Annotated in this window: 63 protein-coding genes, 3 tRNA genes and 1 pseudogene (1 of these 67 running past the window's edge); 32 read left to right on the top strand and 35 right to left on the bottom strand. The window is 29.5% G+C overall.

The features are described from left to right. From OWM07_RS10265 to OWM07_RS10255, 3 genes are all read right to left on the bottom strand, one after another. On the bottom strand, nt 1–1,328 hold the start of the coding sequence (locus OWM07_RS10265; RefSeq protein WP_423303637.1) for an SIR2 family protein. 2,383 nt of this gene lie to the left of the window's left edge; only the first 1,328 of its 3,711 coding nucleotides appear in the window; its start codon is at nt 1,326–1,328; its stop codon lies off the left edge, out of view. After that, nucleotides 1,318–2,436, bottom strand: coding sequence for a restriction endonuclease subunit S (locus tag OWM07_RS10260; protein WP_423303636.1), 1,119 nt, complete (start codon nt 2,434–2,436; stop codon nt 1,318–1,320). Before OWM07_RS10260 ends, OWM07_RS10265 begins: the two co-directional genes overlap by 11 nt. A 100-nt stretch (nt 2,437–2,536) precedes the next feature. Further along, a complete protein-coding gene (locus OWM07_RS10255) occupies nt 2,537–4,069 on the bottom strand; it encodes a class I SAM-dependent DNA methyltransferase (RefSeq protein WP_423303634.1) in 1,533 nt (510 codons plus the stop codon). Between the two features lie 135 nt (nt 4,070–4,204). Here OWM07_RS10255 and OWM07_RS10250 point away from each other — a divergent pair. Continuing rightward, a pseudogene (locus OWM07_RS10250) lies at nt 4,205–4,442 on the top strand (hypothetical protein); the annotation flags it as partial. Between the two features lie 249 nt (nt 4,443–4,691). Continuing rightward, nucleotides 4,692–4,871, top strand: a complete 180-nt coding sequence (locus tag OWM07_RS10245) for a hypothetical protein (protein ID WP_423303633.1) — start codon at nt 4,692–4,694, stop codon at nt 4,869–4,871. 106 nt (nt 4,872–4,977) lie between these two features. Here the strand turns inward: OWM07_RS10245 and OWM07_RS10240 are convergent, their stop codons facing one another. From OWM07_RS10240 to OWM07_RS10225, 4 genes are all read right to left on the bottom strand, one after another. Next, nucleotides 4,978–5,340 (bottom strand): integrase core domain-containing protein, encoded by a 363-nt coding sequence (locus OWM07_RS10240; RefSeq protein ID WP_423303632.1) that lies wholly within the window; start codon nt 5,338–5,340, stop codon nt 4,978–4,980. 211 nt (nt 5,341–5,551) lie between these two features. Continuing rightward, on the bottom strand, nt 5,552–5,701 hold the full coding sequence (locus OWM07_RS10235; protein WP_423303631.1) for a transposase: 150 nt from the start codon (nt 5,699–5,701) through the stop codon (nt 5,552–5,554). 418 nt (nt 5,702–6,119) lie between these two features. Further along, nucleotides 6,120–6,608 (bottom strand): lytic transglycosylase domain-containing protein, encoded by a 489-nt coding sequence (locus OWM07_RS10230; protein WP_423303630.1) that lies wholly within the window; start codon nt 6,606–6,608, stop codon nt 6,120–6,122. Nucleotides 6,609–7,000: 392 nt separating this feature from the next. Next, the gene (locus tag OWM07_RS10225) at nt 7,001–8,602 is read right to left on the bottom strand and encodes a primase alpha helix C-terminal domain-containing protein (protein WP_423303629.1); all 1,602 of its coding nucleotides are present in this window, start codon (nt 8,600–8,602) and stop codon (nt 7,001–7,003) included. 641 nt (nt 8,603–9,243) lie between these two features. Between OWM07_RS10225 and OWM07_RS10220 the strand changes: the two genes are divergently transcribed. After that, nucleotides 9,244–10,203, top strand: coding sequence for a ParM/StbA family protein (locus tag OWM07_RS10220; RefSeq protein WP_423303628.1), 960 nt, complete (start codon nt 9,244–9,246; stop codon nt 10,201–10,203). Nucleotides 10,204–10,215: 12 nt separating this feature from the next. Here OWM07_RS10220 and OWM07_RS10215 read toward each other — a convergent pair whose 3' ends face one another. Continuing rightward, the gene (locus tag OWM07_RS10215; RefSeq protein ID WP_423303627.1) at nt 10,216–10,536 is read right to left on the bottom strand and encodes a hypothetical protein; all 321 of its coding nucleotides are present in this window, start codon (nt 10,534–10,536) and stop codon (nt 10,216–10,218) included. A 380-nt stretch (nt 10,537–10,916) separates the two neighbouring features. Here OWM07_RS10215 and OWM07_RS10210 point away from each other — a divergent pair, with 380 nt between their 5' ends. Continuing rightward, nucleotides 10,917–11,075: a hypothetical protein gene (locus OWM07_RS10210; protein WP_423303626.1), complete on the top strand. Its 159-nt coding sequence runs from the start codon at nt 10,917–10,919 to the stop codon at nt 11,073–11,075. Between the two features lie 269 nt (nt 11,076–11,344). On the opposite strand, the gene OWM07_RS10205 is transcribed toward OWM07_RS10210, so the two are convergent. After that, nucleotides 11,345–11,536, bottom strand: a complete 192-nt coding sequence (locus OWM07_RS10205) for a HigA family addiction module antitoxin (protein ID WP_423303625.1) — start codon at nt 11,534–11,536, stop codon at nt 11,345–11,347. Between the two features lie 112 nt (nt 11,537–11,648). On the opposite strand from OWM07_RS10205, the gene OWM07_RS10200 reads away from it, so the two are divergent. Continuing rightward, entirely contained in the window at nt 11,649–12,659 is a 1,011-nt protein-coding gene (locus OWM07_RS10200) for an integrase domain-containing protein (RefSeq protein ID WP_423303624.1), read from the top strand. A 1-nt stretch (nt 12,660) separates the two neighbouring features. After that, nucleotides 12,661–13,086 carry a tyrosine-type recombinase/integrase gene (locus OWM07_RS10195; protein ID WP_423303623.1) on the top strand — a complete coding sequence of 142 codons (426 nt, stop codon included), beginning with the start codon at nt 12,661–12,663 and terminating at the stop codon, nt 13,084–13,086. Here OWM07_RS10195 and OWM07_RS10190 read toward each other — a convergent pair. Continuing rightward, entirely contained in the window at nt 13,083–13,364 is a 282-nt protein-coding gene (locus OWM07_RS10190; protein WP_423303622.1) for a hypothetical protein, read from the bottom strand. The genes OWM07_RS10195 and OWM07_RS10190 overlap by 4 nt on opposite strands. 212 nt (nt 13,365–13,576) lie before the next feature. Here OWM07_RS10190 and OWM07_RS10185 point away from each other — a divergent pair, with 212 nt between their 5' ends. From OWM07_RS10185 to OWM07_RS10175, 3 genes are all read left to right on the top strand, one after another. Next, on the top strand, nt 13,577–13,891 hold the full coding sequence (locus OWM07_RS10185; protein ID WP_423303620.1) for a hypothetical protein: 315 nt from the start codon (nt 13,577–13,579) through the stop codon (nt 13,889–13,891). A gap of 69 nt (nt 13,892–13,960) precedes the next feature. Further along, nucleotides 13,961–15,631: a hypothetical protein gene (locus OWM07_RS10180; RefSeq protein ID WP_423303618.1), complete on the top strand. Its 1,671-nt coding sequence runs from the start codon at nt 13,961–13,963 to the stop codon at nt 15,629–15,631. A 94-nt stretch (nt 15,632–15,725) separates the two neighbouring features. Further along, complete coding sequence (locus tag OWM07_RS10175) at nt 15,726–15,911, top strand: helix-turn-helix transcriptional regulator (RefSeq protein ID WP_423303617.1); 186 nt, start codon at nt 15,726–15,728, stop codon at nt 15,909–15,911. 33 nt (nt 15,912–15,944) lie between these two features. Here the strand turns inward: OWM07_RS10175 and OWM07_RS10170 are convergent, their stop codons facing one another. The 5 genes from OWM07_RS10170 to OWM07_RS10150 form a co-directional block, all read right to left on the bottom strand. Next, complete coding sequence (locus OWM07_RS10170) at nt 15,945–17,174, bottom strand: tyrosine-type recombinase/integrase (protein ID WP_423303616.1); 1,230 nt, start codon at nt 17,172–17,174, stop codon at nt 15,945–15,947. Between the two features lie 269 nt (nt 17,175–17,443). Continuing rightward, nucleotides 17,444–17,530: transfer RNA gene (locus OWM07_RS10165), tRNA-Leu, on the bottom strand. A gap of 40 nt (nt 17,531–17,570) precedes the next feature. Continuing rightward, nucleotides 17,571–18,614, bottom strand: coding sequence for a threonine aldolase family protein (locus tag OWM07_RS10160; protein ID WP_423303615.1), 1,044 nt, complete (start codon nt 18,612–18,614; stop codon nt 17,571–17,573). Between the two features lie 82 nt (nt 18,615–18,696). After that, nucleotides 18,697–18,773, bottom strand: a tRNA-Pro gene (locus OWM07_RS10155). A gap of 40 nt (nt 18,774–18,813) precedes the next feature. Beyond that, complete coding sequence (locus OWM07_RS10150) at nt 18,814–19,641, bottom strand: DsbA family protein (RefSeq protein WP_423303614.1); 828 nt, start codon at nt 19,639–19,641, stop codon at nt 18,814–18,816. Nucleotides 19,642–19,784: 143 nt separating this feature from the next. Between OWM07_RS10150 and ileS the strand changes: the two genes are divergently transcribed. The 9 genes from ileS to OWM07_RS10105 all read left to right on the top strand — a co-directional run bounded on the left by ileS (nt 19,785) and on the right by OWM07_RS10105 (nt 27,794). After that, nucleotides 19,785–22,586, top strand: a complete 2,802-nt coding sequence (gene ileS, locus OWM07_RS10145; RefSeq protein ID WP_423303613.1) for an isoleucine--tRNA ligase — start codon at nt 19,785–19,787, stop codon at nt 22,584–22,586. A 51-nt stretch (nt 22,587–22,637) separates the two neighbouring features. Beyond that, a complete protein-coding gene (gene lspA, locus OWM07_RS10140) occupies nt 22,638–23,132 on the top strand; it encodes a signal peptidase II (RefSeq protein ID WP_423303611.1) in 495 nt (164 codons plus the stop codon). After that, nucleotides 23,116–24,663 (top strand): bifunctional phosphoribosylaminoimidazolecarboxamide formyltransferase/IMP cyclohydrolase, encoded by a 1,548-nt coding sequence (gene purH, locus OWM07_RS10135; RefSeq protein ID WP_423303610.1) that lies wholly within the window; start codon nt 23,116–23,118, stop codon nt 24,661–24,663. The genes lspA and purH overlap by 17 nt, the downstream gene beginning before the upstream one ends. Nucleotides 24,664–24,675: 12 nt before the next feature. Continuing rightward, complete coding sequence (gene purD, locus OWM07_RS10130) at nt 24,676–25,959, top strand: phosphoribosylamine--glycine ligase (RefSeq protein WP_423303609.1); 1,284 nt, start codon at nt 24,676–24,678, stop codon at nt 25,957–25,959. Next, the gene (purE, locus tag OWM07_RS10125) at nt 25,953–26,453 is read left to right on the top strand and encodes a 5-(carboxyamino)imidazole ribonucleotide mutase (RefSeq protein WP_423303638.1); all 501 of its coding nucleotides are present in this window, start codon (nt 25,953–25,955) and stop codon (nt 26,451–26,453) included. The genes purD and purE overlap by 7 nt, the downstream gene beginning before the upstream one ends. Next, a complete protein-coding gene (locus tag OWM07_RS10120; protein WP_423303608.1) occupies nt 26,454–27,062 on the top strand; it encodes an L-threonylcarbamoyladenylate synthase in 609 nt (202 codons plus the stop codon). A gap of 64 nt (nt 27,063–27,126) precedes the next feature. After that, the gene (locus OWM07_RS10115) at nt 27,127–27,402 is read left to right on the top strand and encodes an integration host factor subunit alpha (protein WP_423303607.1); all 276 of its coding nucleotides are present in this window, start codon (nt 27,127–27,129) and stop codon (nt 27,400–27,402) included. Beyond that, nucleotides 27,395–27,709: a MerR family transcriptional regulator gene (locus OWM07_RS10110; RefSeq protein ID WP_423303606.1), complete on the top strand. Its 315-nt coding sequence runs from the start codon at nt 27,395–27,397 to the stop codon at nt 27,707–27,709. Before OWM07_RS10115 ends, OWM07_RS10110 begins: the two co-directional genes overlap by 8 nt. Nucleotides 27,710–27,720: 11 nt before the next feature. Continuing rightward, nucleotides 27,721–27,794, top strand: a tRNA-Pro gene (locus OWM07_RS10105). A gap of 219 nt (nt 27,795–28,013) precedes the next feature. Here the strand turns inward: OWM07_RS10105 and OWM07_RS10100 are convergent. Continuing rightward, on the bottom strand, nt 28,014–28,376 hold the full coding sequence (locus OWM07_RS10100; protein WP_423303605.1) for a prepilin-type N-terminal cleavage/methylation domain-containing protein: 363 nt from the start codon (nt 28,374–28,376) through the stop codon (nt 28,014–28,016). 274 nt (nt 28,377–28,650) lie between these two features. Between OWM07_RS10100 and OWM07_RS10095 the strand changes: the two genes are divergently transcribed. Continuing rightward, on the top strand, nt 28,651–29,265 hold the full coding sequence (locus tag OWM07_RS10095; RefSeq protein ID WP_423303604.1) for a hypothetical protein: 615 nt from the start codon (nt 28,651–28,653) through the stop codon (nt 29,263–29,265). A gap of 23 nt (nt 29,266–29,288) precedes the next feature. On the opposite strand, the gene OWM07_RS10090 is transcribed toward OWM07_RS10095, so the two are convergent. Then, nucleotides 29,289–30,002: an SDR family oxidoreductase gene (locus OWM07_RS10090; RefSeq protein ID WP_423303603.1), complete on the bottom strand. Its 714-nt coding sequence runs from the start codon at nt 30,000–30,002 to the stop codon at nt 29,289–29,291. Nucleotides 30,003–30,297: 295 nt separating this feature from the next. On the opposite strand from OWM07_RS10090, the gene OWM07_RS10085 reads away from it, so the two are divergent. The 3 genes from OWM07_RS10085 to OWM07_RS10075 all read left to right on the top strand — a co-directional run bounded on the left by OWM07_RS10085 (nt 30,298) and on the right by OWM07_RS10075 (nt 33,347). Then, nucleotides 30,298–30,783: a DsrE family protein gene (locus OWM07_RS10085; RefSeq protein ID WP_423303602.1), complete on the top strand. Its 486-nt coding sequence runs from the start codon at nt 30,298–30,300 to the stop codon at nt 30,781–30,783. A gap of 174 nt (nt 30,784–30,957) precedes the next feature. Continuing rightward, nucleotides 30,958–32,067 (top strand): NADH:flavin oxidoreductase, encoded by a 1,110-nt coding sequence (locus OWM07_RS10080; protein WP_423303601.1) that lies wholly within the window; start codon nt 30,958–30,960, stop codon nt 32,065–32,067. A gap of 14 nt (nt 32,068–32,081) precedes the next feature. Further along, nucleotides 32,082–33,347 carry a hypothetical protein gene (locus OWM07_RS10075; protein ID WP_423303600.1) on the top strand — a complete coding sequence of 422 codons (1,266 nt, stop codon included), beginning with the start codon at nt 32,082–32,084 and terminating at the stop codon, nt 33,345–33,347. A gap of 69 nt (nt 33,348–33,416) precedes the next feature. Here OWM07_RS10075 and OWM07_RS10070 read toward each other — a convergent pair whose 3' ends face one another. From OWM07_RS10070 to gspG, 8 genes are read right to left on the bottom strand one after another with little or no spacing between them, the layout of a single operon-like run. After that, nucleotides 33,417–34,127 carry a hypothetical protein gene (locus OWM07_RS10070; RefSeq protein ID WP_423303599.1) on the bottom strand — a complete coding sequence of 237 codons (711 nt, stop codon included), beginning with the start codon at nt 34,125–34,127 and terminating at the stop codon, nt 33,417–33,419. Next, on the bottom strand, nt 34,124–34,591 hold the full coding sequence (locus OWM07_RS10065; RefSeq protein WP_423303598.1) for a hypothetical protein: 468 nt from the start codon (nt 34,589–34,591) through the stop codon (nt 34,124–34,126). The genes OWM07_RS10070 and OWM07_RS10065 overlap by 4 nt, the downstream gene beginning before the upstream one ends. Beyond that, a complete protein-coding gene (locus tag OWM07_RS10060) occupies nt 34,592–35,569 on the bottom strand; it encodes a hypothetical protein (protein ID WP_423303597.1) in 978 nt (325 codons plus the stop codon). After that, nucleotides 35,553–36,467 carry a type II secretion system minor pseudopilin gene (locus OWM07_RS10055; protein WP_423303596.1) on the bottom strand — a complete coding sequence of 305 codons (915 nt, stop codon included), beginning with the start codon at nt 36,465–36,467 and terminating at the stop codon, nt 35,553–35,555. Before OWM07_RS10055 ends, OWM07_RS10060 begins: the two co-directional genes overlap by 17 nt. Then, nucleotides 36,460–36,972 carry a PilW family protein gene (locus OWM07_RS10050; protein WP_423303595.1) on the bottom strand — a complete coding sequence of 171 codons (513 nt, stop codon included), beginning with the start codon at nt 36,970–36,972 and terminating at the stop codon, nt 36,460–36,462. Before OWM07_RS10050 ends, OWM07_RS10055 begins: the two co-directional genes overlap by 8 nt. Next, on the bottom strand, nt 36,969–37,307 hold the full coding sequence (locus tag OWM07_RS10045; RefSeq protein WP_423303594.1) for a prepilin-type N-terminal cleavage/methylation domain-containing protein: 339 nt from the start codon (nt 37,305–37,307) through the stop codon (nt 36,969–36,971). The genes OWM07_RS10050 and OWM07_RS10045 overlap by 4 nt, the downstream gene beginning before the upstream one ends. Beyond that, complete coding sequence (locus OWM07_RS10040; RefSeq protein WP_423303593.1) at nt 37,288–37,842, bottom strand: pilus assembly FimT family protein; 555 nt, start codon at nt 37,840–37,842, stop codon at nt 37,288–37,290. The genes OWM07_RS10045 and OWM07_RS10040 overlap by 20 nt, the downstream gene beginning before the upstream one ends. Nucleotides 37,843–37,889: 47 nt before the next feature. After that, on the bottom strand, nt 37,890–38,324 hold the full coding sequence (gene gspG / locus OWM07_RS10035; RefSeq protein WP_423303592.1) for a type II secretion system major pseudopilin GspG: 435 nt from the start codon (nt 38,322–38,324) through the stop codon (nt 37,890–37,892). 313 nt (nt 38,325–38,637) lie between these two features. Here gspG and mrtJ point away from each other — a divergent pair, with 313 nt between their 5' ends. From mrtJ to OWM07_RS10005, 6 genes are all read left to right on the top strand, one after another. Continuing rightward, the gene (gene mrtJ, locus OWM07_RS10030) at nt 38,638–39,042 is read left to right on the top strand and encodes a JDVT-CTERM system glutamic-type intramembrane protease MrtJ (RefSeq protein ID WP_423303591.1); all 405 of its coding nucleotides are present in this window, start codon (nt 38,638–38,640) and stop codon (nt 39,040–39,042) included. A gap of 4 nt (nt 39,043–39,046) precedes the next feature. Then, a complete protein-coding gene (locus OWM07_RS10025) occupies nt 39,047–39,196 on the top strand; it encodes a hypothetical protein (protein WP_423303590.1) in 150 nt (49 codons plus the stop codon). A 127-nt stretch (nt 39,197–39,323) separates the two neighbouring features. Continuing rightward, nucleotides 39,324–39,887 carry a PDZ domain-containing protein gene (locus OWM07_RS10020; RefSeq protein WP_423303589.1) on the top strand — a complete coding sequence of 188 codons (564 nt, stop codon included), beginning with the start codon at nt 39,324–39,326 and terminating at the stop codon, nt 39,885–39,887. 10 nt (nt 39,888–39,897) lie between these two features. Further along, entirely contained in the window at nt 39,898–41,763 is a 1,866-nt protein-coding gene (gspD, locus tag OWM07_RS10015; protein WP_423303588.1) for a type II secretion system secretin GspD, read from the top strand. Next, nucleotides 41,744–43,201: a GspE/PulE family protein gene (locus OWM07_RS10010; RefSeq protein ID WP_423303586.1), complete on the top strand. Its 1,458-nt coding sequence runs from the start codon at nt 41,744–41,746 to the stop codon at nt 43,199–43,201. The genes gspD and OWM07_RS10010 overlap by 20 nt, the downstream gene beginning before the upstream one ends. Before the next feature lie 3 nt (nt 43,202–43,204). Beyond that, the gene (locus OWM07_RS10005) at nt 43,205–44,413 is read left to right on the top strand and encodes a type II secretion system F family protein (protein WP_423303585.1); all 1,209 of its coding nucleotides are present in this window, start codon (nt 43,205–43,207) and stop codon (nt 44,411–44,413) included. Here the strand turns inward: OWM07_RS10005 and OWM07_RS10000 are convergent. From OWM07_RS10000 to bioB, 6 genes are read right to left on the bottom strand one after another with little or no spacing between them, the layout of a single operon-like run. Beyond that, complete coding sequence (locus tag OWM07_RS10000; protein ID WP_423303584.1) at nt 44,406–45,014, bottom strand: aminotransferase class IV; 609 nt, start codon at nt 45,012–45,014, stop codon at nt 44,406–44,408. The two genes, OWM07_RS10005 and OWM07_RS10000, sit on opposite strands and share 8 nt — an antisense overlap. Further along, on the bottom strand, nt 44,983–46,014 hold the full coding sequence (locus tag OWM07_RS09995) for an aminodeoxychorismate synthase component I (RefSeq protein ID WP_423303583.1): 1,032 nt from the start codon (nt 46,012–46,014) through the stop codon (nt 44,983–44,985). Before OWM07_RS09995 ends, OWM07_RS10000 begins: the two co-directional genes overlap by 32 nt. Continuing rightward, complete coding sequence (locus OWM07_RS09990; protein ID WP_423303582.1) at nt 46,011–46,766, bottom strand: methyltransferase domain-containing protein; 756 nt, start codon at nt 46,764–46,766, stop codon at nt 46,011–46,013. Before OWM07_RS09990 ends, OWM07_RS09995 begins: the two co-directional genes overlap by 4 nt. Beyond that, nucleotides 46,738–47,346, bottom strand: a complete 609-nt coding sequence (locus tag OWM07_RS09985; RefSeq protein WP_423303581.1) for a hypothetical protein — start codon at nt 47,344–47,346, stop codon at nt 46,738–46,740. Before OWM07_RS09985 ends, OWM07_RS09990 begins: the two co-directional genes overlap by 29 nt. Next, on the bottom strand, nt 47,343–48,506 hold the full coding sequence (gene bioF, locus OWM07_RS09980) for an 8-amino-7-oxononanoate synthase (RefSeq protein WP_423303580.1): 1,164 nt from the start codon (nt 48,504–48,506) through the stop codon (nt 47,343–47,345). The genes OWM07_RS09985 and bioF overlap by 4 nt, the downstream gene beginning before the upstream one ends. Further along, entirely contained in the window at nt 48,503–49,462 is a 960-nt protein-coding gene (gene bioB, locus OWM07_RS09975; RefSeq protein ID WP_423303579.1) for a biotin synthase BioB, read from the bottom strand. Before bioB ends, bioF begins: the two co-directional genes overlap by 4 nt. An 84-nt stretch (nt 49,463–49,546) precedes the next feature. On the opposite strand from bioB, the gene bioA reads away from it, so the two are divergent. The 3 genes from bioA (at nt 49,547) to OWM07_RS09960 (ending at nt 52,870) form a co-directional block, all read left to right on the top strand. Next, complete coding sequence (bioA, locus tag OWM07_RS09970; RefSeq protein WP_423303578.1) at nt 49,547–50,872, top strand: adenosylmethionine--8-amino-7-oxononanoate transaminase; 1,326 nt, start codon at nt 49,547–49,549, stop codon at nt 50,870–50,872. Beyond that, a complete protein-coding gene (gene bioD / locus OWM07_RS09965) occupies nt 50,865–51,464 on the top strand; it encodes a dethiobiotin synthase (protein ID WP_423303577.1) in 600 nt (199 codons plus the stop codon). Before bioA ends, bioD begins: the two co-directional genes overlap by 8 nt. A 74-nt stretch (nt 51,465–51,538) precedes the next feature. Further along, on the top strand, nt 51,539–52,870 hold the full coding sequence (locus OWM07_RS09960; RefSeq protein ID WP_423303576.1) for an MFS transporter: 1,332 nt from the start codon (nt 51,539–51,541) through the stop codon (nt 52,868–52,870). Here OWM07_RS09960 and OWM07_RS09955 read toward each other — a convergent pair. From OWM07_RS09955 to OWM07_RS09940, 4 genes are read right to left on the bottom strand one after another with little or no spacing between them, the layout of a single operon-like run. Continuing rightward, nucleotides 52,865–53,059 (bottom strand): DUF1858 domain-containing protein, encoded by a 195-nt coding sequence (locus tag OWM07_RS09955; protein WP_423303575.1) that lies wholly within the window; start codon nt 53,057–53,059, stop codon nt 52,865–52,867. The genes OWM07_RS09960 and OWM07_RS09955 overlap by 6 nt on opposite strands. Then, nucleotides 53,049–54,740, bottom strand: coding sequence for a thioredoxin domain-containing protein (locus OWM07_RS09950; RefSeq protein ID WP_423303574.1), 1,692 nt, complete (start codon nt 54,738–54,740; stop codon nt 53,049–53,051). The genes OWM07_RS09955 and OWM07_RS09950 overlap by 11 nt, the downstream gene beginning before the upstream one ends. Then, complete coding sequence (locus tag OWM07_RS09945) at nt 54,730–55,227, bottom strand: hypothetical protein (protein ID WP_423303573.1); 498 nt, start codon at nt 55,225–55,227, stop codon at nt 54,730–54,732. The genes OWM07_RS09950 and OWM07_RS09945 overlap by 11 nt, the downstream gene beginning before the upstream one ends. After that, a complete protein-coding gene (locus tag OWM07_RS09940; protein WP_423303572.1) occupies nt 55,227–55,742 on the bottom strand; it encodes a nitroreductase family protein in 516 nt (171 codons plus the stop codon). The genes OWM07_RS09945 and OWM07_RS09940 overlap by 1 nt, the downstream gene beginning before the upstream one ends. A 141-nt stretch (nt 55,743–55,883) precedes the next feature. Here OWM07_RS09940 and OWM07_RS09935 point away from each other — a divergent pair, with 141 nt between their 5' ends. Further along, nucleotides 55,884–57,614, top strand: coding sequence for a PAS domain-containing protein (locus tag OWM07_RS09935; RefSeq protein ID WP_423303571.1), 1,731 nt, complete (start codon nt 55,884–55,886; stop codon nt 57,612–57,614). Nucleotides 57,615–57,671 lie beyond the last annotated feature (57 nt).

The raw sequence follows: 57,671 nt of genomic DNA, 5'->3' as shown, positions 1-57,671 counted from the left end.
AACTCTATATGTTTATTGCTTATCTTCTCAATTGGCAATGAGAAAATAATTTTTACCATTACCCAATCAGTTCTATAATTTTCAATCCTTTCTCCATTTTTATCTTTATAATCTATAATTTCCTGAATTATTTCTAATAATAAATTTGTTATTTCGTCTGAAGGGGTTTCTTTGTTCTTTTTAGCTACATTCTCCAAATATCCAAGAATATTCCAGTAAGGAATTGTAAAATATCCTTTTTTATCAGGAACTTCTTGAGGTTTAGGATTATCAGCTGGATTAAAATATCCTTTTTCTTTTAACGGTTTTAACCATGGTAATGGATTAGGAGTAGAAGCGAGACATTTAAAAAAATAATTCCTTTGAGGCTCATCATTTTTTATAATTTGAAAAACTTTATCTTCTTCAGCTTTTTTATAGTTATTTGCTAATTTTTCTAAATACTCATAAGTATCATATAGGTAACCAGAAACCTGATTAATTTCATCATTCCAATTTTTTAGAACTTCATAAAGTTGTTCATATCCCTTTTCATCTTTTTCGTAAGGGACAACCTCAATACCTATAGAATTATAATAAAATTTTTCAAATGCAAGAATATTTTCTTCTCCACGATAAAATGGAATAAGTATAAAATGTTTTAACTCTTTATTTTTTGTTTCAGATTTTGTTATCAAAAAATCAAGTAATTCAAATTCACCTAATCCATATCCTAAAAACAATACTGTATATTTTTCAAAAATTTCTTCCAGAAAATTTTTAATTTTTTTTTGGTTATATCTCTTAATATAATCAGAAACTGTAAAGATAATAGAATTTCTATCTTTTTCTAAGCATCCATGAATATGATAAAGTTTATTTCTATCTATATTTGAAGGTGTAAATTCATTTTCTTTAAATACAATATTCGTAGGTTCAAAATATTTATGAAAATGACTATCTATATTTGTTGTAATAAATAAAGCTCTTAGTCTATATATTTCATCATAAATATTTTGTGAATTTAGACGATCTGTATTAGATTTAATAGCATTTTCAAGTGTTTTATAATAAATTTCTTCATTATTGCTTTCTTTTAAAAGATGGTAGCAAATAGTAATTATTTTTTTAGGGTCTTTAAGTTGTTTTAAAGAGTCAGACTCTCTATAATTAATAAGCTTTTTTTCAAAACAAGTCTTGATAAGATTATATGCAAGTTCATCCCAACTTGCACTTCCTAAAAGCCTTGATACTCCAGCCCCAATAAAAACTGCTAACTTTCCATCATTTACTGCATCAATTATTTCTTGAGGAACTTTTGGAATAGGTAAAATTTTGTTATAATTCATACTTTACCCTAACTTCTCCGCTCATAAGTTTTGGAAGTAGTGTATCTCGAAGGTTTTCAAGGGTTTGGATTTGAAGCTTGTTTTGTTGATATTTATAAAATAATGGCTTAACAATTTCATTAAATTTTATAAGTGTTTGATTGTCTGGTTTTAGTATTGTTATTTGTTTAATTCCTTCGTTGGTTATATCAGGTTGAACCGAACCACTTACAAAAGAGTCTTTAATTTCTTGAAATTCCTTGGTTAATACAAAACACCAAATATAATAATGGCTTAACTCATTTGTTTTTAAGCCTGAGAATCCAGTTGAAAGAATATATTTGTCTATATCTGAATAATCATCAAACATTATAAGTTTTCTAACTCCACCTTTTTTAGCAAACCATACTGAAAATTTTACTGGTTGCATATTAGCTCTTGAAGGTCTATTTTCATAAGTTATTTTTACTCCACCTGTGATATTAGTATCTTGAACATCTCCAGTTGCTAAATAAATTTTCTCACCCTCAAATTTTTCTATTCCACTACTAATTATAGTTGCTAAATCGCTGTCTCCCAAACTTACCTCTTCCCAGTCATCTTTTGCGTCTTCTATAAACCATTTTCTAAAAAGGGTTTCTGCCATTTTTTCAAGGGTTTGATTCTGACGGTGTAAAAGGTCTATTTTATCATCAAGAGATGAAAGCACAGAAGCTATGGCTTTTTGTTCAGGAAGAGGTGGAAGAAAGATTTCCTGAGAATAAGCTGTATTTCTGTTTAAACCTGGAACGGCACTGTCTTCATTTAATTTGTCTAATTTTAAATAAATGAGTAAATAATACATAAAATCAAATTCATACTTTTCACTTGGTAAAATATAATAGCAAGTATCAATCGGATAAAAAGGAACTTTTGATTTATAAACTTTGCCTATTGTTCCTTTTCTACCAACAATAATTCCTTTTGAATTTACCAAAGCTTTATTATGCCAACCAGTTATACCAGCTGAGCTGTAAACAGGAATATTTCCCTTAATACGTTCTTTTTTAGGAAGAGATTTTCCATAATTAAATATAACTACCTCTCCCAGCTTAACTTTTTTCCATCCTTCAGGTATTTTTTCACTCATAGCTTTTTCTCTTTTAAAACATAATATACACTTCTACCTTTTCTTTAAATTCAAGCTTTCTATTCTCTGGCTGTTTTATAATTTCATCTAACTTCATCCTTTACTCTTCATTCTTCCTAATTTCTATTTTTTCCAGATTTTCCAGTATTAGTTTATTTAGTCTTTCTTCTTCTTTTAACTGCTCTAAAAATTCAGTTTTTAATTTTATAAATCTCTCTTCAAAGTCAAAATCATCTTCTTCATCAGAAAGCCCTACATAACGACCCGGTGTTAAAACATAATCAAGTTCTCTAACTTCTTCAATAGTTGCAGACTTACAAAACCCTTTTATATCTTCATAACTTTCATCTTCTTTTTGCCATTTATGATATGTGTCTGCAATTTTTCTAATATCTTCTTGAGTTAAGATTCTTTGTCTTCTATTTATTAGCTGTCCCATATCTCTTGCGTCAATAAATAAAATCTGCCCTTTTCTTGTTGTTTTATTTTTTCTTATAAACCACAAACAAGCAGGGATTTGTGTATTTAAAAAGAGTTTTGAAGGCAGGTTTACAATACAATCTATAATATCGCTTTCAATCATATTTTTTCTTATCTCGTACTCATCTTTTTGTTTTGTAGTTAAAGACCCTTTTGCCAAAACAAAACCCGCTTTTCCGCTGGGTGCAAGATGAAAGATGAAGTGTTGTATCCATGCATAGTTGGCGTTATTAGCAGGTGGCACGCCATATTTCCATCTAACATCGTTTCTAAGTAATTCTCCACTCCAATCACTATCGTTAAAAGGTGGATTAGCTATTACAAAATCAGCTTTTAAATCTTTGTGTGCATCGTTTAAAAAAGACCCTTCTGGATTCCATTTTACTTGGGAGCTGTCTATTCCTCTTATGGCAAGGTTCATTTTACAAAGTCGCCAAGTTGTTTGATTGCTTTCCTGTCCATAAATTGAGATATCGTTTATTTTACCTTGGTGAGCCAAGACAAACTTTTCTGACTGAACAAACATTCCTCCACTTCCACAGCAAGGGTCAAACACTCTTCCTTTGTAAGGCTGGAGCATCTCAACAAGAAGTTCAACAACACTTCTTGGGGTGTAAAACTGACCTCCTTTCCTACCCTCAGCCAAAGCAAACTGTCCTAAAAAATACTCAAAAACATGACCTAATATGTCAGATGTTTTTTCTTTTGCTTCATCTATTGAGATATTACTAAAAAGGTCAATAAGTCCTCCCAAACTTATAGGGTCAATGTTTCCTCTTGCGTAAACCTTAGGTAAAACACCTTTTAGTGATGGATTTACTTTTTCTATGAGTTCCATAGCGTTGTCAATTATTTTTCCAATTTCAGGGCTTTTTGCATAAGTCTTTAGATAACTCCATCTTGCCTCTGTTGGAACGAAAAACACATTTTCAGCTCTGTATTCGTCTATATCTTCTGGGTCTGCTCCTTCGTACTCTCCTTCACCTTTTTTTAGTTTTTCGTATAAATCCTCAAATGCTTCTGATATATATCTTAAAAATATAAGTCCTAAAACAACGTGTTTATACTCTGCAGCATCTATATTTTTTCTTAGCTTATCTGCAGCTTTCCATAAACTTTGCTCAAAAGATTCTAAAACTTTTTTTTCAGCCATTATGTACTCCTTTATACTAAAAACTAATATTAAGTTTAATATAAAAAATAAAGCAATAATCAGTCCCATTTCAAGGGTTGTGGTATTTATCTACAACGACGTAAGATAAAAAACCCTTTAAAGTAGGACTTAACAATCGATAATGTAATATTAGAGCAATTATCCAAACATTTCAAGGAAATGATACCAGATATAATGTTAAATAAGAGAGATATATTTAACACATTCGTAAAACAAGGGGTTATGGATACTACATCGGGACACCTAAGACGATATTGGGTAATATGGAGCTTAAGAGACCGAAGACTCGGGATGGCAATTTTAAATGGTTACTTTTATGCTGGACGATGTAGTAAGAAATCTAGTAATAGCTCTGCATCTACATCATTTGTAAGTAGCAATAAGTTATTATATTTTTTAGTGATAAAGGTACTCAGATATTCTTGAAGAGGCATTTAATGGATAAAAATATTTCAAGGGAGATGGGTGGCACATTTCTGCCATCACCATTTTTATGTAAGAAGTTATATTTGACAGTTATTTACGATTGATAATGCCTCCTAAATGTTGTATGTTATTTTTACCAAAAAAAGCAATAATAACAACAAAATGGAGGCAGTTTATGATAGGTGAAATTGCTAAAAATGTGAAGGAAAAAATGCTTAACATCACAAGAAATCTTCATGATTATATTACAAAGCCCCAACAAAAGTATTTGCTTGAGATGTTATCCGGGTGTTTTGCAACCAAGAGTTTGAACCTTACGCAAATATCAGGCTATCTCAATGAAAAAGCGGAGTGAAACATACACTTAAGAGACTGCAAAGGAATACATTTTCTTATTCGAATTTGGGTTTTATTTCTAACGTTTATAATATTGGAATTGCAACCTTTTTGTAGACACTAAGTTAAGCAATTTTTTCATTTAACCTATAAAATTTTTCATATACTTCATTTGGAGTCTTATAACCAATTCCTGAATGTAATCTTTTCCTGTTATAGTAACATTCAATATACTCAAAAATAGAATTTCTCACCTCTTCCCAATCCATCCCTTTTAGAAATTGTATCAATTCTGTTTTCAGGGTTTTAAAAAAACTTTCTGCATAAGCATTATCATAACAATGCCCATCTGATGTCATACTTTGAGTAACATTAAACTTTTTTAATTCTTCTCTAAATCCTACACTGCTATACTGGCTACCCTTGTCAGAATGAAATATCAATGGAACATTACCTGTGTGCTTAATTGCAAAACGAAATGCTGACAATATAGTTCAGTTAATCAACTTACACGATAGCTGGTTAACAAAGCCGATACCTGTGTTAAAAGCAAAATCTTATGAATTGAAACAGATGTTTTTACTAAAATTTAACTTGAGTGAGGATAATGTTTATGCTATACACAATTTTTAAGGGTAGTCTCAAAGTTCTTTTTCTGAAGCCTTTACATTACCTCTACCTGGAAAAACTATCTTTACCTTAAGTTTTATAAATTGATCTCCACTTACACAAAACTTGATAAGAAATACCAAGATCTGAGGCTACTTCTTTCACACTCTTTTCACTCTTTTCTGAAAGTGCTACCGCTTCCAACTTTAATTCTTTGCTATAAACTCTTCTTTTAACCATTCTTAAACCTACCTTTAATTTTATACTAGAACTCTTTATCTACTTTATTGTAACATGTCCAAATGGTAAAATAGATACAACTGTCAACTATCATTTAAGGTTATATATATCAATTTACATGGAGAATTCACCTGTTATTACACTTGTAGATGGTTTCAAATTATATACTATTGCAAATAAAATTATAAATGTTACAACTATTGCAAATAATGCAACTGTTGAGAACCATACATAAGTTTTAAAAAGGTATAAAAAACTCACTTTTCCCTTGGGCATTTAAGCATCCAATATTGGCATTAATTACCCATCATCTACCATGGGCATGTACTGCATTATTCCGATGGGGCATTTATTGTTTTAGGTAGCGTTAAAGCTTATAGGCGTAAAAGTTATAACAGGAAGGCATTATAGATATCATCTAGCGTTTAATATATTTCTTTAATCGTTTATAGACATTACGAACGTATCTACTGTCCCTTTCAGCTCTTGATTTACCTTTATTGTAGCAGTCGATAGCTTGCCATGTTAAACCGTAGTCTTTAACGCATTTTGATAACACATAAGCACCTACATGGATATTAACACACGGATCAAAGATGTTCTTCCATACGTTTTTTGGTAGATACTTACGCCAGAACGTATTAATTTGCATTAATCCGTAATCTTTACTTCCGTCTCTGTTCGTATTAACAGCATAAGGGTTCATGTTACTTTCCGTTTCAGCGATAGCTTTAAGTATTACAGGTGGTATATTAAACTTTGATCCAGCTTCTAGAAAACATGTATCATAGCAATCTGTACATCTACTAACGGTGTAATCTTTATAACTTTTAGCCAATACGTTTTCACTTACCAACAATAACGATATCAGGATAAATAGCATTATAAGACGCTTTAAACTATTCATATTCACATCCCTCATATAAACTTTTACACGCTATATATAACAACACGAGTCAATACGAGGTTTACTCGTCTTTACCGTATACTGTTTGGATGATTACGTTAGATTGTATTAGCAGGTTTCGAGCGGGGAACAGGAGTTCGATGGTGTCTTTTAAAAAATGAAAGATGCGAAATAATGAAAATACCTGTATAAAGCTAAATTGACAGTAGGAATTAAAGAAGGGCTAATATTTAAGTGTTACCTGCTAATTTATACATAAAAGCTACGACTTTTGAAAGCCATCACAAAAAAACAGCGTTTTATTTTTATAAAAAATGCTATTTTTTATGGAAATTAGATATGGTGGTATTTGTTATCTTTTTATAGGTTGTTTGGTTGAATTATTTGATTACCTATGTTGCTACCTTATTGGGTTGGACTTTGTATTTGGCAAAGGGGTTAATAAACGATAAGTCCATTAATTTGATTTCATTGATAATATCTAAAGATTTACTTCTTATAAATTCTACTGCTTCATCGAACCTATCAAAAAGGTTTTTTCGCAAACTTGCGGTATCCACTTTAAGATAAACTTCTTTGAACAGTTTTTCGATAATTAGAAACATTCTTCTTCTTAAACTTCTTACAGCATCATTATATTTTGCATATTCTATACTTGTTACCCTTTTATTATCCACTATTTTCTTTAAACCGCTTTTGCGTTTCCCGTACATAAAAATTCTTTTAATTCTTGTTTTCAGTCTTGCGATTATCTTATCCGTTGTTAACAGTAAAGCATCTTCTTTAGATAGGTGTTTGCGTTTTCTTAAATGGACATAGTAATTGATAAGTTCTTTGTAGTTGTAGATTGTTTGTCTTGTCTTGCCGATATATTCAGCCAGTTTTGTTTTATTTAAATCTTTAAAGAATTTTAACCCTTTTTCTTCAAGAACATTTACGATTTGTTTTAATGTTTCAAGCCTTTTAATTTGTGATGCAATATGAGCGCCCAATTGTCTTCTTTTTGTCCATATAAAGAAATGTCCATCGTATAACGCATACAATCCTGTAATACCAGCAAGTGTTGGTTTATAATTAGGGATTATGTGTGCTTTTCTATCGTGTCTTATAATACTTTTAACGATGCTTTCAAGTTCCTTTTCAGGCAAAGGTGGTGTGATATCGCTGTGGGCGTAATTTACCATTTTAGCGTATTCAAGTAGCGTATATTCGTCGTTGATGTTGTTTAATGTTCTATAAGCACAAAGGTGTTTAAACATGTAATTATTTCTATTGCCTTCATACCACTCTTCCACTTTGAAGTCCACATAGCCGTTAGCAAGCTTTGCAAGTGGCGGATTTTTTGCCAGTTCTTGTGTTTCTTCAAAGAAATGGCTTTCTATGATTGCGGAAAGTTCATCCAGTTTATAGTATTCTTTTCTTAAAATATAACCTTCCTGTTCGGTGTGTATGTGTCTTTTTCTTCTTCTATGGTTAAAGAAAGGGTTTCTACATGTACCACGATGGTTCATATTAGGATCGCTTTTAAAAAGCTGTATTAGTTTTCTTTGGATATTTTGAAAGTATTTATAAGCTTTTTTATTCTTTGTAGCTATATAACCGTCTATAAAGAAGAATAATTGCAATCCTCTTGTTGTGGTAACAATCACGTTAGGTACAGGCAAACCTTCTGAAATGTAAGCGCCAGGTAGATCGTATCTAAAGAATTCTCTGTAGTTGATATCATCAATATCGATTACTATCATTTTATAAACTTCATGGTTAAAAAGGATAAACGGATGAAAGACTATGGATCGTTTTTCTTTTTTAAGATATTCAGCTAATCTAAAATACCTGGAATCTTTTTCTGTTTTTAATCTAAAACATTTATCAGGTGCATAGAAACGATTTAGAAATCTACGGCCTGTGGATAGATTACAACGTGTACCTTCTGTGGCCAGGCATTCTTTAATAACCTCTAAATTTGTTTTCTGTTTCTCCCCTCTTCTTCTCATAGCAATAAGAAGAACTGAGGGAGTCAAGGTGATTTTTAGGTGTGTTGTGGGAAGGGAAATTTGATTTTATTAAGAATCAGCCGTAACTATTTGTTATTTTTGAAATAATAAATTTTAGGTTTTTTACAAATTAGTGAAAAAAATTAAATTTTCTTAATTTACGTATTTTATCTTTTAGCTATGGCATGGTAAAATGCTATAATTTGAATTCGGTTGTAATTATACATAATTTTGGAATTATCAATATCAATTCTTATAAATGTAGAAAAACGCATACAGTGTTTTGTTAAGTTGCAATTCTACATATCTCTACTATTTTTAATCATCAACACCCCATTCTTTATAAAATTTTCTAAAATCTTTTTTGCTGCTTTATCATCACAACCCCTATTATATTAATTTTGAACATTCTACAGAATATAGTAGTAGTAACGTACCAAAGTAATAAAATCTTACATAAAAAACATGTTTTTTCTAAAATGATTTCCTGCCACATTAATACAAAAATAGAATTATCTATATGTTAGAAGAGCGGATAAAATTTATAACATAAAATTTAAGTGTTTACATAAAAATAAGGTTGACTGCCTCATTTATATATAACGTAAGAAGTTATAGGTTGATTTGTTAAGGAGGGAAGTATGAGGAAGATTATTTCAATTGATGTAGGATTTGGCAGTACGAAGGTTGTTTTTAATGAAGGAAGTAGTTTGCGGCAAGAAAAATTCCCTACCGCAATAGCACCAATTCCATCATCTAATCATTTCAATAATAACTTTTACAAAGAAGACAAGCATTTTCATTTTGAAGGTCAGCTTTATATTGTCGGAGAAGCTGCAAAAGCTGACGCAATTGTCACTACAAGTTATGAGTTTCTATACAAATATTCTCCGTTGATACTCTATTATATTATTGAGAAATATAATATTGATTATTCAAATGCGGTATTTGCACTGGGTTTACCTCTTTCATATTACATCAATGATAAGATCAATGAAATTTCAAACAGATTAAAGAATTTTACAGTCAATGATATTGAAATATCAATTGATGTGAAAATGTTAGTTCAAGGTGTTGGATGTTTATTTGATTATCTTTCTACAAATCAAAGTAATGTTAAAAATGGGATTGTGGTTGATATAGGCTACAATACAATCGAATTTATTGTTATTCAAAACGGTAAGGTTAAAAAAGCTGATTCTAGAGGTTTAGTTAAAAAAGGGATGAATATGCTGATTGTAAAATTACAGCAGGAAATACAATCAAAGTATGATTTAGAATTAACAGAACATGAAGCTGTTTCAGCACTGGAAAATGAAAGTATAAACTTATATGGTAAAAAAATCCAATTAAAGGAAGATATCTCAAAGCTTAAAAAATGGTATACTGATACTGTGATTCAAAATTTAATAGGAATGTACGATGATAAAATAAAGAAATCTGATATCATCATTGTTGCTGGTGGTGGAGCTTATCATTTAAAAGATTATCTACCAGAAAGATATTCGAATATCACTTATATCCCTGCTTATTCAGAATTTAGTAATGCTAGAGGATTTTTCTACATCATGCAAAATCAAATAAATAGTAAAGGGCAGTAAACACTGCCCTCTTTATTCATTAAATTCACTCATCATATCATCATAAGAAAGATTGTTTTCTTCTTTTTCTGTTTTTTCACCAGATTGTAAAGAATCATTATTATTTTTAGGGTTTTTATCTGATATTAAATCATCATCTGTTTTATCCTCTTTTATATCTTTCAAATATTTTTTATGTGGCGATTTCACTACCCCTTTTTTCATTAATTCAATATGTTCAGCTAGGATATCAGCTATGACAATCCCCCTAAACGGTTGGGGCACATTCTCTAAAAAGTTAATAACCTTTCCATAATATTCACTGTCAAAAGTTAAAGTATATTTCTTTTTCATACTCTCCTCTATAACAAACTATCAACCTGCCTATTACAATTATTTTAACCACACAAGTCAATATAAAAATAAGCTATAGTCGATAATAAATAGATAATATATTGATAATAAATAGATATAGAATAGTTTTCTACAATCAATGAATTGTTGTACATAAATATTATTAAAAAAGCGCTTGTGCTTTTTAATAATATCTTCATGTTATCAGTAACTTCTTACCGCTTTTACGGAAAAAATGCAAATTAACTGATTTATCTTCAACTTATCTATACTCATGAATGGAAATCATCTTATTATTTTTTTATTACGGAGATATTGGAGGCATAACCACATCGTTCACATTTCCAATGTGAATGATGTGGTTATGGGGAGTTAATTCATTGATAATCATTAATATTGATTGTACAGAAAAAACAGAAAATTGGACAGATGATGGAAAAACTGGCTGCAAGCTTGTTTTTACAGGTCTTGTCGTCTTTAAAACAGTGAGGGTGCCGACACTCACTGTTTTTCCATCATCGGAAATTACCCCCTTATAATCCGGCTTTTGCCGGTTTACATAGATTGCCTGTGGGCTGTACGGGTGCCTTAAAACTCGTAGGACTTCGCTAAAATTGTATTTATCGGCTCAGGCAAGCAATTGTAAAAAATACTAGAAATATTTCATCTTGTCAGGGTGATAACCCTGCGTTTTTATTTACCATATACCAGAGGTGTGATCTGATCTATATTAGCCTTCTTGCTGGCTTTGTATAAATCATATTTCATTTGCAAACTCAACCAAAACTCAAGGGTCGTCCCAAAATACTTAGCCAACTTTAATACCAATTTCTGGGCTTATTGATCTTTTTTCATTTACAATCTCATCAATCGTTCTATATGTCACACCTAAATCTTTAGAAAGTTTAACCTGATTTATTCCATAAGAAATCATAAACTCTTCTCTAAATATTTCCCCTGGATGTGTAGGCATCCTTTCTAACATAAGATTCATATGCATCACGCATATTATGTAGCACTTAATATAGAAATTCAAGAAACACCTAAAAATTATATTGACCCCATCAGTTAATATTTTTGAGAAGTGAAAGGTATAAATATGGAGGTGAAGTATGAAGGTTAAAGTAAAGAGAAACTTTGTAGGGGAAAAGGATTTAAGTAGAAAGCAAGCAGCATTTAGGCTTGCAATGGAAGTTGTAAGATCAGGTAATGAGGGGACTATTAAAAAAACAGCCTATGCAATAATGAAACTGGCTAATTATGCTAAAGAGGTTTTAGAAATTAAAAATCTTACCAGGTTATCAAACGAACATATGAAAGATTTTGCAGAACATCTTAGAGGTGAAGTGGGTGATGGTGAAATTGTATTAGGCCATGCTTCCAATATTATATCAAGCCTTAATCGAGTGTTTGACCATTACGGAAGAGATGATTTAAAACTATCAGCAAAAGCTCAAGGGTTAAATCGAGGTTCAAGATACTACAATATTGATAGAAGTGTAAGTGAACAAACTCATAATCAACTTACTGATTATTTAACAAAACAATATTTTTCCACTGGTGATATAAAATTTGAGGTCTTAAGGATTCAAGTAGAAATGGAAAGAACCTTTGGCTTGAGGTTTAAAGAATCTGCGTTACATGATTTAAAAGGTATCCATAAAAAAGATAATATGCTTGATGTTGTCAAAGGCACAAAAGGTGGAAATCCAAGGAAGGTTCCCATTCTTAATGATAAAGGTTATGATCTTTTAAATTATGCAAGAGATTTTAAGAATGAGTTCGACTTCAATCGTTCATTAATACCAGATGATATGAAATTTCAACAATGGCAGAATTTTGCTTATGGTGTAGTAAAAAGTTTCAATGAACAAAACGGAACCAATTATCATTTTCATGGGGAAAGGCATTATTATGCTCAAACAAGATACCAAGAATTAACTGGATTTGATGCACCTGTAAAATCAGGATTTATAAATGGCTCTTATTTGAATGTCATGGCTGATTATTATGGAATATCATTGGAAGAAGCAAAGGAAATAGATATTGAAGCAAGGTTGACAATTTCAGAAGAGCTTGGCCATCACCGTATTGATGTCACTAATTACTATTTGGGGAAGTAAGATGGGTTTGTTTGAACAATTTATCAGACAATATAGTATTACTGGCAGTAATAGTACTGTTAAACAAAACAAACGGATTTTGAAAAAACATTTCTTCCCTTATCTGGAAGAAAAATTTAAACTTAATGACATTACTAAATTGAATCAAAATATGTTGAATAGCTTTTATCACCATATTTTAAAACGTGTAAGAAAAGGTGAAATAAAAAAAAGTTCTGGAAAGGAATGTCTATATGCTGTTAAGAAATTTATCAGGTTATTCAATCGAAAGCACGGAACCGATTTAACGGAATATAATGTACCTGCTTTTATAGCAACAGTTGAAGGAAAAAAGAATATAACAGTTACTGAAGAAGAATATAAAAACATAAAAAAGTGGCGAAAACTGAACAACGGGAAAGTACCATCACCTGATGAAATTAATTAATCACATTTAGTATTGCTATCTATTATATCAATTTCAAAATAATCTGGAAACGACCACCCCATTAATTCACATAATCTATAAAATGTTTTCATAGTAATATTAGTTTCCTCACCCTTAATTATACGAAAAGCAAGATCTTTACCGAATAAGTTTTGCAAACGATAAACAGTTACTTTATCTTTGATTTCATCTATATATTCTTTTTTTAATCTAACTACAATCTTATTTTTTTTTAATTTAAAATGCTTTTCGAATTGTTGATCCTTCTTCCTCGCCATATAAACCCTCAACTTAATATAAACACTACAATAAGTTAAATAATAAACAAAAAGCAAGTAATTTTTAATTTTGATCTTGACAAAATGAATAAAATGAGCAATATTTATATATTCCCTATATATAGGGAATATATAAAAGTGTAATGCGCGGCAGCATGGATGTATAAAATGTCTCAATAGAGAGACATAATATAAAATAAGGAGGTTGTAATATGAGTAATCAAACGCAAGAACTTGAATTGAAAAACTATTCTTTCATAGGCGCTATTTTTGTTGAACCTGAGGAAATATTAGCTGATGCGTCTGCAGGTGGACAGGGGTATCTGCACATTGAAAAGCTGGAAGGTGATCTTTTTGTTCTACTATTAACTGATGACAAACTGAGCGTTAGTTTTTTAACTCCACCATTTACTAAACAAAAAATGGGAGATCTCATATTAGATGCATTTGATAATGGGAAAAGGGAATTAGGAATCTTTTTGCTACAGTACCTATCTGAAAAAATGCCTGTATACGGTGAAGATTAATTGGGGATGGGCTATGTAGTGGCAGCTACATAGCCCGCAAACTCCCTAAAATTATTTAAGGAGCGAGATATGGATATTGTTAAAAAGAAAGTTAAAAATTGTCAATGTAATTCTAAAAACCAGCATATAAGATATTTTTTAAAAAAGTATCCGATTACAAAAACAGAATATAGTGAAAAAGAATTAAACAGCATAGTTAATGAAATAGTTGATGAATTAAAACATCAACTTGCCTGTAATGAGTTAAAATTGCCTGTTGCTGAATCACGGACCTCAGTTATGAGATTTTTAGGTATCGATAACTACCGCAACAAAAATATGCTTTCTTATAAAATAGGTGAAGAGGTATATCATTTTCTAAAAAGGAATATATTTAACGAATGGGATTATTGTCAATTTTGCAAAAATTATAAAAAGGAAAGTTGGGATAATTATCTAAAAAGGATACAAAACCATGATAAAATTGCTTCGATCAAATCGGTAATATCTGCCCTAAACATAAATGAAAATGAACTATTTATTATTAGGCATAACGATAAATCTGTTGAAAAATACTATGATTTTTCGTTAGGGGTTTCCAGTAAAGAAGACCCTGAAAGTTTAGTAATCTATTTGGTTAAATTAGATAAAAATCCACAGATAAAAAAGAATTACATATTGATGCATCCAGAGGCAACAGCTTACACACTGCTTCTTATAATAGACAGGTATTTTCACTATAGAATAGGTTTTCCTTTTGTAATTACTAATAACCCTGGCAAACTGAAAATTAGTAGATACGGTGAAAATCGAATTTCTGGATTATTTATTCCCAATTATGATTACTTTCCTGACAGGACAAAATATAGCCAAAGAAATGTCCAGAATTGGCCTTTGAAACTTTTTAATGAGGTTATAGGGTGGTCACCCTCTTTTACAATAAACAGTATAGGCTTAAAGAATATAAACTTGATAAAGACTATTCAGAAAAAAATAGAAAACTTAAAGGTTGAAACCGAAGATATATCAGAAGATGTTTTTAATACTTTAAAAAGTAGAGTGTCAATACCTGCTAAGTTAAACTTAAAAGATCCATTTAAACCTTTATATGATGAACTTTATTTAAGCTCTGCTTACCGGGGCTGTTCAAGATATAGGTATTTGTCGCTACAGTATAAAGAAAGGGAAAATAATAAAGAGGGGAAAAAGATTTATATAGAAGAAATGAATAGTTATATGGGTATTAACAAATTAAATGAAGAAATAGCAAAGTCTCATCTTCATAATAGGCTATTTTTATCTGGAGATGGTAAATTTGGATATATTGTGGGTGTTTTTTTAACAAAATTACCAAGATATGATGACAAGTTATTTTATAAGATATCTCTTTTAAGTTGCCCTTTCAATGATAACTTGTCTGAAGCAGAAATTAAAATGAATTTACATATGCTGTATAAAAACAGATATACGAAGGATATAAAAGTTTATGATTATCTTATCTTGGGATTGTTTACGGATTTTCAAGTTGCTCGTAATTTTGATAACGAAATAAAAAATGTATTTTTAAAAACGAAGAATGGAGAAAGTGTAGTAAATGCCTTTGCTAAGAATACAGGGCTTAATATCACAGAAAATTTTAGTGATCATGGGGGCAGTGAAATATTTCTTCCATCACATTTAGGATATTCAGATCCTTACATAATTGAAGAGTTTATTAAGCATATAGGAAAATATAAGCCAGTGTTCATAATTAAAAAATAAATTTTTTACTAAACGTAGCTAAAAATCATATTGACCACCCCTGTTTTTATTATTGCCCTCGAATGGGGGTAATAACTTTTAAGGAGGGGTTACTATGGTACAAGAAAGGCTTCTAAGATTGAAGGAAGTTTTGGAAATCATTCCTGTTGGCAGGTCTACTTGGTATGAAGGTATTAAGAAAGGCATATTTCCAAAACCAATTAAATTAGGAAGATCAAGTTTCTGGAAACTGAGTGATATTCAAAAGCTTATTGAAGATGCCACTTATGTAGCAATTTAACATTTTGATTCAATTATTATGTACGTATCCGCATCAAGCGGATACGTATTCTGTTTTAAAGTTTTCGATGAAACTATCCGAGTTTATTATTCTTTTTAAAAAAGGTTTTTCAGCTTTTTTTAATTCATCCAAATAATCTGCCCAAAACTGCATCATTTCTTTCCTTATTTCTAAATACTCTGCTTTGTTATATGCTCTGCGAACTTTATTTTTATCCTCATGTGCCAATTGTTTTTCAATTACATAAGGAGGCCAACCCATTTCATTCAACAGTGTAGATGCTGTCTGCCTAAACGAATGGCTTACATGTTCTTTTTTCGTATATCCCATTCTTCTCAGAGATTGATTTAACGTATTATTACTTAACATTTTGTCAAAATCTATTGGAGAAGGAAACACATAATTACTATCACCAGTTATCTTTTGAGCTTTTTTTAATATTGATACTGCTTGATCTGATAGTGGTACAATATGATCTCTTTTTATTTTCATTTTATCAGCTGGCACAAACCAAAGTTTGTTTTCAAAATCAATATCACACCATTCCAATGAACGAACCATTCCAGGACGCACGAAAGTAATCATTAGAAACTTTAAAGCAAGTTTTGTTATGTAATGTCCACGATAATTATCAATATCAATTATAAGTTTTTTCAATTTTGCAGGTTCTGTTATAGCAGGATAGTTTTTTTCTTTATATTTTGGTAATGAAGAGTTAATTGTAGTTGTAAGATCAGAAGTTACAATATCTTTAGAAATCGCTAGTTCATATACATAATGAATAATTGTTTTTGCTTTTTTCATTGTTACTAAAGTATCTCTAGCTGCAATTTTTTTAAGACAATCAATTATTCTTTTTGATGTTATATCTTTAATGTCCATATTGCCTAAATATGGTTTAATATCCCTGTTGTAAATAGATAATTTCGTTTCCAAAGTTGATGGAACAAAACTGTCTCTATTCAATTCCACCCATTCATTAAATAAATCATCAAAAGTGCGTTTTTCTTCTTCAAGAGGTAACCCTCTTTTTAATCTTTCATTCAATTTTTCTGCTTCTTGCCTTGCCTTAGATAAACTAACATAAGGATATTCTCCCAGCGACTTATAAGTATCTTTACCATTTTGATCCCTATAACGAAATCTCCAGAACTTATTACCTGTAGGTCGAACTTCCAAGAATAATTTTTCACCTACATTAATACGATAAATTTTCTTTTTTGGTTTTGCTGCTCTCAATGTTGCATCAGTAATTCTTTTCATAATGTCCTCCTTTCATCTTTTTTTGTCGCAATTAGATGAAAGGAGTCGGTCAATATGATTTTTAGCTTTGTTTGGTATATGGTATTAAATAGTTCTGCAATTTTATAGGTAGCGTTTGGGTAATTTAGAAACGTTACCCAATTTATTACCCATTTTTTTCCAGATTTTAGCTGGATTTCACTAGACAAACCTGGACAATCAACTGTTTGAAAACTGCTTGTTTTTAGGATTTTTCGTATTATATGAAATTTTGACAGACTTAATATAAATGCCCGGGGCCGGACTCGAACCGGCACGGGCTGAAAGGCCCACAGGATTTTAAGTCCTGTGTGTCTACCAAGTTCCACCACCCGGGCAGCTAAGATTTCCTCAGCTGTGCCTGCAAGTTATAATCATTTAGATTGTTTTTGTCAAGAAAGATTTTATCTCATCTATAAATTTTTTAACAGCTTTTTCATCAGTAGCCCATGAGGTAACTATTCTTACTGCGCTTTTATTATTATCGAGTTGTTTCCATATATAGAATTCGAAATTTTCTAATAAATAGTTTATCAGATTGTTATCGAGAATAGGGAAAATTTGATTACTTTCTACTGGATACAAAAATTCTATTCCTAATTTTTTTAGCTCTTCTGCTAATAGAAAAGCCATATCATTTGCATGTTTTGCTAAATCAAAATAAAGGTTATTTTTAAATAATTCTAAAAATTGAATACCTAAAACTCTCCCTTTTGCAATCAAGCCACCTTTTTGTTTTATGTTATATCTAAAATCTTCTTTAAAATTTTCATTACAGATAACAATTGCCTCACCCATTAAAGCACCATTTTTAGTGCCTCCAATTGTGAAAATATCACAATATTTTGTCAAATCATGTAGTGTCAAATCACTGTATTGGGAAATAATAGCTGATGCTATCCTTGCGCCATCTAAAACCAGATAAAGATTATTTTTTTTACATATATCAGAGATACTTTGAAGCTCTTTTAATTTATAAACTGTTCCTGTTTCGGTTGAATTTGATATATAAACAGCTTTGGGTTTTACCATATGTTCATCTGTATGTTTATTTAAAACTTCTATAATCTGTTTTGGATAAAGTTTGCCAACAGAAGAACTTATCGCTATAATTTTATGCCCACAATTTTCAATAGCACCTGCTTCATGAACATTTATATGCCCTGTATCAGCTGATATTAAAGCTTCATAAGGTCTTAATATTGATGAAAGCATTATAAGATTTGCCTGAGTCCCACCTGTTACAAAATGGATATCTACATTATCATTTTGTAAACATCTTTTGATCATTTCTGCAGCTTCTTTACAAAAAATATCTTGAAAGTAACCTTCAGTTTGTAGAAAATTGGTTTCAGATAATGCTTTGATAATATTAGGATGAGCACCTTCACTATAATCATTTTTGAAACTATATCTATTCATAATACATCCCCATTTTAGGTTATAATCATTTGAGAGAATAATTAGAGAAATTGGGTAAAATTAAGAGTTATGATTTTATTAATGGTCGGGGCGAGAGGACTTGAACCTCCGACCCTCGGTTCCCAAGACCGATGCGCTACCAAACTGCGCTACGCCCCGAACGGTTGGATTGTATATTATAAATCTTATTAAATGTCAACTAATTTTTAAAAGATTTTAATCCTTTTTCAATCATTTTTGGATCAAATCCTTCAACTTTTTTTCCATCAAATATTAGCACTGGAGTAGCTCTAAAGCCGTATTTTTCTGCTAATTTTTTATGATATTCAATTTTATCAATTATCTCTTTTGAGTTAACTAATTGCTTAAATTTTGCTGGGTCGTTTGTTTTTTTTGCAAACTCATCAATAATTTCATTTTCAGATTTTTTATCATATTTTCCACTATACAATTCACTTGTAAAATTATAACCCATTGTTATTCCAGCTTCAAAGACTTTTGCAAAGATAACAGCTTTTTTATGGATTGGTAATGGATAATGTAGCATATAAAATGCTATATCTTTTCTATCTTTAATTTTAGGTTCCAAGAATTCGTATGCTTTTCTGCAGAAAGGGCACTCAAAATCACTAATTTTTATTATAATATGTTTTGCATTTTTATTTCCTTGAATAAGAGTTAAATTTTTAATTGGAATATTAACAGTGTCATAATTAAAGGTTAATTCTTTAATTAGACTTTTACCTGTTTTTAGTTCAACAATATCAGGAATTAAAAGTTTACCATCGGATATTATATATTGAGTTGCTTCTCTATTATTTTTTTTATCCATAATATTAACTTTAAGAAAGTAATAACCATTAGGTTTATCTAGCTTTTTTAATACTGTTACATTAAGTTTGACATCTTTTAATCCTCTTTTTTGAAAGTTTGATTTGATGTTTTCAATAAGCTCCGTTTTTACATCGGCAAAGGTTAAACTGTAAAAAGCAAAAATAATAACTAATATAAATTTAGAAATTTTCATTTTTTTCCTCCGAACTTTTTTTAGCTTCATATTTATCTTTTTTCTTCGATAATGTAAACCTAAAAAAATTCATTATAAACTTGATTTAAAAAAAGTTTAGTGCTAATAATCTACTTCCAAAAAATAAATAAGGTAGGGGAATTATGGACTATAAAGATACTCTCAATTTACCAAAAACAGATTTTCCTATGAAAGCAAATCTAACTATAAATGAGCCTGCAAGATTAAAAAAATGGGATGAGTTAAATATTTATGAGAAAATCTTAGCAAAAAGGGATCCTAACAAAAAATATATTTTACATGATGGCCCTCCTTATGCAAATGGACATTTGCACATGGGGCATGCTTTAAATAAAATTTTGAAAGATTTTGTTATAAAAACAAAATCGGGATTTGGATTTCAAACACCTTATATCCCTGGTTGGGATTGTCATGGTTTACCTATTGAACATCAGGTTGATAAGCAGCTTGGGGATAAAAAAGATTTAATTCCAAAGCATGAAAAAAGGAAATTGTGTAGAGAATATGCTGAAAAATTTATTGATATTCAAAGAGAAGAGTTTAAAAGACTTGGTGTTTTGGGAGATTGGGATAACCCTTATATTACAATGGATTATGAGTATGAAGCCAATACATTGAAAGAGTTGTATAAGTTTTTTAATAATGGTAGTGCATATAAGGGGTTGAAGCCTGTTTACTGGTGTATATCATGTGTTACAGCTCTTGCTGAAGCTGAGGTGGAATATCATGAACATACTTCACCATCTATATTTGTAAAATTCCCTTTACAAGATGATGCAAAGAAAGCTTTAGAAATTGAAAGCGAAAATGCCTATGCTGTTATTTGGACTACAACACCATGGACAATTCCTGCAAACCTTGGAATAGCATTAAACCCAGAGTTTGAATATGTGCTTTTAAAAGTAAATAAATCTAATAATAAAAATATTGAAAAGGGTGAGATCCTTATTTTAGCAAAAGAGTTAGTAGCAAGATTGGTAAAAATTTTTGAAATTGAAGAGTATGATATTATCAAAACCTTTAATCCTGAGGTTATTGAAAACAAAAACGCAAAACACCCTTTTTACAACAGAAATTCACTTTTTGTCCTTGGTAACCATGTAACATTGGAACAGGGTACTGGTTTAGTGCATACTGCTCCTGGACATGGTCAGGAGGACTACGAAGTCGGTCTAAAATATGGGTTAGAAATTTTGAATCCTGTAGATGATTATGGTAATTTTAAGAAAGACACTGAGATCTTTGGTGGGCAAAATATTTTTAAATCAAATCAGAATATAATCAATCTAATGGATGAAAACAAAACACTTATTAGACAAGACAAGGTAGAACATTCATACCCACACTGCTGGAGATGTAAAAACCCTGTTGTTTTTAGAGCGACCCCACAGTGGTTTATATCTATGGAGAAAAATGACCTTAGAAAAAAAGCATTGGGAGAGATTGATAAAAATGTAAAATGGATACCTAAATGGGGAAGAAACAGAATCTATTCTATGATAGAAAATAGGCCTGACTGGTGTATTTCAAGGCAAAGGAGCTGGGGTGTCCCAATAGCAGTGTTTTTATGCGCAGAGTGTGGAGAAGTAATCATAAATCAGGAAATTCAAGAGAAGGTATTATCAGAATTTTACAAACATGGAGCTGATATCTGGTTTGAAAAGGATGTTGAATATTTTATTGGGGATACATCTTGTCCAAAATGTGGCAGTAAAAATATTAGAAAAGAGACTGATATATTGGATGTATGGTTTGATTCTGGTGTAAGTCATGCTGCCGTTTGTGAAGTTAGAAAAGAACTTGGATGGCCAGCTGATATGTATCTAGAAGGTAGCGATCAGCATAGAGGCTGGTTTCATAGCTCACTTTTGGAAAGTGTTGGCACAAGAGGGAGAGCACCATATAGAGAAGTCCTTACTCATGGATTTGTTGTAGATGGTAAAGGATTTAAAATGTCCAAATCACTTGGAAATGTTATTACACCAGATGAGATTATTGACAAATATGGTGCAGAGATATTGAGATTGTGGGTTGCTGCTGAGGATTATACAGAAGATGTAAGGATTTCTAATGATATTATCAAAAGGCTTGTAGAATCTTATAGAAAAATTAGAAATACTATGAGATATTTATTGGGCAATTTATATGATTTTAATCCAGATAAGGATTTAATTCCATTTGAGCAAATGAAAGAATTGGATAGATATATTTTAATAAGATGGCAAGAGGTTAAGAAGAGGATTTATAAAGCTTATGAAAATTACCAATTTCATATTTTTTACCATACATTTTTAAATTTTTGTATAAATGATCTTTCTGCCTTTTATTTAGATATTATTAAAGATAGAGTTTATGCATATAAGAGTGAATCTTTTGAGAGGAGATCTGCTCAATCAGCTATCTTTACCCTTGCTAAAGAGATGGCTATTGCAATGAATCCTATACTTTCGTTTACTGCTGATGAGGTATGGGAATTTTTACCTAATTTTGATGGGAAAGAGGAGTCTGTATTTATTCACACATTTCCAGAAGTATTAGATATTAAAGATGTAGATTTGGTTGAAAAGATGGAGTTTTTGACTAAGCTTAAAGGTGAAATTAATAAAGCCTGTGAAATTGCAAGGAGAGAGAAAATTATTGGTCATTCATTAGATGCCAAAGTTACTGTTGGAATAAAAGGTGTAAATGAAAAACTACTTGAAGTTGATGAAGGTATTGAAAAAATATTTATTGTTTCTGAATTTGTTTTGGAAGATTTTGATGGAATGGGGGATTGTTATATCTCTGAAGAGGGTGATATTAAAGTAAAGGTTGAAGCTTCTGGTTTGCCAAAGTGTGAGCGTTGCTGGGTACATGCTGATAGTGTGGGGAAAATAAATAACCACCCTACAATATGTGAAAGATGCGCTAATCAATTGATATAAAAGGGAGCATTATGCTCCCATTTTTTTTCTTCAAACAATTCTGGGGGTTTTATGAAAAATAAAAAGTTACTTTTTTTAACTTTTATTATCATAATATTAGACCAATATACAAAGTATCTTATAAAAACAAATTTTGAACAATATGAAGTAAAGCCAATCATAAAAGGTTTTTTTAACCTAACTTATATACTCAATCCAGGAGCTGCTTTTGGCTTTTTGGCTACACTTAATGAAAGCTATAGACAAATATTTTTTGTTATAATTACAATAATTGCTATTTTTATAGTTATATATCTTTTTGTAAAAGAAAATAAATCTTTTTTAAGGAAACTTTCTTATGCATTAATTTTAGGTGGAGCCTTTGGAAATTTTATAGATAGACTTTTTATTGGAAAGGTTGTTGATTTTTTAGATTTTTATGTTGGAAATTATCATTGGCCTGCTTTTAATGTGGCTGATTCGGCAATTAGTGTAGGGATATTTTTTCTTCTATTGGATATAATATTTGATAAAAGGGGGGAAAAAGGTAATGAACTTAATTCCTAAAAGAGCTTTAATAAGTGTATCAGAAAAAAGTGGTATTGTAGAATTTGCCAGGGAGCTTGTAAATCTTGGTATTGAAATCATTTCTACTGGTGGCACAGCAAAACTTTTAAAAGAAAATGGTATTGATATTGTGGAAATTTCTGATTTTACAGGATTTCCAGAAATTTTAGATGGAAGGGTAAAAACTCTTCATCCAAAGGTTCATGCTGGAATACTGAATATTAGAGATAACGAAAACCATCAACTTGTTATGAAAGAAATGGGGTTAGTTCATATAGATTTAGTTGTTGTAAATTTATACCCTTTTGAGAAAACTGTTGCAAAAGAGGGTGTGAGATTTGATGAAGCTATAGAAAATATAGATATTGGCGGCCCTACAATGGTCAGGAGTGCTGCCAAAAACCATAAATATGTCGCAATAGTTGTTGATAATAATGACTACAATAAAATCATTGATGAGATAAAAAATGGTGGAATAACCTATGAAATGAGATTAAATCTTGCAAGAAAAGCTTTTACTCACACTGCAGTTTACGATGCACTGATTTCTAATTATTTTAATAAGGTTTGCAAAATAGATTTTCCAGATGAAATTTCATTACCTATGAGAAAAGCTCAAGATTTGCGTTATGGTGAAAATCCTCATCAAAAAGCAGCTTTTTATAAATCACCTTTGATAAAAGAGGTTTCAGTTTCTACATCTAAGCAGTTACATGGTAAAGAATTATCATTTAACAATATTATTGATATAAATGCTGCATTGGAGCTCGTTAAAGAGTTTGACAAACCTGCAGCAGTAATTATTAAACATACAAACCCTTGTGGAGTAGGAATAGCTGATAATCTCCTTGATGCATATAACTTTGCATTAGAATGTGACCCTGTAAGTGCTTTTGGTGGGATTGTTGCCTTTAACAAAATTTTAAATAAAGAAACAGCTGAAAAATTAAAAGAGCTATTTTTAGAAGTTGTTATTGCACCAGATTTTGATAAGGAAGCACTGGATATTTTGACTACAAAGAAAAATTTGAGATTGATAAAAACTGGCGATTTAAATCAAATAAAAGATAATGAGTTTGATGTTAAGAAAGTTGTTGGTGGGTTTTTATTACAGGATAGAGATTTGGAAAATTTTGATAAAGAGCATGGTTTAAAAGTTGTTACAAAAAGAAAACCAACAGAAGAAGAGCTTGAAGCTTTAAAGTTTGCCTGGATAGTTGTAAAACATGTAAAATCAAACGCAATAGTTTATGCTAACAAAAATCAAACTATAGGTATTGGTGCAGGCCAAATGAGTAGAGTAGATTCAAGTATTATTGCAGCGATGAAAGCTAGAAAATCGCTTAATGGCTGTGTTATGGCATCAGATGCATTTTTCCCTTTTAGAGATTCAGTGGATGAAGCTGCAAAAAATGGTATTACAGCAATTATTCAGCCTGGTGGTTCAATAAGGGATAATGAAGTAATAGAAGCAGCAAATGAGCATAATATTGCGATGATTTTTACAGGTATGAGACATTTTAAACATTAAAAGGGGTGGTTTATGAAAGTATTGGTTGTTGGTTCTGGTGGTAGAGAGCATGCTTTGAACTGGAAGATAGCTCAAAGTAATTTGGTAGAAAAAGTATTTGTAGCTCCAGGTAATGCTGGGACAGCTTTAGAAGAGAAATGTGATAATGTAGATATAAATGCTAATGATTTTGAGGGGCTCATTACATTTGCTAAAAAAGAAAAAATAGATTTAACAGTAGTAGGGCCAGAAGATCCTCTTGCGAAAGGGATTGTAGATGAATTTGAAAAGAATGGATTAAAGATTTTTGGCCCAAAGAAAGAAGCTGCAATGATTGAGGCAAGTAAAGCATTTGCCAAAGAAATCATGTTTAGTGCAGGGATTCCTACAGCCGAGTATAAAGAGTTTTCAGAATTTGATGCTGCAAAAAAATATATTGAAGAAAAGGGCGCTCCAATAGTTGTAAAGGCTGATGGACTTGCAGCAGGAAAGGGGGTAACGGTTGCAAAAACTGTAGAAGAAGCCATTTCAGCTTTAAAAGAGATATTTATAGACAAAGTTTTTGGTAAATCAGGTGAAAAAGTAGTAATTGAAGAATTTTTAGAAGGGGAAGAGGCTTCATATCTTGCTTTTACAGATGGAAAACATGTACTACCTCTTGTTTCAAGTCAGGATCACAAGCCTGTATATGACAATGACGAGGGGCCAAATACAGGAGGGATGGGAGCTTACTCTCCAGCTCCTGTGGTTACAGATGAAATTTTTAGCTTTACTACAGAAAATATTGCTAAGCCATTAATAAATGAGTTAAATAGAAGAGGAATTGTTTATAAAGGGATTATTTATGCAGGGTTAATGATTACTCAAGATGGGCCTAAAGTATTGGAGTTTAACTGCCGTTTTGGTGATCCAGAAACACAACCTGTTTTATATAAAATGAAGTCAGATATTGTTCCAATCATTTTAAGCGCTATTGATGGTAATCTTTCTGATGTGAATGTAGAGTGGTATGAAGATGCTACTATTTGTGTTGTTTTAGCCTCTGGAGGCTATCCAAAATCATATAAAAAAGGTTACGAAATAACAGGGATTGAAGATGCTGAAAAATTAGAGAATATCAAAGTCTTTCATGCTGGTACAAAACTTGAAAATAGTAAGATATTGACAAATGGGGGTAGAGTACTTGGTGTTACATGTCGTGCCAAAGATTTAAAGACAGCTATTGATAATGTTTATAAAGCGGTAGAAAAAATCAATTTTAAAGATATGCACTATAGAAAAGATATTGGAGCAAAAGCATTGAGGAGGTTATCATGAAAGTAGGGATTATTATAGGTAGCAAGTCAGATTTTCCTGTAGCAAAATCAGTAATCGATGTTTTAAACGATTTCGGTGTTAACTATGAATTAATTGTATCAAGTGCTCACAGGACACCCGAAAGGACAAGTGAGTGGTCAAGAACAGCAGAAAGTAGAGGCCTTGAAGTGATTATAGCTATAGCTGGTGCAGCTGCTCATTTAGCTGGTGTGGTTGCAAGTGAGACATCACTACCTGTAATAGCTGTGCCAGTGGCAGCTACATCTCTTGGTGGTATTGATGCACTGTTATCTATGGTTCAAATGCCAGGTGGTATCCCTGTTGCCACTATGGCTATTGGTAATGCTGGTGCAAAAAATGCTGCAATTTTTGCATGTCAGATTTTAGGAGTAAAATATCCAGAGATTAACAAAAAGTTAAAAGAATATAGGCAACAAATAAAAGATAAAGTAATTAAGGATAACGAAGAAGTTCAAAAACTATTGGGTGACTAAATGATAATATTTAAAGAAACTGTAGAAAATTTTATAAAGGTAATTCATCTATCAGATAAAAGTAATCAGCCTTTTATTTATCCCACCGATACCATTTACGGTATCGGTGCTTGTTATTTGAATGAAGAGGCAAACAATAAAATTTATGAAATTAAAAAAAGGGATAAAGGTAAGACTTTTATAACTTTAATAGGAAGTGAAAAGCAACTCTATGAACTAATAGACAGAAAGTTTTTTACAAATGAGCATGAAAAAATTATTCATAAGTTTTGGCCAGGCCCTTTTACATTTATTTTTTATGCTAATAAGAGATTACCAGAATATTTGGTTCAAAATGGAAAGATTGCAGTTAGAATGCCCTCGAGGAAAGTTCTTACTGAAGCCATTAGATTTTCTCAACCGATAACTTCAACAAGTGTAAATATTTCAGATGAATCAAGTTTAACTAACTTAAGCGATATTTATAATTTTTTTAGTAAAGATTTAAAATATGCTATAGCTGGAAATACAAATTCAAATGTTCCATCAACAATTATTGACATTTCTGAATTAAAAAATATTAAAGTTTTAAGAAATCCGAAAAATATAAATTTTGAAGAATTAATCTAATAGTTTATCAAACTTATTGACATATAAAACCTTTTTGATTAAACTTAAAATATGGAGGTGTCCTATGACAAAAGCTGACATCGTTGAAAAAATTTATAATCAGTTAGGTATAACAAAAAAGGATATTGCTAATGTAGTTGATATGGTTTTTACTACCATGAGAGAAGAAATTTTAAATGGTAATAGTGTAAAAGTTTCTGGTTTTGGTAATTTTGAAGTAAAAGTTAGAGGTAGAAGAGTAGGGCGAAACCCTAAAACTGGTGAAGAGGTTGTAATTCCTCCAAGATATGTAGTTTCTTTTAAACCAAGTAACTTATTTAAAGAAGAGGTTAATGCATAATCCAGATAAGCTGTATTATAAGATCAGTGAAGTTTGCAAAATTACTGGGTTAAAGCCTTCTGTTTTAAGGTTTTGGGAAAAAGAGTTTAAACAATTAAAACCATCTAAAATAGGTAGTAATCATAGATTATACACAAAAAAACATATTGATTTGATATTGAAAATTAAGACATTGCTTTATGATGAAAAGCTCACGATAGAGGGCGCTAAAAAGCGCCTTTCTTCTAATGATAAGGATAAAATTTTATTTGATAAAGAAGATATCAAAAAAGAGTTGCAAGAAATATTAAATTTGCTAAAAAAATAAACCTTGCAAAACGGGGCGTGGCGCAGCCTGGTAGCGCACACGCATGGGGCGCGTGTGGTCGCTGGTTCAAATCCAGTCGCCCCGATTTCTTATTTCTTTAACTATCAGTTAGATCCAGCTTATATGGTTGAATTTTATAAAATTGGAATATAAGAGGAAAAATAGCTTAGATAAAATTAGTGTGTTTACATAAAACTAGCTATACCTGTATCGTAATTATGTAAATATATAAATAAAAAATTTAATAAACTATAAATCTAATTAAGAAGAGAGGAGAGAAATTATTCTCCTCTCCTTAATTTTTTTATTGTGGAATACAATCTACAGATACTTGTCCATTAGCATTGGAGATAGTACAGTCTACTGTAATTCCGTTTACAGTAACTTGAGATTTATCTGCAGAAACATTGTCATTAGTTTTATCATAAGTGAAAGTAACATCGGTGGAACCAATAGTTCTTGTTATATTATCAGCACTTTCATTATCTGTGACTTGAGCAATTAATTCTTTGATAGCATTAGTAAAACCTGCTTCTGCATTGGCTGCAGCTGCGTTTTTTCTGTACTTAGCATATTGGGGGATAGCGATAGCAGCTAAGATACCTATGATTGCTACAACTACGAGCAACTCAATTAAAGTAAAACCTTTTTTGTTCGTTTTCTTCATATTTACCTCCTTAATAGGTTTTCAGTAATTTCTTAAGCAAGTGACATGCCAAAATTTAATATTAAGGTGCTAAAAATAAAATTCCAATTCTTTGTTTATTAGCTATTTTTTAATATCATCAAAATATTTTTTAGCTCAAGCATAATAGTTGCTGACAAAAATTGTCAAAAGTTGACAAAATTGTCAAAAAATGAAAAAGATTTAAGATTAGTATTGAGAAAGAAATGTCTGTAATTTAATTGATTTATGATTAATTAAATGGTAAATATAAATTATGAAATTGAAAGATAAAAACCTGTTATTAACAATTTTAGCAATAATACTTTCAATTTCTTCGTATTTTCTAATAAGAGAACTTTACTATTTAAATAATGATTTTCCTTATTCCCAAGAAATAGTTGCTGTATTTTTAGGCACAATTGTTACCATACTGATTACCGCTATTTTATTAAACAAGCAGACAGAGGTTGAGCTTTTAAAAGAAGAAAATTTAAAATTATTTGAGTTTAAAGCTGATATTTATAACGAATTATTTAAATATTTAGAAGATGTTTTTATGAAACAGGATTTAACAGATTATGATATAATAAAGTTAAAGCTTATCAATCAAAAATTAGCAACAATTGCATCAAAAGATGTGCTGAGTATTTTTGGGAAATTTATAGATATTTTTAATGATGCTTCACAAGATAATAAAATAGTTGGCAAAGATGTTGACGAAATCTTTGATATTTTATCTGAGCTTTCAAATGCAATCCGATATGATTTGCTAGAGGGTAAACATATAGAAAAAGAATCTGATAAAAATGCTATCTTAAAACAGATTCGCATAAATACAGATCATCTCAAAAATTTAAAATTGATCCCTTTAAAAAAGAAAGATAAGTAAATGGGGGATTTCCCCCATTTTTTTTATCTAGGTTGATTGGTTGGTCTAATTAAGACTTCATTTAAAGAAACATGTGGTGGAGCATCAATAGCATAAGCTATAAGATTTGCTACATCATCTGGAGTAAGCATATCGACAGTTTTTTTATAATTGATAAACTGTTCTGGTAAATTTTCACCCCATTCGGTATCGACAAGCCCTGGTTCTATTGTAATCACTCTTACACCTTTTGAATGTAGTTCATCTCTTACACTTTCGGCAAACCCTACAACAGCCCATTTTGAAGCACAATAGGTTGATAGCCCAGCAAAACCTTTCCTACCTGCAACAGAAGCTATATTTACAATAGTCCCTTTGTTTGCAACTAAATCTTCTGCAAAAAGGTTTGTCAAATAAATGGGGGCAAAAACATTTAAATCTAAAATTTCTTTTATTGATTTAGCTGTTTCTGTACCTAATGGAGCATAGATACCTCTGCCAGCATTATTAACTAAAATATCAATACTTCCTAATTTTTCTTTTGTGAAGTTGTAAACTTTTTCAATATCCTCAGCTTTTGATAAATCTGCGTTAATTGTGTAAAAATTATTAGAAATTTCTAGCAACTCTTTAAGATGAGGAGAATTTTCCATTGTCCTAGCTGTTAAAACCAGTGTGTCCCCTTTTTTAAGTAGTAGTTTTGCTAAACTCAATCCTATCCCTTTGCTTGCTCCAGTAATCAATACCTTTCTTCCCATAACCTTTCCTCCTATTTAGTTTCATTCTTTAAAATTGTTTATTACATTATTTTGTCAATGGATTAATGTTTGAATTTTGCTAAATTTGTATTAAATTTAAAAGTAGTTTTAATAATAAAGAGAATGTTGTAAAATAGTATAAGTTTATGAAAACTATTGTTATTTTGAGATTGCTTCGGCAGCTTACGCTGCCTCGCAATGACCACAAATTTTGTCATTGCGAGCGTTAGCGAAGCAATCTACTGGAGAAGTACTTTTTGGACAACATTCTCAAAATATAAATTAAGGGGTGGTTATGAAAAAGTTAATGTTTGTAATTTTAATATTTTTACTATTTCTTAATATAGGATTTACTAAAGAGATTACTAATGGTGGCTCACTTGATAACTTGAAAAATGTAAAGGTGATATTTGATGTGAATGTGGGTAAACCTAAACTGTTATTATTGAGACTTAAACTGATAGAGAAAACTCTTATACAAATTAAAAAGAGTGGTGTGAATTATGAAGCAGTTGTTGCATTCAGAGGTGGTGCTACAGATTATATCACCAAAGGTGATCATTATGTACCGAAAAAATTTTTAGAGTATAAAAGAAAAATTAGAAAACAGTTACTAATATTGAAAGATATGGCGGTAGTACTTCAACAGTGTGCTGTTGCTGCTAAATTAAAAGGGGTTGATTTAGAAGATATTTTGGATTTTGTTACAGTGGTAAAAAATGGGTATATTTCTTTAATAGGTTATCAAAATAAAGGTTATGCTTTAGTTCCTATGGATTGAGGATGATGTATATAATTATGAGATTGCTTTGGCAACTTTCGTTGCCTCGCAATGACCACAAATTTTGTCATTGCGAGCGTTAGCGAAGCAATCTGGAATTTTGAAAATTATTACTTTGTCACGCTCTTGAAGTAAAAGTTAGGATAAAAGAATTATATACATGGAGGGTAAGGTATGATTTTAGAAAGCTGTGTTTTTGGTAAAATTTCTATGAAAAATAGAATAATTAGATCTGCTACATGGGAAGGGATGTGTGATAGGAATGGCAAACCTACTGAAAAATTAATCAAGCTTTATGAAGAGCTTGCTGAAAATAATGTTGGATTGATTATCACTGGTTATTCTTATGTGAGTAAAGATGGGATTCAGCTTCCTGGTATGCTGGGTGTTGATGATGATGAAAATATTGATGATTTGAAAAATATGGTTGAAAGAGTACATAATAAGGGTGGAAAAATTGTTGTCCAGATTGTACATGCAGGTGGACAAGCAAATAGAAAATCTTCTGGATGCCAGCCGATAGCACCATCAGCAGTAGAATTTCCTACTTTTTCGGAAATACCAAAAGAGATGACAAAAGATGTTATAAAAAGAGTTGTGGAGGCATTTGGAGATGCAGCTAAGAGAGTAAAACTGGCTGGTTTTGATGGCGTTCAGCTTCATGGTGCTCATGGTTATTTGATAAATCAGTTTTTATCTCCAGTTACAAATAGAAGGACTGATGAATATGGTGGTTCACTTGAAAATAGGGTAAGATTTTTAAAAGAGGTGCTTGAAAATGTAAGAAGTAAGGTTGGAAATGACTACCCAGTATGGATAAAGCTAAATTGTGATGATTTTATTGATGGAGGTTTTAGTATTGAAGAGGCTGTGATTGTAGCAAAGTGGCTAGAAGAGTGGGGGATTGATGCGATTGAGGTATCAGGTGGCTCACCTGCTTCAAAGGATAAATCTCCAGCAAGAACTAAAATCGATGATGTAGCAAAGGAAGCTTACCATAAAGAACTGGCTAAAAAAATTAAAGATTTTGTAAATGTGCCCGTTGCAGTTGTCGGAGGGATAAGAAGTTTTGAAATAGCAAATAAATTGATTGAGGAAAATATTTCTGATGCTATTTCGCTATCAAGGCCACTTATCAGAGAGATAAATTTGATAAAAAGATGGGAATCAGGCGATACCAGTAGATCAAAATGTATTTCCTGTAATGGCTGTTTTATGCCTGGAATTAAAGAGGACGGTATTTATTGTGTCGTGGAAAAAAGATTAGCTGAGAAAGAAAAATAATTAGTGTTATTAATATGAAAAAGTTTAATTTTAGATATATCTTTGTATTGATTTTAATCGTTTTTTTGTTGTCATGCTCTACTAAAAATAAAAGTATGTTAAACAGTAATACTGACACAAAAGTTGTAAATATTTTTAATGACTTAAACGAAAATGAAGATAACATTTTGAAGTTTGAAAGTAATATGCCAAAAAGTGATTTTATTTTAAATGGAGTGGTTCATTTTAAAAGAAGATATACTGTAAAAACGATTACTGATAATGTGACGGATTTTTATATATCAAATGATGAGGTTTTCCTTTTAAAGAATGGTATTGTAAAAACAAATATTAAGAATTGTTATGAACTTTTAGTTGAAGATAATGCAAAAGAAATCAGAGTTTCTGGTAATTATATTTATCTTAACTATCAAAATAGGATTGATATTTATGACAAAAGGCAATGCGGTAAAATTGGAAAAATAGATACTTCTAGTTATCAGTATAATTTTGAGAATTCTTTTATATTGTTGTTTTTAAATCGACATTTCAGGGTCTTAGATGTAACAGGTAAAGAGATTTTATCTGGCTATCTATTTAAAAAAATAGAGCAAGGCAAAATTTTTAATAAAAAACTTTATTTGTTAAATAGTGATAATGAGCTGGTTGTTGTAGATGTTGATAATAAAGTAATTGGCAAACCAGATAAGATAAAGTCTGATAAAGTTTATTTTTTAAATGATTATATCATTTTAGAGAAAAATAAAAAATATTATAAACTTAAATACGAAGATTATTTAAATTATTCCAAAATATGTTATCCTTTAAAAAAAGGTGATTACCCTATCTTTTGTTTTGATGATGAAAAAGTATTCTCTTTTTTTGATAAGTTAAGTGATTCAGTGGATAAGATAATGAGTGATAATGAGATATATTTTTTTAAAAGTAAAAACATGCTGAAATATGCGAATTTAGGTAAGAAAGTTTACTTTAAAGAGATTTTATTAAATAGACCAAAGTTAAAAGCGTGTAAAACGGATAATGGATATATACTTTTTGATATTGATGGGGATAAAAGGTTTATTGATACTAATAAATACTCAATTGATAAACTTCCAGAAAAAGCTAAGTGTGATAAAGAGCTTACTTATAAATACGGTGTGTTTTATGAAAATGGTAATCCTATTATAAAAATAGCAAAAGTGGTGAATGAAAATGAAAAATATAAGATGTTAAAAAGAGAAATTGATGAAAATAATATTTATTACTACTTTGATAAAAAAGTTGATACAGCAAAATGAAAAATAACATTTTAAGATTGCTTACTCGCTAAAGCTTTACACTTTGGCATTAGTAAATGACTTATATTTTTAAAATCTTATTTGTGGATTTGAAATGGTTCCAGTTATTCTAAAGTTTATTTTTAACCTGTTTTGGGATAAGCTACCTTTAAAATTTAACCTGCTAAATTCTAATTTTTTAGGATTTATTAATATATACCCTTTTAAATCAATTTTATTCTTACCTGCCGTATTGACTTTTGTTATTTCAAGTCTGTTTTTACTGCTCTTTATTTCAGTAGTGATTTTATCAAAGGAATAATTAATTTTTTGTATAGAAATAGTTAAATTTGAAATATCAACGGTTGAGTTTAGTTTATTATTTTCAAAATTATAAGCACCTTTAACAGTTAATTTTCCTGAAATAGGAATTTTTGTTTTAAACAATCTACTTAATTTTTCAAGCTCTAAGTATACTTGGAAATTGATTAAACTTTTATTTATTTCACCTCTTATATTTATTTTTTCATCTCTTACAAAGAAAGGTATTTCTCTTTTTATTAAATTTAAAAGGTTGTGATGGATAATAACTTCTTTTATTTCAAGATTATCGATTGATATATTCGAGATTTTTGTTTTAAATGCATTTCCTTTTATAGTTTTATAATTGATTGGTAAATTGTAAATTTTAATAGTTTGCTTTAAGTAATAATCAGCCACTGTTTGATAAGGAAAATGAACATAAAGATTTAACAATAAAACAATTATAAAAAAAGCTGTATAATAGAAAAATTTTTTCATTGTTTTACTACTTCTAATGTCAAGTCTGCAAGTGTATTATCATCAAATCTTTTATTTATATTGAGTTTTGTAATGCTTATGTTTTCAAATTGATCAAGATATTGTGACACTTTAATAATTTCATTTAAATTTAACTGCTCAATTCTTAAGCTAACACTTTCAATATTATTTTGTGTAGTTTGTGGTTTTAAAGAGCTTATCTTGTCTGATAAGTTCAATGAATTAGTTGTTTCCTGTATGAAGACTAGTAAACTTTTGTTTACTTTTTTTAGATTTTTTGATGATTTTGTTTGCTGAATTAAACCTGCTACCTTAGAATATTTTTCTTTGAGAACCTCTGTTTCTTTTTTTAATTGTTCTGTTTTGTTTTTGTAATATGAGATGTTCAAATTATAAATGATAAAAATTAAGCCAATTATAATAATCAAGATATATATTTTTTCTTTGTTAGCATTCAATTTCATTTACAAATTCACCTTTAGCGTAAATATTACTCTATTATCTTCTAATTTAGTGTTTATTATATTTATATCTTTATTGAAACTCTTATTTAGATTATTTTTTATATTATCTAAAGCTTTAAAGTCATTTGTAGTGCCATCTATAAAAAATGAATTTTCTTTATAAGATAGGCTCTCTATTGTCCCAATTTTTCCAAATGATTTTGTAATTTTGTAAAGGACTGGCAAAATCTTCTGGTTATTGAGTTTACTGTTTTTTTGAGCTTTATAAAGTAATTTACCGTAAGGATCATAATCTCCATACACTCCAGCTTGTTTGTATAGTCCTATAAGTTTGTTATTAATATAATGGTATTTTTCTTTGTATATTTTTAAGTCAAAGTAATATCCAATATTTAGCAATATGAAACAAATAATTGTAGTAACTATTGGGAGTAATAAATCTTTAAAATTTTTAAGGTAAGAGTTTTCTTTGAATATATTTAATGTAACTGATTCTATTTTTATTTCTTCATCTTTAGGTATATTGTTATTTTTTTGTTTATACTCTATTGAATCATCAATTTTGATGATGTATTTATCTGTTTCGATTTCAGCTTTTTCCCCTTGATTTAGACATTCTAGAGCAGGAGTGCTTATTTTTTTTGCTTTATCAAATAATTTCTGAAAATTTTGCTGTAATGTGATGAATTTTTGCAAAGGTATAACTATAATTGATTTGTCAGGTAAATTTAAAATATATAAATTTTCTATCAACTCTTCAGGATATATACTTTTTAAATAGTTTTTGGCTAAAAGTTTTATTTTACTTGTTTTAGGAAATTTTGGTTTTACAACTTCATATATAAAATATGAATCATCTATGACAATAGAGAGATTTTTAATATTGCTTAAATTATCAATATCGATATAGTTGTAATCATTATCTAAAATATTTCCATTTGAATCGATATAAATAATATTTTCAGAAGTAGTCTTCATTTGCCCCTTCGAAAAATAGTAAGACCCCTTTTTTTCTATCAATTAATACATGATAGTAAAATAAGTTGCCAAAGTTATCAATAGTAATTTTAAGATAAAATCGATTTGATTTAACAGTGATATATGGGATTATTTTTTGATAAACATCGTTTGGGATTTCTGCAGCTTTTCTAATTGCTGAAATATCTTTATAAGGTTTTGATTCTCTGTATTTGACTATTGCATCGGCATAATCAGATATTTCTGGTAAAAAGTATTTTATTGTATCAGCAGTTGCAAAATTGATATTTATTTTTTTCTCCCCATAAGAAGCTGTAAAAAATTTTTTTAATATAGCATATGTTTTGTTATCAAAATTCTCAGTGGTATAATTAATTTCATAAAGTGTATCTAAAAAATCATTTTTTACTGACAAAACTCTTCCAAATTTTATTACGGGTTGGTTTTCGTTACCGTAGCTTGTTATTTCTGTGTCGTTATCTACATAATCTTTTATTAGATAGATTATATTTGTATTGAGATTATTTTCTGATGCTATAACATTATAATAGTTAATTATTCTTTCATTTAATATTTTATTGTTTAAAGAAAAAGCATTTAGATCTACTTTTTTATTTAAAGGGGTTATACTGACCTCTATGAAGCCTTCATCAGTGGGATACGAGATACTATTTGCCCAGTCATCTTCTAAGCTGTCGTATTTATTGTCATCCTCTTTGATTATTTCTGCTGCAGCTTTTGCTATTGTATATGCATAAATTTCTGCTTGATATTGATTTTGCATAGTTGTCACTTTTGAGTATATGTCGGTATTTTTTTCACTTATTCCTAATGAAATTGCCAAAGCTGCAGTAACTATAATCAATACAATGAGCAGTACACTCCCTTTTTTATTCATATAGCATATTTCCTGCTGTGATTTCATAATTACGGTTTTTCGTTTTTATAAAAAACTTTAGTATATGTGCTTTATCAAAATTTTCTGTGTAATCATTACCATCAAAGCTAAATACTTTAAAATCTTCAACATTTGGTAATAATACAAATTGTTCTTTATAGCTTATTTTTTCATTTTCTTCTATTCTGTAAAGGTTATTATCATCAAATAAATAAGTTATCTTTACTTTAACACCAGAGTTAAAAAAAAGCGAATTCATTGAGTAAAACGAAATGCTATTAGTTTCAAAACCTTCATTTTTTTCAAATTTTGTATCTGTTAGCGCTGTAATATCGAGATTGATGATTTTTTGGATACCAATTTTTTCTTTTAGTTCCTCTATCTTTTTTGAAGATGAATCTTTTATCTCAACAATAGATGAAACTAGTGAATATACAGTAATAATAACAAAAATAGAGATTGTAAAAGCGACAAGTAATTCTATTAAAGTAAATCCTTTTTTCATTTTTTCACAAAATATCGAATATAAATTTTTGAGTCTTTATTTTCTGCTGTCAAAATATGTTCGTCCACAAATCCATATATTGAGCCTTTTAGTTCATCCTTGAAATTTATTTCGCTGTTTTGTGATTTTTCAAAATAGGTTGTGTTTGGATATTTATCTTTTATTATTATGTATTCATAAGTTTTATTCAATAATGATAATTTGCTCTGTGAAGAATCTAATATATCAATAGAATTATTAGTAAGAGAATAAATACCTATTATGCTTATTGCTGCGATTGATAAAGCTATTAAAACTTCAAGTAGGGTAAAGCCTTTATTTTTTCGAAAATTCACATGTTAACCCTAACGAATTAGATTTAATAATTCCGTCATTTGTTTCTATTTTAAAGCTATCTACAAACCCTTTTGGATACACACCGATGTAAAAATCTAATCCTGGTTGATTTACATCGTTTATTTCTACTGTTTGAAATGACTCAACATCTTTTATTTCATAGCTTTTGTTATCTAAAGAAAGTTTATTTGTCCCTTTTATCCCTTTTATAAAAACGGGCTTTTTGGTTTTTTGAGCATCTAAAAAAGCTTTGTTTATAATGTTATTTATTTCAGCTTCTACTGGACTTAGACCAGAAAATCTTGCAGCAATCTTAGGAGTAATAAACATAAGTGAAAGCCCAAATATTACAATAATTATAAGTAATTCAATAAAGGTAAATGCTCTAATTTTTGAATTTTTATTAATCATAAGTTTAGTGTGTGGTGTGGCACAGTAGTGTCTGCTCAAAACTCCAGATTGCTTCGCTAACGCTCGCAATGACTGCATTTTGATGTAATTGCAAGGCAACAAAAGTTGCTGATACAATCTCATAATTATAATAGTTATCTACATGTTAATTAGTTGAGCAACGTGCTAGTTTAGTTTATTTCGTAGTTTTTTATATCTGCATTTACCCCTTCACCACCTTCTTTACCATCTGCACCTAAAGAAATTATTTCATAATCTCTACCATTATCACCAGGGGAGCGATAGATATACGGATTACCCCAAGGATCAACAGGTATTTTGTTTGTATCTAAGTAGCCACCATTTTTCCAGTTTTTTGGTATCGGTTCTATTTCTGGTTTTTTTATCAGTGCACTTAATCCTTGCTCAGTTGTGGGGTACATTCCGTTGTCTAATTTGTATAGTTTTAATGCTGATTCTATTGTTTTTATATCACTTTTTGCTTTTGTTACTCTTGCCTCATCTGGTCTGTTAATAATTTTTGGTAATAAAACTGTTGCCAAAATACCAAGTATCACAATGACAACCATCAGTTCAATCAGTGAAAAACCTTTGTTATTTTTCATACTGCCTCCCTAAAAATTAATTAAAGGCTATTGCACATTAAGATATGCAATTAAAATAAATTTAAATTTAAATGTTCTTAAGATTGCTTCGGAGTTTTCACTCCTCGCAATGACTTATATTATTGTCATTGCGAGCATTAGCGAAGCAATCTCCATAAATTGCATACCTTTTATTGTGCAAAGCCCTTTAATTTCATATATTTTAAATCAACTTACAATTAAATCAAGTTTTTTGCGAAAGATTCACAAAACTTAGTTATGGTTTATAAAGTTTTGGGGTTGATATTGATTGATATGGTGGTAAAATTTAAAAATGGCTTATGTAATTATTCTTATTACGATATTTTATTTTTTTATACGGTTTTTATTAACAGGAACTTTAAATTTTCATTACAGTGTATTAGAAATATTAAATTATTTACTTTTTTCGCCTATTATTGAAGAGTTATTTTTTAGAGGGTTTTTACAAAAAGAACTGAAAAGAAAGAATTTTTTTTCAAATTTAATTATAAATAATAAATATTTGTTTATTTCAAGTGCCAACATTTTTGTTTCATTATTATTTGGTTTATCACATTTACTTTATAGTAATATTATTCATTCTGTTTTGGTAATAATTCCTTCATTGATTTTAGGTATGATTTATGATAAGTATGAAAATGTCTTGATGTGTATATTATTACATGCTTTTTTTAATTTAAATATATTTATTGGATGATGATGTGGGTAGAAAAAGTATAGTTATTTTGGTTTGTTTGGCTGTCTTAGCTTATTTCATATCTTTTGCTGTAACTAAATATATCAATTATAAATATTCTGACAAAACTGTAGATATAACAATAAAGAATAATGTAAAAAAAAATAGAATCTGAAAAGGTTAATGTAAGCGAAATCTTAGAGTTAAACCCTTTTAATTTAAAAAAAGAAGAAAAGCAGATTACGCAGGTATCAAAAGTAGCTGAAAAAACAACTGAAGTTAATACAGATATTAATTTTGAATTGTTAGGTTATGTTGCAAACAAAGATAAGGTATTGGCATTGATAAAAATAAATTCAAAAACTTATGTGTTAAACAATAAAGAGCCTGTTGATGGTTTTATCGTTGATAAAATTATTGATGATTATTTGGTTATTTTACACAGTGGTAAAAGTTATAAAGTAAAATTAGTAGGTGGAAGTAAAAAAACTGAAAACACTACTGCTGTAAAAACTAAACCAGTGCAAGAAAATAAAGCCTCTAAATCGGATACTTTTAAAATATCCAGGCAAGAAGTGGATAAACAGTTAAAAGATATAAATTCTTTGCTTAGGACAATATTTGTAGCACCTTACTATCGTAATAAAGAATTTTTAGGTTATCGTATTGCAAGAATTAGAAAAAATTCAATTTTGTATAAATTGGGGCTAAGAAACGGTGATGTAATTGTGAGAATTAATGACGAATCGGTGGAAAATCCTCAGAAAATGCTAGAACTGTTAACTAATATTTCAGATGTTACAGCGGTAAAAGTGGATTTAATTAGAAGAGGAGTTAAAAAATCTATTTTTGTTGAGATAGAGTAAGGGGTGTTTGATGAGAGTGAAAAGAGTATTATTTTTAATAGTTTTTACTTTTATTGCTTTGGTTTCATTTGCAGAAAATTTTGATGCAAATTTTAAAAATGTAAGTTTAAAAGACTTTTTGCTTTTTGTTTCAGAATTTACAGGTAAATCCATCGTTTATGATGAATCACAGATAAGGGGTCAGATTACTGTAGATACAAAATCTAAATTAACAAAGGATAATTTGTTAGAAATTATGAATACAGTATTAAATATGAACAATCTTTATGCTCTTGATAAAGGGGCTTATTTACAAATATTAAAGAAAAATGAAGTCCGAGAGATAGATGATAGATTTGTAGATGTGGATAATGTAACAAAAAATGATTTTGTTACTACTGTCCTTTATTTTGATGGGATAGATGTGAGTAAAATAGCTTCCTCATTAGCTAGATTAAAGTCTAAGTATGGAGATGTGCAGGTATTAAAGGGTGCAAATGTAGTTGTTATTAGAGATACTGCAGATAGAATTTTGAAAATAAAAGATATTATAAATAAGATTTCAAAGCTTGCTGGTAGTTATGAGTTAAAAGCTTATTCTATCAAAAACAGTTCAGCATCAAATATAGAAAAGAATATAGATAAATTTTTTAAACAGCTTCAAGCTCAAGCACTTGTTTCATTTAATCCCATTATTATAGCTGATGATTTTACAAATACTCTAATTGTAGCTGCTAAAAAAGATGATATTAACAAAATAGAATACATCATAAATCAGCTTGATGTAAGTAATGATAATAGCGCACTTGCTCCACAGGTTTTTAAACTAAAACATGTTTATGCTACTGATGTGGAAGGGATATTAAATAAATTACTTCTTTCAAATATTGATCCAAAGAAAAAGCAGGTAGTAAAATCTAAAGTTGCTGCTGATAAATCAACAAACTCTATTATTGCTTTAGGGGATAAGGAGCTATATTCCAATATTCAACAGCTATTAGAAAAACTTGATAAACCAAGAAAGCAGGTTTATGTGGAAGCATTAGTTTTAGAAACTTCTATTGAAAAAGGGGCTGATTTTGGAGTGGAATGGCTTGCTGGTGGTGGAAATAAAAATTTTGCTGGAAGTGCTGGGTTTTTAAATAATGGAGCATTAACAAACTTTCAATCTCCAGTCTTAGAAGGAAATTCGCCAAATTTTGCAGCACTACCAGGCGGTTTTACTGCTGCAATTCTCGGTAATGTTATCACTTATGAAGGGGTAAAGTTTCCAACCCTTTCGGCTCTTGTCAACTTTGTAAAAACTGATAGTGCAATCAATATAATTTCTAATCCACAGATTTTGACCCTTGATAATGAAGAAGCTGAAGTATTTGTGGGGGAAAACAGACCTTTTCTAACAAGCACAAAATTTGATGCAAATAACAATCCAGTCCAGTCATACGATTATAGAGATGTGGGTATTAGACTAAAAATAACTCCACATATTTCTGATAATAAAACCCTTACTCTAAAAATTGAGCAAGAAGTTAAAAAAGTGATAGCAAATGCAGGAAGTGATTTAACTGCTCCTATTACTTTGACAAGAAAAACAAAAACGATGGTTGAATTAATTGATGGCTATACTATGGTAATAAGTGGACTCATTGGGGATGATACTTCTGTGAGTAATAGTGAAGTCCCATTCTTATCAAAGATACCTCTACTTGGCTGGTTGTTTAAATCAAGAAATAGAAGCAGGTCTAAAACAAATATGATGGTATTTATCACTGCAAAGATTATTAATACAAGACAGGATATCGATTTGATTACTTCAGAGAAAAAGCAGTTTATGAATGTGATTAAAGAACAAAATAAGAAAAAGTTAGGAATTGAGAGTGAGCCAGATAAAAGATAATATTATAAAATTTTATCTTAAATTTCCAGATAAAGGGGATTTTTTCCCAGAATTAAAGGATGATAATTCTATTACAATACTTTATTCTAATGAGTTAGGTCTTAAAAAAGGGTTGCTTTTGGCTGATAGATTAGGGTTACAGTATGATTTTAAAACTGTTGATAAAAAGGAGATATTAGCAAAGCTAGAAAATATTAGCGAACATTTTAATAATGTAGAAGATTTTGGGCATGATGAAGATAACAGTGAAATAGAGGATATACTTTCTGCAAGTTATCAGGATGCCCCAATTATTAACCTTGTAAATCAATTGATTGTTGATGCTGTAAAAGCTGATGCAAGCGATATACATTTTGAAAATGGTGAAAATGCGTTTTTGGTAAAATATAGGATTGATGGTGTCTTGAGAACTGTAAGGACTTTTAAAAAGGGGATTCATGACCAGGTAATTGCAAGAATAAAAGTTATGTCTATGCTTGATGTGGCTGAAACAAGAAAACCTCAAGATGGAAGAATTAATATAAAAGTTGGAAATCGCGGTGTCGATATGAGGGTTTCTATAATCCCTTCAATTAGAGGTGAAAAAGCAGTTTTAAGGATTTTGGAAAAAACAAAAGGGTTGATAACTTTAGAAAATATTGGGATGCCTGAGCATTATCTTAATAAGTATAGAGAATATATAAATAGACCAAATGGTATCATTTTGGTAACAGGACCTACTGGAAGTGGTAAAACAACAACACTATATGCTTCCCTACTGGAAATAGATAGAGAAGAGAAAAATATTGTGACAATCGAAGACCCAGTTGAATACGATATAGATGGTATTACTCAAGTGCAGGTAAATCCTGTGGTAAATCTTAATTTTGCATCAGCTATAAGATCATTTTTAAGGCAAGATCCAGATGTAATTCTTGTTGGTGAAATTAGGGATGAAGAGACGGCAAAATCAGCTGTGCAGGCTTCATTAACAGGTCATCTTGTATTTTCTACTTTGCATACCAATGACGCACCAACAGCTGTTGCAAGATTAATAGATATGAATGTAGAGCCATTTTTGATATCTTCTTCATTGCTGATTGTGATAGCACAGAGATTATTAAGAAAAGTTTGTGAACATTGCAAAATTGAAGTTGATTTAGATGATAATGTAAAAGAATTGTTTAAAGAGTACGGTATTAGTCTTGAAAGAGCTGTAATAGGCAAAGGGTGTGAATACTGCTTTGGGACAGGATATAAAGGTAGGACAGCTATTTTTGAATTTTTAGAAATAAATGATGAAATTAGAAGGTTGATAAATGCGAAATCTGATTCTGAAGAGATTGCAAAGGTTGCAAAGAAATACGGGTATAAGCGATTAATAGAAGAGGGCGCTAGACTTATTCAAAATCAGATTACCACTGTTGAAGAAGTTTTAGCAGTTACTAAGTTTGAGTAGAAGATGCCAGTTTATAAATATACAGGGTTCAATTCTGAAGGTAAAAAGGTTTATGGCACAGTTGAAGGTAATTCGGTAAACTTTGTAATTTCAAAATTAAAAGAGCAAGGTATTTTTGTAGAATCTATTAAGGATGTAAAATCTAAAGATCGATTTTTGATTTTAGATTATTTTAAAGGGTTTGTTTCTTCTGGTAGAAAGCTGTTGCCAGATGTATTTTTTCAACTTGCAATGCTTTTAAAAAGTGGGATCCCTTTGTCTGAGTCGTTAAAAATTACAGGCAATCAGGTAAATAATAAAAAGGTTAAAAATATTTTATTGGCACTGTCTTCAAAGGTTAGTGAAGGGGTAAAACTTTCGGTAGCAATGCAGGAGTTTAACGATTATTTTTCAGATGTTTTGATTAATCTTGTGAGAACCAGCGAGGAGACTGGGAGGCTTGCAGAAACTTTTGAAAATGTTGCAAGGTATGAAGAGGAAAAAAGAAAAAGTATGGATAAAATCAAGGTTGCAATGATTTATCCAATGATAGTGCTTTCGATAGGGATGGGGGTTGTGGGGTTTTTACTCTCTTATGTTGTACCTAAAATGAAGAATATCTTTTCTGCGGTAAATAGAGAGTTGCCAGCAACTACAAAATTTTTAATTGCTACAGGGAATTTTATTAAAAGTTATGGTGTTTTGGCTATTTCTATTTTAATTATTTTAATAGTTATAATAAGGTTATATTTGAAGAAAAACGAAAAAATTTTAAAAAAAATTGATAAATATTTATTAAGCTTTAACCTGTTTTTAAATATTAATTTGTATAAATTTTCTGAGTCTATGAATTTTTTGCTATCTGAGGGTGTGCCACTTCTTACAGCTGTTAGTTTAAGCACTAATTCTATTTCAAATAAAGAGCTAAAAGAAGTACTTATTTTTGTAGCTGAAGATATAAAATCAGGTAAAAGTTTTTCTGAGAGTCTTAAACGGAGTGGAAGTTTTCCTGAGATGTTTGTTGCTGCAATAAAAACTGGTGAAAAATCGGGCAATTTGGCAAATATATTTTTAAGGTTGTCAGAGTTTTACTTTAAAAAAATTGAAAAAACCTTAAATGTATTTCTATCTATTATTGAGCCATTGTTTATTTTGATTTTAGGTTTGATAGTTGGTTTTATCGTTTTATCAATTATGTCACCTTTATTTGAGCTAAATACCTTTATTAGATAGAGGTTAAATTTTCTATTGCTTCTGTTGGCAGAACTAATTCGCCTAGATCGATCATAGCATTTATTAAAGCAACCTTCTTGAACTTTTTCAAATCTTTTATTTTAATTTCTTCTTCATATATAATTTTGTTTTCTAAATAATATTCCCTTTTGGTACCTTTAAGTAAGTAAGTATTTGGTGTAAACCATTTTTTACCATCATAAAAAGCAACATTTGTAAAAGTTGTATCTGTTATATACCCTTTTTGACAAATAATTACTTCAGTATTTTGACCAATATTATTTTTTAAGACTTCAAACTGTGTACGATCGACAAATTTATATTTGTATTCTATTTTTTCATCATTAATTAGGATTAATTTATTAATATTAGGTAATTTATATTTTATGAATTCTATTTTATGGATCTGTTTGTCATAAAGAACCCTGACTTTATAAATGCCTGCAGTAGGTGGTGAATTTTGATAAATTATATCTTCTAATCGAATGTATTCAGATATATTAAATAATTCTTTCCTAGTATTATAAAATCTAATATTGTGAAATTGAATATTTTGTAAAATACCTTCTTTAAGTTTTATAGTTTCTACTAATTGAAACATATACCTTTTCAATCAGTTCATTATATTCATTAATTGGGTTTGAATATACTGTTATTCCACCACCACTTTTATAATATAAATCATCTTGTGTCTTTTCTATATACCTTATGTTTACACATGTATCTAATATTTTACCATCAAACAATCCACTAATTCCTGTATAAAAGAATCTTTCGTATTTTTCAACTGATTTAATTATCTCAACTGTTTTTTTCTTAGGAGCTCCAGTTACTGAGCCAGCAGGTAGTAAACGGATTATTAGTTCTGCTATATTTTTCTGATATGAGCTTTTTATATTACCAACAATTTCTGTGCTTGTTTGATAAATTTTTTTGTTATTTAAATTTATCTCAGAAAAATATCTAAAATTTGTAACAGTTACCTTTTTAGATACCATGTTTAAATCGTTTCTTAATAAGTCAACAACAGTTATGTGTTCGGCTAATTCTTTTTCATCGTTTAATAAGACCTCTTTTGCGTTTGGTATATTAGAATCAATAGTCCCTTTCATAGGATGCGTTTTTATAATATTATCTTCAATCGTTATAAAAGTTTCTGGTGAAAAGAATGTGAATATGTTGTAAAAGTAAAGTTTGTATTTGGAGTTTGATAAAAGATAAATTTCTTTAAGTGATAAGTTTGTCTCAATTTTTGTTGGAGCTGTAAGATTCAATAAATAACTATCACCCTGTTTTAAGTGAGATTGGACGGTTTCAAATTTTTTTAAATAGGTTTGATAATCTATAGGGAATTTTTTTAGATATAAGTTTTTATCTGTTTTAAACATAGAGGAATGGTTTGTTATACCATTGAAGTTAAATAAAACATTATCGTTAGTAATTAAGTTTTGTAGTTTTTCTATGTAAAAGTGTTTTATATCAAAATCTATAGTAAAGATAAAAGGTATAGACTTATTATAATAGTTATTAAAATTAGTCAAAAATTCATTTATTGATAAAAAGTTATAGCTTTTTGGTTCTATTAATATTGGATTTTTCATCTTTTTTCGCAAATGATGTATAATATATTGTAAGTTACAGGGATTTTAGAATCTTCTGTTTTATATAATTCTTCATATAATCTGCAAAAGTTTAAAAAGGATTGTTTGCCTGCAATAGCTTTTTTTTCAGTGTATCTCGCACCTGTCTTTTTATGAGTTTTTAAAAAATCAATTACAGAGTTATAAAATAAAACATACTTTTTTTCATAAAAATTAATATAAATATCTTTTCTATTGAAAATGTTTTTATAAAATTCTGCATTTTTAAGCGAATAAATTGAACCAAACTTTGTAATTTTGCTTACCTCTTTCATCTCATTGAAAGTGCCATCTAAAAATATGGAAAAATAGCATTTTGCCCCTTTTTTCAAATTGTTTAGTAAATCATTAATTGTTTTTTCTGGATATTCCAACCATTGAAGAGTTGATGAACTTGCAATGATATCAAAATGTTCTATTTTTAAAGGCAGATTGTCAATATCTCCGTTTATCAGATGAAAATCTTTAAATTTGTTTTTGCTGGAAATTAACATTTTATAGGCTAAATCTAATCCAAAATAGCTTCTTGCATTTATTTTTTCTAATAAAAAAGTCGTGAAAACACCGCTACCAATTCCAAGCTCAAGCAAGTTATCACATTTTGTAGGCGTAATAAAATCGCTTAATTCTTGGGCAACGATTTTTTGTATATCAGCATTGCTGTCATAGGTTTTGTATGAGTCATCAAAGTATCTTTTTATTTGAAGTTTCATAAATTATCTCACTTAAAATTTCCTCAGGTATATAATGTCCATAATTTTTTAATTCAATATAATTTTTTAATTTTTTAAAAATGTCATCAATTTTTACAATTTTATCTTTTTCCCCATAAATTATTATAACCTTGTCGTCTAATATATCTGGGTTAAATGAGTTTATTTTAGAATTTTTTAAGAAAGCTAACCCTTTTAATAATGAATCTTCATTATAATTTTCGATTTCTATAGTTTTTACACCTGCTTTATTCAGAAAATTTTTTATAACTTTAGTTGGGTCTTTTTTAAAAGCTTCAATCATAATCTCTAATACTTTCAACTTTTTATCTACTAAAAAATATAGAAAAGGAGCTATTAGGTAAATTTTTTCAAAATTATCTTTTATATTTTCTAAATTTTTTAGGATTATATGGGCACCTGTTGACCAGCCTATTAAGATTTTTGCTTTTGATGAAATCAGTTCTTGTTCAATTTGTTGTAAATTATCTTCAAGTAAAAAAGGTGTAAGATATGTATATTTATTTGATAATTCTGGATAATTCGTTTTAAATCCTGCCCAACCAGATATGAAAATCAAATCCTCTCTTTTAATTTTCTAAACCCCTCTATAATTAACTCAAGTTCATCATCTGTTATATCAGCTCTGAGAGAAAGTCTTAGTCTATCTGTGCCAATAGGAACAGTAGGTGGTCTAATAGCTGCTACATATAAGCCACTTTCAATTAACAAATCTTTTGCTATTTGTAGTTTTTCTCTGTTACCAATTATGATTGGAATGATTTGGGTTGAGCTGTTTAAAGTGTTAAATCCTATTTCATTTAATTGTTTTTTAAGTTTTTTTGAAATTTCTATTAATCTTTCACCTAACTGATTGTTTTCTTTAACAAATTTTAAAGCAGCTAAATTTGCTCCTATAACAGCTGGTGGTAAACTTGTTGAAAAGATAAACCCTCTTGCTTTGTTAACCAAAAAATCTTTGATAGTTTTATTACAGCAAACATACGCACCAAAAGAACCCAAACCCTTGCTAAATGTTCCCATATTGATATCTATTTCTTTTTCTAACCCCAATTCATGAGCTAAGCCTCTTCCTTTGCCAAAGATTCCAGTTGCATGGGCTTCATCAATCATTATCAAAGCGTTGTAATCTTTTGCAAGTTTTACTATTTTTTCTAAATCAGCTTTATCTCCATCCATGCTAAAGACAGTGTCTGTGATTATCAATTTTTTTACATCTTTCTTATATCTTTTTAAAATGGTTTCAAGATGTTCATAATCTAAATGTCTAAAACGCTCATTTTTTGCTTTTGAAAGAAGAGTTCCATCTATAATGCTTGCGTGATTTAGTTTGTCAGAGAATATTACCCAATTTTTATCACATATAGCAGAGATAATAGACAGATTTGCAACATAACCTGTGTTAAATATCAAAGCAGCTTCATAACCTTTAAATTTTGCAACTTCTAATTCTAACTCATTGTAAAGCGAAAAATTACCAGTAACTATTCGTGAGGCTGATGAAGAACAGCCATATTTTTTGATAGCATTAATCGCACCTTCTTTTATCTCTTTTTTATTTGAAAGGCCTAAATAGTTGTTTGATGCAAGATTAAGTAATTTTTTATTATTTATTTCAATATATTTTGAATCCCCTCTGTCAAAAAGTGGAATTTCCCGATAAAGCTTTTCATCTTTTAATTTTTCTAAATGATTTTTAAAATATTCTTTATAATTCATATAAGCTTAAGATTGTTTGCATTTATATCTTCTATGTCAGATTCTATATCAAATCCTGACACTGTTAAATAATCACCGACCATAATACCAAAAAGACCACTGTTTAAAAGCTTTTGTTTCGTTGTTTTGCTAAAAACTACATTCCTACCACCACAAACTCTAATTTGTTTATCTGGTAAGATAAATCTATAAATTGCTATAATTTTTAAAGCTTCATCTTCAGATAAAATAGGGATGTTTTCGTAAGGTGTTCCAGGGATAGGGTTTAAAAAGTTAATTGGTACAGAGTCCACATCTAATTCTTTCAAAGTGAGTGCAAGTTCAACCCTATGCTCCCAGCTTTCACCAATTCCAAAAATCCCACCGCAACAGACAAAAAAGCCTAACTCTACTGCATCTTTGACACATTTAACATCCTCTTCATAATCATGAGTGGTGCAGACATTATTAAAATAGCTTCTTGATGTCTCCAGATTGTGATGAAAACCAGATAATCCAGCTTCTTTTAACCTTAATAAAGTTTTTCTATCTAAAATTCCAACAGAAATATCTGGAACTAAGCCTATTTTTTTAATTATCTTTACACCTTCAATGAGCTTTTCTATATCTTGTTGTTCAAGCGTTTTTCCACTAGTAACTATAGAGAATCTTCTGATACCATATTTTTTATACTCTGTTGCTCTTTGCTCAATCTTTTTTAAATCGATAAAATCATAAACTGGTGCGTTTGTGTTATAATGGCTTGATTGAGCACAAAATTTGCAATCTTCGCTGCAAAGACCACTTTTTGCATTAATTATAGAGCAAAACTGAAATTTATTCCCAAAAAAGTGTTCTTTTATCTGTTTTGAGTATTTGGTAAGGGTATTTATATCGTCAAAATTTATTAGATAGTCAATTTCGAAATCTTTTAATGATTCTTTGTTTATTGCTTTTTTATGAATGTTATCAATCATAAAAAATCTCCCTTGTGTTTTACTTTTGTTGAATTTTAAAACAAAGTATGATATTTTTCAATCAATTTTTTGAGGAGGTATAAAGTGAAAAATTACCAAATCTGGCATCCATGCACTCAGATGAAAGATCATGAAAAATACCCTCTAATAAAAATAGTAAAAGGCAAAGGTGTTTATCTATATGATGATAAAGGGAACAGTTATATTGATGCTATTTCTTCGTGGTGGGTGAATATATTGGGACATTCCAATGAAAGATTAAATAATGTTTTAAAAGAGCAGGTAGAAAAGTTAGAACATGTAATTTTTGCAAATTTTGTTCATGATCCAGCCTTAAAATTATCTGAAAAGCTTTTAAAAATTGTTCCAAAAGGGTTAACAAAAATATTTTTTGCTGACAACGGTTCTTCAGCTATCGAAGTAGCCATGAAAATGAGTTTTGCATACTTTAAAAACAATGGAGTGATTAAACCAAAATTTATTTATCTTGATTCTGGATATCATGGAGAAACACTTGGTGCCCTTTCTGTCTGTGGAGAAGAGCTTTATGCAGAAATGTATAAAGAGATAATGATAGAAAATATTAGAGTAAAAGGGCCTGATTGTTATAGATGTCCATTTGAAAAAAATAGAGAAGAATGTAATGCAGAATGTTTTATATACATGGAAGAAACTATAGAAAAAAATAAAGATGTAGTTTCAGCAGTATTAATAGAGCCGATTGTTCAGTGTGCTGGGGGTTTTAAAATATATCCAGAAATCTATTTAAAAAAATTAAGAGATATTACAAAAGAGAATAATATTCATTTGATTGCTGATGAAATTGCTGTTGGTTTTGGCAGGACTGGGAAAATGTTTGCATGCGAACATGCAGGGATTACTCCAGATTTTATGACACTTTCAAAAGGTATTACAGGTGGATATATCCCTTTGTCAGTTGTATTGACAACTGATGAGGTATATGACGCTTTTTATTCAGATTATTGTGATTTAAAAGCTTTTTTGCATTCTCATAGCTATACAGGAAATCCTCTTGCATGCTCTTTGGCGGTAGAAGTTTTAAACATATTTGAAGAGGAAAATTTACTGGAAAAGAATAAAGAAAAGTATGAATACCTTTATCAAAAGGTTTTAGAGTATTTTAGTGGGTATAAATATTGTGGCGAAGTTAGAAGTAAAGGGTTTATTACAGCTGTTGAGCTGGTAGAGGATAGAAAAAGTAAAAAAAGTTTTGATTGGAAAAAGAGGGTAGGTTTTCAGATATATAGAAATAGTATTACAAAAGGAGCTCTTTTAAGAAATCTTGGTGATATAATTTATTTTATGCCACCTTATGTTATAAGCTTTGATGAAATAGATAAACTTGTTCAAATTGCGTATGAATCTACTATAGAGGTGCTTGGTGAGTAAGAAGGTTTTAATTCTTGGTACAAATACTGAGGTGGGTAAAACTTATTTTTCAGCAGAGTATTGTAAGTATTTAATTTCAAAAGGGGGAAAAGTTGTTTATTTAAAAATAGTGCAGACAGGATACCCAAAGGATGATGATGCAAAATTTGTATCAAATTATGCAAAAATAGATGAAAAATATTGTTTTTCTATTGTAAAAGCAGAGCCTCCTGTGGCTCCTGCATCGGTATTTGAAAAGTTCCCTTTGATAAAAGTAAAAGATACGGTTAAAAAATTTGAAGATTCTGATATTATGATTTTAGAGACAGCTGGGGGGATTTGTTCCCCTCTTGATAAGAGCTTATTAAATTATCATCTTATCAATGAGTTAAATGTGGATGAGGTAATATTAGTAGTGCCTTATAGACTTGGCTGTATAAGTGATGCACTTGTAGCTGATTATTTGTTAAAAAATGAGGGGGTTGATTATAAAATTGCTTTCAATGAGTATTTTAAGCAATCTGAAATGCAAAAAAACTTTGAAATGATAAATCATTTTACAGGTGATAAAATAAAAATAGTATTCGGCCAGAATAAATTGTTGTTTATTTAGTATGTTTTATTATTTTAGAATAAATTTGTTATCAATAAGAGGTTATTATTAATTCTAAAATATCTGTTTTTAAGTTGACAAATATTAGGCTCTTTATACTTTTAAGAGTTCTTTATAATGCAAGATTTTATTATCCAGTTTTTACTGTATTATTTTTAGATTATGGGTTAACTGTTGAGCAATTTGCTATTTTAAATGTTGTTTGGGCGCTAACAATTGTGTTGGCCGAGGTTCCCAGCGGTGCCTTGGCTGATATATTTGGTAGAAAAAGATTACTGGTAAGTACATGTCTTATCATGATTATAGAATTATCTTTAATTGCTTTTGTTCCAGTAGGAAATATGAAACTCGTTTTTTTTGTTTTTCTTATTAATAGAATATTAAGTGGATTGGCTGAGGCAATGGCAAGTGGAGCTGATGAAGCGATTGCTTATGATACTCTGGTTTTAAATAAAATGACTGATGAATGGGGTAAGGTTTTAGAAGTTCAGATGAAATTGCAATCAATAGCTTTTATAATTGCTATGACACTTGGCTCTTTAGTATATGATCCTAATATAATTAATAAAGTCTTTAATTTTATTGGAATGGACTATACTTTTACGCAAAAGCAGACGATGAGATTTCCTATATATTTAACATTAATTTCTTCTATCATTGCTTTTATTTCAGTTTTGAAAATGGAAGAGCCAGGTATTAATAAAAGTTATTTGGATGATATTAAAGGTTTTTTTAATACTTCTGTTATCACATTAAAGCACACTTTAGCTACTGGTAAATGGATATTAAAAACCCCTTTTGTTTTATCAATTATCATGATGGGTATGTTGTTTGATCACTCGATAAGGATGGTTGTTACATTAACTAGTCAGTATTATAGATTAATCAAAATTCCAGATGCTATTTTTGGTCTAATTAGTTCTGCTATTTATATAATTGGTTTATTCATTCCAAAATTATCAAGGGTTATGACAGAAAGATATACTGTAATGAAAAATATTTTGTTTTTAGCAATTTTAACCATCATTGGATTTTATGGGATATCTTTATTTATACCAATTTTTGGTATAATACCTATGATAATACTTTTTGCTGCATTTATGATAAACGGTTTTTTCCTAAGTAACTACCTAAATGAAGAAACTCCATCAGATATTAGAGCTACAGTCCTTAGCTTCAAAGGTTTAACTTATAATTTAGCTTATGGACTTATCGGTATTTTATATTCGTTTTTTTATGGAGTTTATAAAGAGAGAATAATTATTGTAAAACCAGAGATTTCACTTCAATCAGCAGAAAATATAACTTTTATTGCTTCAATAGGCTGGTTTAAATGGTATTTTATATTTTTGTTTATAATAATCTTTATATCTACTTATAGTGTCTTCAAAAATTATAAATCATAAATTGTTTAATTCTTTGATTATCTCTTCTATTTCTTGGTCGTTAAACCCTTTATCTTTGCATACTTCGTAAATTGTGCCCCAGATTGGCTCACCACACTTTATACATATAATCCCTTTTTTAGACATATATTCCACTGATTTTGGCTTTTTGTTAACTAGTTCTTCAATAGTTGTATCTTTAGTTATCACCTAAAAACCTCCTTATAAAGGATAGTAGTGTAGGGTGTCCAGTAGGATATTTAACTGCTCTATCAATTAGAAAACTGTAAATTTTTGAGGTTTGATTGATGGATGTGTATTTTGATAAGTTGAGTAAATTTATCCCCATCAAACCAGCTGGTGAATACATTGCATCGTCGAAAGTATCTAAAATCGATTTGTTTTTATCTAGATAAATGTAATTATCATCTGTAAATTTTTCTAAAGCTTTTTTTGTAATGGCATCAGCATAATATAAAAAGTCTTTTTCTTTTGTCATTTCATATAATTTTAATAATGCATTTATTGAGTAAGAATAATCCTCTAATGTCTCATGTTTGAATATTTCATCACCATAATTTATCCTATATATGTGTTCTTTTGAAAGTAAAAATGTTTTTATTTTATTAAAAAGATTGATTGCGTGGTTAAAATAGTACTCTTCACCAGTAACTTCTGCAAAGGTTAGTAATGCATTTACAAATAGCATATTCCAGCTGCAGATAACTTTGTTGTCTTTTTCTGGTTCTATTTTTTTATTTTGAAGCGAAATCTTATCGAAATAGATTTCAAGTTTTTTGTATGTTTCATAATCTGTTTTATCGTTTAAGTATATAAAACCGTTTTTAGATACTATATATTTTTTTAAATCTTGAGGGATTATATTTATTAAACTTTCATCCAAATGATAAAAGTAACCTTCTACCATATGATTATTTTCATCTAAAGAGTCAGCGTCCATTGAAGATATAAGTCCATATTCTGTATTAAAAGTTTCAAGTATAAAATCTATTGTTTTTCTTGATATATGGTAAAAGAGAGGATCTTTTACTTTGTCATAAAGTTTTATTAAAAAGATTGTATTTAGGGCGTTATCATAAAGCATTTTTTCAAAATGTGGATAACTCCAGTTTTCATCTACACAATATCTAAAAAATCCACCATTGATATGGTCATAAAGGCCTGAAAGAGATATTTTTCTGGCTGTTTTTATTAAAAAATCTGCAAATTCATCAAAATGAAAATCTAATAAAAAGTTTAGATAGGGGATGTTTGGAAATTTGTTTCTCCCTTTTAGTCCACCATTTTCAAAATCTAACAAATCTGAAATGTTTTTTATAAAAGAATTTAAATCCAAATTTCTAATATCAATTTTGTCTATTTTATAAAACTGTGCAATTGCACCTTTATATTTTGAAACCGATTCCTCAATTTGATTATAATTTTCTGTATAAATTTTGTGGATTTGATTTAAAATATTCATAAATGATGGCAAACCGTATTTTTCTTCTTTTGGAAAGTATGTTCCAGCATAAAAAGGGTCACCTACAGGTGTTGTAAATACTGATAAAGGCCATCCTCCTTGTTGTTTTATAAGTTGTATATAAAATTGGTATTTTTTATCAATTTCTGGATATTCCTCTTTGTCAATTTTTATAGGGATAAAATGGTTATTTAGAAAATTTGCTGTTTCTTCATCTTCAAAAGATTCGTGAGCCATTACATGACACCAATGACATGAGGAATACCCTATGCTTATAAAAAGAGGTTTATTAACTTCTTTAGCAAGTTTCAATGTTTCATCTGACCATACTTGCCAAGCTACAGGATTATTTTTGTGCTGTTGCAAATATCTACTTTTACTTTTGTTTAATGAGTTGTTAATTTTCATTGATTATCCTGCCATGAAAAGATTTTATAAAATTTTTTAAAAAGTCTAAGCCATTGTTACTTTTAATCGCAATCCATATATTCCATTTATAATAGTTGTAAAAATAATTATCCATATCCATTCCATAGGTTTGATATACTTTTAGATTATCAATTTTTAAAGGTTTTGGTGTGGAGTAAATTTTACTTTTTGGCAGTTTATCTATCATTGTTGTTATTTGATTTTTAGCATCATCAGCCGTATAAGATTTTGAAAGCCATATATAAGCTACTTCATTTTTAGCAGATTGGTATTTAAGGGTGTATGCCTCTTTTATATTAATATGTTTTCTATGAAGCATGTATATTTCATTTTTGGCTTCATCACCTGATGTTGATGTTATTAATACAAAATTTCCAACTTTATTTGGTATTACATAAGAAAAAGTTATAGAAGATAGTATTAAAAAGGTAAATATGATATGAAAAATTAATTTATAAAGTCGCATTAGCTTATCTCCTTAATTTTATCAAACTGCAATGTGGAGAAGTCATGCCCTTTTGGTTTATTTTTTGGATAACCAATACCAATTATACATTCTACCAAATAATAATCGGGTAAACCGAAAAGATTTCTTACATACTCTTCTGCACTGATGTTGTCGTTGTGCTCCCTTAATCTAATTTGTGCCCAGCAACTACCTAATCCTAAAGATTCTGCAACATACTGCAGAGTAATTGCTGCTATGGAGCAATCTTCTATACATACATCAGATTTCCTTGTATCAGCTATTACCACTACACCTAATTTGGCATTTTTTAAAAAAGCTGAGCCATGTTTTTTTGCTTTTGATAATTTTTCTAATAATTCTTTATCAGTTACAAATATAAATTCCCATGGGTTAATCCCTCTTGAAGAGGGTGATCTTAAAACTGCCTCTTTTAAAATATCAATTTTTTCTTTTTCAACTTCTTTGTCTAAAAATTGTCTAACACTTCTTCTTTCTCTTAAAATCTCTATCATAATACCCCCTTTTTGGTTCATTATATTTATAGATTATTTTTAACATATTTTTCTAATTAATTTTTTTAAGTTATATTATCAGTTTTTGATGTCAACAGTAAAATTGTTTGATACAAATTAATTTGTGTGGTAAAATATAATATGAGTAGTAAAAAAATTGTTTTAGTTTTTTTTATCTTCTTTGCCATTTTTGTGGATGTTGGTTTTACCAAAGACAAGGTATTAACAGTTGGGGTATGGAACAATCCAAATCTATCAATAGTAAAAGATGGTGAGATATCAGGTTTTGTAGTTGATATTTTTAAGTATATAGCAGAAAAACATAATATTAAATATAAGTTTGTTGCAGGCAAATGGTCTGATATTTATAGTGATTTAGTAAATGGCAGGATAAAAGCATTAATCCCTATTGGTTATTCAAACTCAAGATTAGATTTTATGAAATTTACTGACTACAATTATCCTGTTTTTATGAATTGGGGAATAATTATTTCAAAATCTAAGAATATCAGAACAATAACAGATTTAAAGGACAAAAGAATAGCTTTTGTTAAAAATGATATTTTTTATACTGGCACTTTTGGTATGGCAACTTATCTAAAGCTTTACAACATTGATTATAAACCTGTTAGCGTGTCAAGTTATGAAGAAGTCTTAAATTTAGTAAAAAGTGATGATGTGGATGTAGGGCTTATTGCTAGAAATTTTTATAATTATATAAATGATAGAAGTATTTATGAAACATTTTTAGCGTTTCAACCAGTTAGAATAGTTTTTGCTTTTAATAAAAACATAGATGATCGGATTTTAAGTGTTTTTAATAGAGAATTAGCAAATCTCATTTCTGATAAAAATTCTTTTTATTATGAAAAATACAATGATTATTTTGGAACATATTATAAGCATAAAAAAATTTTAACTTATTTGTATATAACAATTGTAATTATTACAATTTTACTATTGTTTATTCTGCTATTAAGGTATATTATCAAAATAAAGACTAAAAGACTAATAGAATCTAATAATCGATTAAATACAATTCTTTCTGCTACTCCAGACTTGATATTGATAATAGCTGAAGATGGCGAATATCTGGAAGTGTTAACAAGTAATGAAGAGTTATTAGCTGATTTTAGAGATAATTTGTTGGGTAGAAAAGTAAAGGATGTAATACAAAACAGTATAGCTGAAAAAATAATGGATGTGATCCAAAAAGCATTGGATACAAACGATATACAGATATTCAGGTATGAGTTGGATGTTATTGGGGGTAAGAGGTTTTTTGAAGGCAGAGTAAAGCCGATAGATTTGGGTTATGGTAAAAAGACAGTGCTGTGGTATGCGATGGATATAACCGAATCTGTTCAGGCTATGCGGGAGCTAAAAATGGAAAGAGAAAAATTAAATTCAATATTAAAGTCAATTTCTGAGGGGGTAATAGTTATAAATAAAAATCAAGAGATTATTTATGCAAATAAAAGTGCATACGAAATATTGGAAACAGATAATTGCATTGGCAAAAATTTTAATGATGTGGTCAGATTATTTAAAGATGGGGAAAGGGTTTTTCTCCCTTTTGAAGATATATTTAAAAAAGGGGTCTCTTTTGATATAGATAAAGATTATAAAGTAAAGACATTTAGCGATACAGAAAAGTTTATCAGTGATAGCTTGACCCCTTATTTTGATTCTGAGAGTAAAATAGAAGGAGCTGTATTTGTTTTTTCTGATGTTACAGACAAAGTATTATATGAAAGAGAAGTATTAAAATCTGACAAAATTGAAACACTTGGTAGATTTGCAGCTGGACTGGCTCACGACTTTAATAACTATTTATCAATTATAAAAAATTATAAGGGTGTTGCACAGTAAAATTTATATAACATATTGATATTTAATCTATTTTCTGCTAAATTATGCTTAATTTTT

Origin of the sequence: Deferribacter thermophilus (assembly GCF_049472675.1) — a bacterium.
Lineage (GTDB): Bacteria > Chrysiogenota > Deferribacteres > Deferribacterales > Deferribacteraceae > Deferribacter > Deferribacter thermophilus.
Note: the sequence above shows the minus strand (reverse complement) of the source record. Positions and strands in the feature narration are given on the sequence as shown.

Coding starts and splice junctions, on each gene's coding strand:
- OWM07_RS10245 (WP_423303633.1), top strand. CDS start 4,692: ATGATAGGTGAAATTGCTAAAAATGTGAAGGAAAAAATGCTTAACATC.
- OWM07_RS10190 (WP_423303622.1), bottom strand. CDS start 13,364: ATGGCGAGGAAGAAGGATCAACAATTCGAAAAGCATTTTAAATTAAAA.
- OWM07_RS10220 (WP_423303628.1), top strand. CDS start 9,244: ATGAGGAAGATTATTTCAATTGATGTAGGATTTGGCAGTACGAAGGTT.
- OWM07_RS10115 (WP_423303607.1), top strand. CDS start 27,127: ATGACAAAAGCTGACATCGTTGAAAAAATTTATAATCAGTTAGGTATA.
- OWM07_RS10200 (WP_423303624.1), top strand. CDS start 11,649: ATGAAGGTTAAAGTAAAGAGAAACTTTGTAGGGGAAAAGGATTTAAGT.
- OWM07_RS10175 (WP_423303617.1), top strand. CDS start 15,726: ATGGTACAAGAAAGGCTTCTAAGATTGAAGGAAGTTTTGGAAATCATT.
- OWM07_RS10150 (WP_423303614.1), bottom strand. CDS start 19,641: ATGAAAATTTCTAAATTTATATTAGTTATTATTTTTGCTTTTTACAGT.
- lspA (WP_423303611.1), top strand. CDS start 22,638: ATGAAAAATAAAAAGTTACTTTTTTTAACTTTTATTATCATAATATTA.
- gspG (WP_423303592.1), bottom strand. CDS start 38,324: ATGAAAAATAACAAAGGTTTTTCACTGATTGAACTGATGGTTGTCATT.
- OWM07_RS10180 (WP_423303618.1), top strand. CDS start 13,961: ATGGATATTGTTAAAAAGAAAGTTAAAAATTGTCAATGTAATTCTAAA.
- OWM07_RS10095 (WP_423303604.1), top strand. CDS start 28,651: ATGAAATTGAAAGATAAAAACCTGTTATTAACAATTTTAGCAATAATA.
- OWM07_RS10070 (WP_423303599.1), bottom strand. CDS start 34,127: ATGAAAAAATTTTTCTATTATACAGCTTTTTTTATAATTGTTTTATTG.
- OWM07_RS10255 (WP_423303634.1), bottom strand. CDS start 4,069: ATGGCTGAAAAAAAAGTTTTAGAATCTTTTGAGCAAAGTTTATGGAAA.
- OWM07_RS10090 (WP_423303603.1), bottom strand. CDS start 30,002: ATGGGAAGAAAGGTATTGATTACTGGAGCAAGCAAAGGGATAGGATTG.
- OWM07_RS09950 (WP_423303574.1), bottom strand. CDS start 54,740: ATGAAAATTAACAACTCATTAAACAAAAGTAAAAGTAGATATTTGCAA.
- OWM07_RS10005 (WP_423303585.1), top strand. CDS start 43,205: ATGCCAGTTTATAAATATACAGGGTTCAATTCTGAAGGTAAAAAGGTT.
- OWM07_RS10040 (WP_423303593.1), bottom strand. CDS start 37,842: ATGAGATTGTATCAGCAACTTTTGTTGCCTTGCAATTACATCAAAATG.
- ileS (WP_423303613.1), top strand. CDS start 19,785: ATGGACTATAAAGATACTCTCAATTTACCAAAAACAGATTTTCCTATG.
- OWM07_RS09940 (WP_423303572.1), bottom strand. CDS start 55,742: ATGATAGAGATTTTAAGAGAAAGAAGAAGTGTTAGACAATTTTTAGAC.
- OWM07_RS10120 (WP_423303608.1), top strand. CDS start 26,454: ATGATAATATTTAAAGAAACTGTAGAAAATTTTATAAAGGTAATTCAT.
- bioF (WP_423303580.1), bottom strand. CDS start 48,506: ATGAATTATAAAGAATATTTTAAAAATCATTTAGAAAAATTAAAAGAT.
- OWM07_RS09990 (WP_423303582.1), bottom strand. CDS start 46,766: ATGAAACTTCAAATAAAAAGATACTTTGATGACTCATACAAAACCTAT.
- OWM07_RS10065 (WP_423303598.1), bottom strand. CDS start 34,591: ATGAAATTGAATGCTAACAAAGAAAAAATATATATCTTGATTATTATA.
- OWM07_RS10100 (WP_423303605.1), bottom strand. CDS start 28,376: ATGAAGAAAACGAACAAAAAAGGTTTTACTTTAATTGAGTTGCTCGTA.
- OWM07_RS10055 (WP_423303596.1), bottom strand. CDS start 36,467: ATGAATAAAAAAGGGAGTGTACTGCTCATTGTATTGATTATAGTTACT.
- OWM07_RS10160 (WP_423303615.1), bottom strand. CDS start 18,614: ATGAATAGATATAGTTTCAAAAATGATTATAGTGAAGGTGCTCATCCT.
- OWM07_RS10000 (WP_423303584.1), bottom strand. CDS start 45,014: ATGTTTCAATTAGTAGAAACTATAAAACTTAAAGAAGGTATTTTACAA.
- OWM07_RS10185 (WP_423303620.1), top strand. CDS start 13,577: ATGAGTAATCAAACGCAAGAACTTGAATTGAAAAACTATTCTTTCATA.
- OWM07_RS10260 (WP_423303636.1), bottom strand. CDS start 2,436: ATGAGTGAAAAAATACCTGAAGGATGGAAAAAAGTTAAGCTGGGAGAG.
- OWM07_RS10205 (WP_423303625.1), bottom strand. CDS start 11,536: ATGCATATGAATCTTATGTTAGAAAGGATGCCTACACATCCAGGGGAA.
- purD (WP_423303609.1), top strand. CDS start 24,676: ATGAAAGTATTGGTTGTTGGTTCTGGTGGTAGAGAGCATGCTTTGAAC.
- OWM07_RS10225 (WP_423303629.1), bottom strand. CDS start 8,602: ATGAGAAGAAGAGGGGAGAAACAGAAAACAAATTTAGAGGTTATTAAA.
- OWM07_RS10050 (WP_423303595.1), bottom strand. CDS start 36,972: ATGAAAAAAGGATTTACTTTAATAGAATTACTTGTCGCTTTTACAATC.
- OWM07_RS10235 (WP_423303631.1), bottom strand. CDS start 5,701: ATGGTTAAAAGAAGAGTTTATAGCAAAGAATTAAAGTTGGAAGCGGTA.
- OWM07_RS10075 (WP_423303600.1), top strand. CDS start 32,082: ATGAAAAAGTTTAATTTTAGATATATCTTTGTATTGATTTTAATCGTT.
- mrtJ (WP_423303591.1), top strand. CDS start 38,638: ATGGCTTATGTAATTATTCTTATTACGATATTTTATTTTTTTATACGG.
- gspD (WP_423303588.1), top strand. CDS start 39,898: ATGAGAGTGAAAAGAGTATTATTTTTAATAGTTTTTACTTTTATTGCT.
- bioB (WP_423303579.1), bottom strand. CDS start 49,462: ATGATTGATAACATTCATAAAAAAGCAATAAACAAAGAATCATTAAAA.
- OWM07_RS10170 (WP_423303616.1), bottom strand. CDS start 17,174: ATGAAAAGAATTACTGATGCAACATTGAGAGCAGCAAAACCAAAAAAG.
- OWM07_RS09945 (WP_423303573.1), bottom strand. CDS start 55,227: ATGCGACTTTATAAATTAATTTTTCATATCATATTTACCTTTTTAATA.
- purH (WP_423303610.1), top strand. CDS start 23,116: ATGAACTTAATTCCTAAAAGAGCTTTAATAAGTGTATCAGAAAAAAGT.
- OWM07_RS10195 (WP_423303623.1), top strand. CDS start 12,661: ATGGGTTTGTTTGAACAATTTATCAGACAATATAGTATTACTGGCAGT.
- OWM07_RS09995 (WP_423303583.1), bottom strand. CDS start 46,014: ATGAAAAATCCAATATTAATAGAACCAAAAAGCTATAACTTTTTATCA.
- OWM07_RS10215 (WP_423303627.1), bottom strand. CDS start 10,536: ATGAAAAAGAAATATACTTTAACTTTTGACAGTGAATATTATGGAAAG.
- OWM07_RS10230 (WP_423303630.1), bottom strand. CDS start 6,608: ATGAATAGTTTAAAGCGTCTTATAATGCTATTTATCCTGATATCGTTA.
- OWM07_RS10080 (WP_423303601.1), top strand. CDS start 30,958: ATGATTTTAGAAAGCTGTGTTTTTGGTAAAATTTCTATGAAAAATAGA.
- OWM07_RS09935 (WP_423303571.1), top strand. CDS start 55,884: ATGAGTAGTAAAAAAATTGTTTTAGTTTTTTTTATCTTCTTTGCCATT.
- OWM07_RS10060 (WP_423303597.1), bottom strand. CDS start 35,569: ATGAAGACTACTTCTGAAAATATTATTTATATCGATTCAAATGGAAAT.
- OWM07_RS10085 (WP_423303602.1), top strand. CDS start 30,298: ATGAAAAAGTTAATGTTTGTAATTTTAATATTTTTACTATTTCTTAAT.
- OWM07_RS10110 (WP_423303606.1), top strand. CDS start 27,395: ATGCATAATCCAGATAAGCTGTATTATAAGATCAGTGAAGTTTGCAAA.